The sequence below is a fragment of the Streptomyces sp. AA4 genome, from assembly GCF_000158875.1.
Lineage (GTDB): Bacteria > Actinomycetota > Actinomycetes > Mycobacteriales > Pseudonocardiaceae > Amycolatopsis.
In genome coordinates this window covers 4,164,794-4,222,464 of sequence record NZ_GG657746.1, presented here as the reverse complement: position 1 = coordinate 4,222,464, position 57,671 = coordinate 4,164,794, and the positions used below count along the sequence as shown (strand labels likewise).

The 57,671-nt window shown below is 70.6% G+C and carries 44 protein-coding genes, 5 tRNA genes and 2 pseudogenes (2 of these 51 running past the window's edge); 26 read left to right on the top strand and 25 right to left on the bottom strand.

Annotated features, from left to right (window positions below; translation table 11 throughout):
- The 4 genes and pseudogenes from SSMG_RS47020 to SSMG_RS19370 all read right to left on the bottom strand — a co-directional run.
- A protein-coding gene (locus SSMG_RS47020; RefSeq protein ID WP_234392852.1) for a KR domain-containing protein crosses the window boundary here: on the bottom strand, positions 1-1,296 show its 5' portion. 102 nt of this gene lie to the left of the window's left edge; 1,296 of the gene's 1,398 nt are visible here — the first part of the coding sequence; the start codon lies at positions 1,294-1,296; the stop codon falls past the left edge of the window.
- A 478-nt stretch (positions 1,297-1,774) separates the two neighbouring features.
- A complete protein-coding gene (locus tag SSMG_RS47015; RefSeq protein WP_234392850.1) occupies positions 1,775-1,972 on the bottom strand; it encodes a hypothetical protein in 198 nt (65 codons plus the stop codon).
- A 110-nt stretch (positions 1,973-2,082) separates the two neighbouring features.
- Positions 2,083-2,385 (bottom strand): annotated as a pseudogene (locus SSMG_RS47690) (AAA family ATPase); the annotation flags it as partial.
- Positions 2,386-2,395: 10 nt separating this feature from the next.
- Complete coding sequence (locus SSMG_RS19370) at positions 2,396-3,214, bottom strand: MBL fold metallo-hydrolase (RefSeq protein WP_009078670.1); 819 nt, start codon at positions 3,212-3,214, stop codon at positions 2,396-2,398.
- A gap of 101 nt (positions 3,215-3,315) precedes the next feature.
- Here SSMG_RS19370 and SSMG_RS19365 point away from each other — a divergent pair, with 101 nt between their 5' ends.
- Positions 3,316-3,750, top strand: a complete 435-nt coding sequence (locus SSMG_RS19365) for a MarR family winged helix-turn-helix transcriptional regulator (protein ID WP_009078669.1) — start codon at positions 3,316-3,318, stop codon at positions 3,748-3,750.
- Here the strand turns inward: SSMG_RS19365 and SSMG_RS19360 are convergent.
- Positions 3,674-4,312 carry a TetR/AcrR family transcriptional regulator gene (locus SSMG_RS19360; protein ID WP_009078666.1) on the bottom strand — a complete coding sequence of 213 codons (639 nt, stop codon included), beginning with the start codon at positions 4,310-4,312 and terminating at the stop codon, positions 3,674-3,676. The two genes, SSMG_RS19365 and SSMG_RS19360, sit on opposite strands and share 77 nt — an antisense overlap.
- Before the next feature lie 91 nt (positions 4,313-4,403).
- Between SSMG_RS19360 and SSMG_RS19355 the strand changes: the two genes are divergently transcribed.
- Entirely contained in the window at positions 4,404-5,465 is a 1,062-nt protein-coding gene (locus SSMG_RS19355) for a Gfo/Idh/MocA family protein (RefSeq protein ID WP_009078664.1), read from the top strand.
- A 139-nt stretch (positions 5,466-5,604) separates the two neighbouring features.
- Here the strand turns inward: SSMG_RS19355 and SSMG_RS19350 are convergent, their stop codons facing one another.
- Entirely contained in the window at positions 5,605-6,594 is a 990-nt protein-coding gene (locus tag SSMG_RS19350) for a malate dehydrogenase (RefSeq protein WP_009078662.1), read from the bottom strand.
- 559 nt (positions 6,595-7,153) lie between these two features.
- Between SSMG_RS19350 and SSMG_RS19345 the strand changes: the two genes are divergently transcribed.
- Positions 7,154-7,780, top strand: coding sequence for a DUF4360 domain-containing protein (locus SSMG_RS19345; RefSeq protein ID WP_286157058.1), 627 nt, complete (start codon positions 7,154-7,156; stop codon positions 7,778-7,780).
- A 36-nt stretch (positions 7,781-7,816) separates the two neighbouring features.
- Here SSMG_RS19345 and SSMG_RS19340 read toward each other — a convergent pair whose 3' ends face one another.
- Entirely contained in the window at positions 7,817-8,254 is a 438-nt protein-coding gene (locus SSMG_RS19340; protein WP_009078658.1) for a MarR family winged helix-turn-helix transcriptional regulator, read from the bottom strand.
- Between the two features lie 103 nt (positions 8,255-8,357).
- Here SSMG_RS19340 and SSMG_RS19335 point away from each other — a divergent pair, with 103 nt between their 5' ends.
- The gene (locus SSMG_RS19335; protein ID WP_050788223.1) at positions 8,358-8,744 is read left to right on the top strand and encodes a nuclear transport factor 2 family protein; all 387 of its coding nucleotides are present in this window, start codon (positions 8,358-8,360) and stop codon (positions 8,742-8,744) included.
- A 63-nt stretch (positions 8,745-8,807) separates the two neighbouring features.
- On the opposite strand, the gene SSMG_RS19330 is transcribed toward SSMG_RS19335, so the two are convergent.
- Positions 8,808-10,604 (bottom strand): hypothetical protein, encoded by a 1,797-nt coding sequence (locus SSMG_RS19330; RefSeq protein WP_037714208.1) that lies wholly within the window; start codon positions 10,602-10,604, stop codon positions 8,808-8,810.
- Between the two features lie 127 nt (positions 10,605-10,731).
- Here SSMG_RS19330 and SSMG_RS19325 point away from each other — a divergent pair, with 127 nt between their 5' ends.
- Complete coding sequence (locus SSMG_RS19325; RefSeq protein WP_009078654.1) at positions 10,732-11,679, top strand: aldo/keto reductase; 948 nt, start codon at positions 10,732-10,734, stop codon at positions 11,677-11,679.
- Between the two features lies 1 nt (position 11,680).
- Here the strand turns inward: SSMG_RS19325 and SSMG_RS19320 are convergent, their stop codons facing one another.
- The 4 genes from SSMG_RS19320 to SSMG_RS19305 form a co-directional block, all read right to left on the bottom strand.
- Positions 11,681-13,768 carry an FUSC family protein gene (locus SSMG_RS19320; protein ID WP_009078650.1) on the bottom strand — a complete coding sequence of 696 codons (2,088 nt, stop codon included), beginning with the start codon at positions 13,766-13,768 and terminating at the stop codon, positions 11,681-11,683.
- Positions 13,765-16,863 (bottom strand): GH92 family glycosyl hydrolase, encoded by a 3,099-nt coding sequence (locus SSMG_RS19315; protein WP_037714206.1) that lies wholly within the window; start codon positions 16,861-16,863, stop codon positions 13,765-13,767. Before SSMG_RS19315 ends, SSMG_RS19320 begins: the two co-directional genes overlap by 4 nt.
- Positions 16,864-16,901: 38 nt before the next feature.
- On the bottom strand, positions 16,902-17,300 hold the full coding sequence (locus tag SSMG_RS19310) for a GNAT family N-acetyltransferase (protein WP_009078646.1): 399 nt from the start codon (positions 17,298-17,300) through the stop codon (positions 16,902-16,904).
- Between the two features lie 96 nt (positions 17,301-17,396).
- Positions 17,397-21,704, bottom strand: coding sequence for a GH92 family glycosyl hydrolase (locus SSMG_RS19305; protein WP_037717520.1), 4,308 nt, complete (start codon positions 21,702-21,704; stop codon positions 17,397-17,399).
- Positions 21,705-22,196: 492 nt separating this feature from the next.
- On the opposite strand from SSMG_RS19305, the gene SSMG_RS19300 reads away from it, so the two are divergent.
- Both SSMG_RS19300 and SSMG_RS19295 read left to right on the top strand, forming a co-directional pair.
- Complete coding sequence (locus SSMG_RS19300) at positions 22,197-22,853, top strand: bifunctional 2-polyprenyl-6-hydroxyphenol methylase/3-demethylubiquinol 3-O-methyltransferase UbiG (protein WP_009078643.1); 657 nt, start codon at positions 22,197-22,199, stop codon at positions 22,851-22,853.
- Positions 22,853-23,485 carry a methyltransferase domain-containing protein gene (locus tag SSMG_RS19295; protein WP_009078641.1) on the top strand — a complete coding sequence of 211 codons (633 nt, stop codon included), beginning with the start codon at positions 22,853-22,855 and terminating at the stop codon, positions 23,483-23,485. Before SSMG_RS19300 ends, SSMG_RS19295 begins: the two co-directional genes overlap by 1 nt.
- 4 nt (positions 23,486-23,489) lie before the next feature.
- On the opposite strand, the gene SSMG_RS19290 is transcribed toward SSMG_RS19295, so the two are convergent.
- Positions 23,490-24,794 carry a M20/M25/M40 family metallo-hydrolase gene (locus tag SSMG_RS19290; RefSeq protein ID WP_009078640.1) on the bottom strand — a complete coding sequence of 435 codons (1,305 nt, stop codon included), beginning with the start codon at positions 24,792-24,794 and terminating at the stop codon, positions 23,490-23,492.
- Positions 24,787-25,614, bottom strand: a complete 828-nt coding sequence (locus SSMG_RS19285) for a M55 family metallopeptidase (protein ID WP_009078638.1) — start codon at positions 25,612-25,614, stop codon at positions 24,787-24,789. The genes SSMG_RS19290 and SSMG_RS19285 overlap by 8 nt, the downstream gene beginning before the upstream one ends.
- Positions 25,615-25,751: 137 nt before the next feature.
- On the opposite strand from SSMG_RS19285, the gene SSMG_RS19280 reads away from it, so the two are divergent.
- The 6 genes from SSMG_RS19280 (at position 25,752) to mptB (ending at position 32,933) form a co-directional block, all read left to right on the top strand.
- Positions 25,752-27,587, top strand: a complete 1,836-nt coding sequence (locus SSMG_RS19280) for an ABC transporter substrate-binding protein (protein ID WP_199785934.1) — start codon at positions 25,752-25,754, stop codon at positions 27,585-27,587.
- 103 nt (positions 27,588-27,690) lie between these two features.
- Positions 27,691-28,719: an ABC transporter permease gene (locus tag SSMG_RS19275; RefSeq protein WP_037714203.1), complete on the top strand. Its 1,029-nt coding sequence runs from the start codon at positions 27,691-27,693 to the stop codon at positions 28,717-28,719.
- Positions 28,716-29,636, top strand: coding sequence for an ABC transporter permease (locus SSMG_RS19270; protein WP_009078633.1), 921 nt, complete (start codon positions 28,716-28,718; stop codon positions 29,634-29,636). The genes SSMG_RS19275 and SSMG_RS19270 overlap by 4 nt, the downstream gene beginning before the upstream one ends.
- Positions 29,522-30,547: an ATP-binding cassette domain-containing protein gene (locus SSMG_RS47005; protein ID WP_353611763.1), complete on the top strand. Its 1,026-nt coding sequence runs from the start codon at positions 29,522-29,524 to the stop codon at positions 30,545-30,547. The genes SSMG_RS19270 and SSMG_RS47005 overlap by 115 nt, the downstream gene beginning before the upstream one ends.
- Positions 30,465-31,289 (top strand): ABC transporter ATP-binding protein, encoded by an 825-nt coding sequence (locus SSMG_RS46250; RefSeq protein ID WP_286157057.1) that lies wholly within the window; start codon positions 30,465-30,467, stop codon positions 31,287-31,289. Before SSMG_RS47005 ends, SSMG_RS46250 begins: the two co-directional genes overlap by 83 nt.
- Before the next feature lie 90 nt (positions 31,290-31,379).
- Positions 31,380-32,933, top strand: coding sequence for a polyprenol phosphomannose-dependent alpha 1,6 mannosyltransferase MptB (mptB, locus tag SSMG_RS19260; protein ID WP_009078627.1), 1,554 nt, complete (start codon positions 31,380-31,382; stop codon positions 32,931-32,933).
- 46 nt (positions 32,934-32,979) lie between these two features.
- Here mptB and SSMG_RS19255 read toward each other — a convergent pair whose 3' ends face one another.
- The 6 genes from SSMG_RS19255 to SSMG_RS19230 all read right to left on the bottom strand — a co-directional run bounded on the left by SSMG_RS19255 (position 32,980) and on the right by SSMG_RS19230 (position 38,968).
- Positions 32,980-33,789, bottom strand: a complete 810-nt coding sequence (locus tag SSMG_RS19255) for a hypothetical protein (RefSeq protein WP_037714199.1) — start codon at positions 33,787-33,789, stop codon at positions 32,980-32,982.
- A gap of 609 nt (positions 33,790-34,398) precedes the next feature.
- Positions 34,399-34,992, bottom strand: a complete 594-nt coding sequence (locus SSMG_RS19250) for a hypothetical protein (RefSeq protein ID WP_009078623.1) — start codon at positions 34,990-34,992, stop codon at positions 34,399-34,401.
- Positions 34,993-35,002: 10 nt separating this feature from the next.
- Positions 35,003-35,674: a hypothetical protein gene (locus SSMG_RS19245; RefSeq protein WP_158688051.1), complete on the bottom strand. Its 672-nt coding sequence runs from the start codon at positions 35,672-35,674 to the stop codon at positions 35,003-35,005.
- A gap of 46 nt (positions 35,675-35,720) precedes the next feature.
- Positions 35,721-36,134 (bottom strand): TIGR03668 family PPOX class F420-dependent oxidoreductase, encoded by a 414-nt coding sequence (locus SSMG_RS19240; RefSeq protein WP_009078620.1) that lies wholly within the window; start codon positions 36,132-36,134, stop codon positions 35,721-35,723.
- A gap of 6 nt (positions 36,135-36,140) precedes the next feature.
- Positions 36,141-37,040, bottom strand: a complete 900-nt coding sequence (locus SSMG_RS19235) for an LD-carboxypeptidase (protein ID WP_009078619.1) — start codon at positions 37,038-37,040, stop codon at positions 36,141-36,143.
- Positions 37,037-38,968: a prolyl oligopeptidase family serine peptidase gene (locus SSMG_RS19230; RefSeq protein WP_009078618.1), complete on the bottom strand. Its 1,932-nt coding sequence runs from the start codon at positions 38,966-38,968 to the stop codon at positions 37,037-37,039. The genes SSMG_RS19235 and SSMG_RS19230 overlap by 4 nt, the downstream gene beginning before the upstream one ends.
- 130 nt (positions 38,969-39,098) lie before the next feature.
- On the opposite strand from SSMG_RS19230, the gene SSMG_RS19225 reads away from it, so the two are divergent.
- The 3 genes from SSMG_RS19225 to SSMG_RS19215 are packed head-to-tail and all read left to right on the top strand — an operon-like array spanning position 39,099 to position 41,391.
- The gene (locus SSMG_RS19225; RefSeq protein ID WP_009078616.1) at positions 39,099-39,674 is read left to right on the top strand and encodes a DUF3090 domain-containing protein; all 576 of its coding nucleotides are present in this window, start codon (positions 39,099-39,101) and stop codon (positions 39,672-39,674) included.
- Positions 39,675-39,682: 8 nt separating this feature from the next.
- A complete protein-coding gene (locus tag SSMG_RS19220) occupies positions 39,683-40,492 on the top strand; it encodes an SCO1664 family protein (protein ID WP_009078614.1) in 810 nt (269 codons plus the stop codon).
- An 11-nt stretch (positions 40,493-40,503) separates the two neighbouring features.
- The gene (locus SSMG_RS19215) at positions 40,504-41,391 is read left to right on the top strand and encodes a phosphotransferase (protein ID WP_037717515.1); all 888 of its coding nucleotides are present in this window, start codon (positions 40,504-40,506) and stop codon (positions 41,389-41,391) included.
- 31 nt (positions 41,392-41,422) lie between these two features.
- Here the strand turns inward: SSMG_RS19215 and SSMG_RS19210 are convergent, their stop codons facing one another.
- Entirely contained in the window at positions 41,423-42,415 is a 993-nt protein-coding gene (locus tag SSMG_RS19210; RefSeq protein ID WP_009078611.1) for an aldo/keto reductase, read from the bottom strand.
- A gap of 162 nt (positions 42,416-42,577) precedes the next feature.
- On the opposite strand from SSMG_RS19210, the gene SSMG_RS19205 reads away from it, so the two are divergent.
- From SSMG_RS19205 to SSMG_RS19195, 3 genes and pseudogenes are all read left to right on the top strand, one after another.
- Positions 42,578-43,384 (top strand): DUF3097 domain-containing protein, encoded by an 807-nt coding sequence (locus SSMG_RS19205; RefSeq protein WP_009078609.1) that lies wholly within the window; start codon positions 42,578-42,580, stop codon positions 43,382-43,384.
- 92 nt (positions 43,385-43,476) lie between these two features.
- Entirely contained in the window at positions 43,477-43,911 is a 435-nt protein-coding gene (locus tag SSMG_RS19200) for an NfeD family protein (RefSeq protein ID WP_009078607.1), read from the top strand.
- A 44-nt stretch (positions 43,912-43,955) separates the two neighbouring features.
- Positions 43,956-44,885 (top strand): annotated as a pseudogene (locus SSMG_RS19195) (SPFH domain-containing protein); the annotation flags it as partial.
- A gap of 550 nt (positions 44,886-45,435) precedes the next feature.
- Here SSMG_RS19195 and SSMG_RS19190 read toward each other — a convergent pair.
- Positions 45,436-46,779: an MFS transporter gene (locus tag SSMG_RS19190; protein WP_009078604.1), complete on the bottom strand. Its 1,344-nt coding sequence runs from the start codon at positions 46,777-46,779 to the stop codon at positions 45,436-45,438.
- A gap of 166 nt (positions 46,780-46,945) precedes the next feature.
- On the opposite strand from SSMG_RS19190, the gene SSMG_RS19185 reads away from it, so the two are divergent.
- A complete protein-coding gene (locus SSMG_RS19185) occupies positions 46,946-47,515 on the top strand; it encodes a TetR/AcrR family transcriptional regulator (RefSeq protein WP_009078603.1) in 570 nt (189 codons plus the stop codon).
- A gap of 88 nt (positions 47,516-47,603) precedes the next feature.
- A complete protein-coding gene (locus SSMG_RS19180; RefSeq protein WP_009078602.1) occupies positions 47,604-48,383 on the top strand; it encodes an SGNH/GDSL hydrolase family protein in 780 nt (259 codons plus the stop codon).
- Positions 48,384-48,388: 5 nt separating this feature from the next.
- Here SSMG_RS19180 and SSMG_RS19175 read toward each other — a convergent pair whose 3' ends face one another.
- Positions 48,389-48,916: a CGNR zinc finger domain-containing protein gene (locus SSMG_RS19175; protein ID WP_009078601.1), complete on the bottom strand. Its 528-nt coding sequence runs from the start codon at positions 48,914-48,916 to the stop codon at positions 48,389-48,391.
- A gap of 502 nt (positions 48,917-49,418) precedes the next feature.
- On the opposite strand from SSMG_RS19175, the gene SSMG_RS45450 reads away from it, so the two are divergent.
- The 5 genes from SSMG_RS45450 (at position 49,419) to SSMG_RS19150 (ending at position 50,041) form a co-directional block, all read left to right on the top strand.
- Positions 49,419-49,503, top strand: a tRNA-Tyr gene (locus tag SSMG_RS45450).
- Between the two features lie 26 nt (positions 49,504-49,529).
- Positions 49,530-49,602: transfer RNA gene (locus tag SSMG_RS19165), tRNA-Gly, on the top strand.
- 27 nt (positions 49,603-49,629) lie between these two features.
- Positions 49,630-49,703 (top strand) — tRNA-Arg (locus SSMG_RS19160).
- A 180-nt stretch (positions 49,704-49,883) separates the two neighbouring features.
- Positions 49,884-49,958 (top strand) — tRNA-Gln (locus SSMG_RS19155).
- A gap of 9 nt (positions 49,959-49,967) precedes the next feature.
- Positions 49,968-50,041 (top strand) — tRNA-Lys (locus tag SSMG_RS19150).
- A 963-nt stretch (positions 50,042-51,004) separates the two neighbouring features.
- On the opposite strand, the gene SSMG_RS42495 is transcribed toward SSMG_RS19150, so the two are convergent.
- On the bottom strand, positions 51,005-54,562 hold the full coding sequence (locus SSMG_RS42495) for a type I polyketide synthase (protein ID WP_009078599.1): 3,558 nt from the start codon (positions 54,560-54,562) through the stop codon (positions 51,005-51,007).
- On the bottom strand, positions 54,549-57,671 hold the final stretch of the coding sequence (locus tag SSMG_RS44830) for a type I polyketide synthase (protein ID WP_009078597.1). 9,822 nt of this gene lie beyond the right edge of the window; only the last 3,123 of its 12,945 coding nucleotides appear in the window; the start codon falls outside the window, past its right edge — the gene reads right to left on this strand; the stop codon is at positions 54,549-54,551. Before SSMG_RS44830 ends, SSMG_RS42495 begins: the two co-directional genes overlap by 14 nt.

Sequence of the window (57,671 nt, the reverse complement as noted above, 5' to 3'; positions counted from 1 at the left end):
GTCGCTGCCGAGGGCGGCGTCGAAGACGGCGGGATCCCATCGGCCCCAAGCGATCGACACCGCGGGCAGCCCGTTGGCGCGGCGGTGGGTGGCGAGGGCGTCGAGGAAGCGGTTGGCCGCAGCGTAGTTCGCTTCGGCCTCGCCGAAGGTTCCGGCGAGGGACGAGAAAAGCACGAACGCGGACAACGGCAGGTGTTCGGTCGCTTGGTGGAGGACCCAGGCGGAGCCGGCCTTCGCGCGCAGGACCGGGTCGAGGGTCTGGGTCGCGGCGAAGGGGTCGTGGAAGACCGCGGCGCAGTGGATGACTGCGGTGAGCGGCGGGGTGCAGGAGGCGAGGAGGCTTTCGACCTGATCCGGGTCGGCGACGTCGATGGCGGCGATGCGGACGTCCGCGTCGAGATCGGTCGGGAGGCGTTCGGCGGCGGGTCCGCTGCGGCTCGCCAGCACAAGGTGCCGGACGCCGTGCTCGGCGACGAGATGTTCGGCCAGCAGGGTGCCGATCCGGCCGGTGCCGCCGGTGACCAGGACGGTGCCGGACGGATCGATCGGCCGGGCGGGGGAGGAGGCGGCGGGCGCGACCCGGAAGCCGTGCGGGACGCCGTCGCGGATGGCGAGCTGGGGTTCGGTGCTGCCGCCGGCCAGGTGGAGGATTTCGGCGGCGGGGGTGGGCCGGTCGACGTCGACCGCGGTGATCTTGGCGGCCGAAGCGGTGAGCTGGCCCCAGACCGCGGCGCTCGCGGGATCGGGATCGGGCCCGGTGGCGTTGGTGGTGACGACGATGAGCCCGTCTTCGCGGTGCTGCAGGGCGCGCCGGGTGTGGGCGGTGAGGGAGTGGAGGTCCGGGCTGGCGGGGATTTCGAGGATTTCCGCGTCGCCGGAACGCGCCGCGACAGGAACCCACCGAGGGCGGTAGAGCAGGGATTCGGCGGGCAGGGCGACCCGCTGGGCGCCGCTGCCGGCGAAGACCTCGTTCCAGGCGACGGGCACCCCCGCGGTGTGCAGCCGGGCGAGTTCGGCGAGAAGGTCTTGGACGGAGGGCGGGGTGAGGTCCAGGACGAGGCTGGTGTCGTCCCGGGGCCGTCTGGTGCCGCGGGCGACGGCTTCCGGGCGGAGGCCCCACGATTCGAGCAGGCAGCACAGGGCGGCTTGGAAAGCGAAAAGCCAGTCCTCGTAGTCGCCCAGCATCGCGTCGAAGGCGTCGGCGAAAAGCGGAAACCGTTGCGAGAACGCAGTTTCTCGACCGGGACAGAGTTTGCTGCCGCGGGAGACGAAGGTCAGCCGGGGACGATCCGGCACGGGGTCGCCGGGGGTTTCGCCGCTCGCGACCGCTTCGAGGGCGCTCCGGTCGCCGGCCGGGACTACAACGCGGAGCGCCAACGGGGGGGCGGGTCGCGAGGGAGTAGGCGAGGTCGAGGTCGGACGCCGGGCTGTCGAGGAGGCCCGCGGCGAGGGCGCGCAGGGCGACGCTGTCGCGCGCGCTGAGCAGCCAGGGCGGAGTGGGGAAGTCCGGGAGGGCAGCGGGTTCTGGCATGGGAGTCTCTTCCGGAAGGACCTGCGCGGGTCGAGGAAGGCCGTCGACAGGCGGGAATGCGCGGTCAGACCGGGAAAGCGCGTCGATGGCTGTCGAAGGCCGGTGAGAATCAGGATTGCGCCGGAATCAGCCGGGGAAACCGCGGTTTCCGCATCGGCGGCAGGCGCGGGGGAGCCGGGTCCGGTCAGCGGCGGCCGGACCGCGTCGGCTCTGTGTCCTGGCATTCCTCGACATATACCGCGCTCAGGCCGGGCCGGGCGGCAGGTTTCCCGTTTGGTCCCCGTTCCGTGCACGCGGTGCCTTCGCCGCTGCTCGGCGGGCAACGATTTCCGCGACCTTCGCGCACGTTTCGTCCGGGTCGAGGAGTTCGGTGTCCAGCACTGTGCACTGTGGACGGAGCGGGAGGTACTCCGCGACGTGGTCGTGGATCCGGTCGAGCACGACCGGTCCGCCCAGTTCGGCCATCGCGTCGGCCGCGGGGTGGTCGCGGGGTGGCCGCCGCGCGCGGTGAACCGGGCCTTCGCCTGCGGACGGGACGCGACGAGCATGATCTCGACGTACTCGCCGCCTGCCGCGCGGGCCGCTTCCTCGAACCGTTCGGCCTGCCCGACTTTGGCCACCAGCTGCGGCATGACGACGTCGCATCCGGCCCGCAGATGGGTTTCCGCCATGGCGAGCGCGAGCCGGCGCGCGGCGGGCAGCGTGTCCCAGAACGCGGTCCGCCAGCCGCCGATCATCGTGATCACCTGGTCGGCGTCGAGATCGAGCACTCCGGGGTGAAGATCGGCGTAGCGCCGCGCGACGGTGGACTTCCCGATGCCGGACGGGCCGTTGAGATGGATCAGTCGGGCCATCCACCCGACTTTAGCGCTCCAGCGGTTGCCAGCGGCCGTCGCGGACGCGCCCGAAGACGACGTCGGCGAAGTGGTTCCCGAAGCCGATCGTGCCTGGCTCGGCGAGTTCGGCGACGAGCTTCCGGCGGTGGCTGGCGGCCTCGGCCGGATCGTGGTCGTACCCGCACGACCAGTCCGGGTTTTCGATCTGGATCGGCGAATGGGCGGCGTCGCCGAACGCGATCAGCCGGTGCTCGCCGGCGGTGATGACGTACTCGGCGTGCCCGGGCGTGTGCCCGGCGGCGAAGCGCACGTGGACGCCGGGAAACACTTCCTGCCCGTCCTCGACCGTGCGGACCCGCGGCGCCATCGCGTCGATCTCGCTGGACGCCTCGCGCTGCGCCCATTCCCGCTCTGCGACCAGGTATTCGGTCTGCGCGAATGCTGGCTCCACCGCCCAGCCGAAGTGGTCGGAGTGCAAATGCGTGAGCGCTACCGCCTCGAGGTCTTCCGGTCGGCGTCCGAGCGCGGCCAGGTTGTCGAGCAGCGCGCCGCCGTACAGCACGCCGTTCGGCGCGCCCGGTTCGGCGGGCACCGACTGCGGCCCGAACCCGGCGTCGATCAGCAGCGCCCGGCCGTCGCGTTCCACCAGGAGCCCGCCGATGCTCGCGACGAGATAGCCGTCGGCGTCCAGGTACTCCGGATGCGCGGCCCAGGTTCCGGCGGTGCTGCCGGGCAGCCACCAGCGCGGATTCCCTTGCACCGCGCCGTCCGGCACGAAGGACACCTTCGTCTCGCCCAAGTGGATGGTCTGGCGCCGCGCGGGCTTGCGCAGCCGGTCGTCGAGCATGGTACGGGTCCCTTCCCTCGGTCTTCCCCGACCATAAGTATCAAGCTAGAAACATTCAAGCTTTAAATATTGAGGCTTGATGGAGTTGCTAGGATGGCGTCATGACGGAATCTCGGGCGGTCGCCGAACGGGAGCTGTGCGGTCTGGTGAACGGGCTGGCGCAGCAGATCGCCGACCACGTCCGCGAGCGCGCGGTGACGCTGGGGCTGACCGCCGCGCAGGCGACGGCGCTGCGAGAGCTGACCGGGCCGATGACCATGCGCGAGCTGGCCGAGCGGATGAGCTGCGAGCCGTCGAACGCCACGTTCGTCGTCGACAAGCTGGAAAAGCAGGGCCTGCTCGAACGCCGGGCGCATCCGACCGACCGGCGCGCGCGGCATCTCGTGCTGACCGCCGAGGGCACGGCGCTGCGCCGGCGGCTGCTCGACCTGCTGACCCGGGATTCGCCGCTGGCCGGGCTCAGCCCGCAGGAGCAGCGGGTGCTGCAGGGGCTTCTGGAGCAAGCGCTCGTGCCGGGCGCAGGCCGTCGAGGATGATCCAGAGATTCCGCCGCCACTGGTCGTCGCTCGGCACGAGGCCGATCGTGTGGTCCGGCGGGATCGCGGTGGCGAGCGCGAACGGGACGTCCCGCCAGTCGACGTCGGCGCGGAGCGTCCCGGCCTTTTGCGCGCGCTCGACCAGCTGACGCATCGCCCGCTGCAGCCGGGTGATCCGGGGCTCCAGGTCAAGCCGTTCGCCGCGGCCGGACAGGGCGTCGTGGAGCCCGCAGCTGGACGCGCGCAGCTGGACGTAGGTCTCAGCGAACTCGGCGAATCCCCGCCACGGGTCGGGGGAGTCGAGCGCGAGTGCGGCGCGGTCGGTCATCTCGTCGATGGTGTCGGCGAGGATCGCGGCGAGGAGAGCGTCCAGGGACGGCACTCGCCGGTACAGCGTGCCGAGGCCGACGCCCGCGCGCTGGGCGAGGTCGCGAGTCGTGAGCGCGAGTCCGAGTTCGTCGAGCGCTTCGCGGGCCGCCGCGACCAGCCGCTCGACGTTGCGCTGCGCGTCGGCTCGCGGGCGGCCTTCGGCGAGCAGTGCGGTGACGGCGGACTCCGGCATTCCCGCAGTCTAAACCAAGCGGGTCAGCTTGTTCCGCTTCTGGTAGCTTGGTGGAACCGGAACATCGTGACCCGCTTAGTGGAGGTGGGGCTTGACCAAGCCGATCGGCGTCGGGATCCTCGGCGCGAACCCGGACCGGGGCTGGGCCGCGCGGGCGCACATTCCGGCGATAGCCGCGTCGCCCGACTTCTCGCTCGCTGCTGTCGCGACCACACGTACCAGCAGCGCGGAAGAGGCGCGAGCCCGTTTCGGGGCCCGGCATGCTTTTACCGACGCTCGCAGTCTCGCCGAGCATCCTGACGTCGACCTGGTTGTCGTCACGGTGAAGGTGCCCGCGCACGTCGAACTGGTGACGGCTGCGCTGGAAGCGGGCAAGCACGTCTACTGCGAGTGGCCCTTGGCGACGACCGCGGAGGAAGCCGCCGCGCTGGCTGCGGCGGGGGAGCGGGCCGGAGTGCGCACGGCGGTCGGTCTGCAGGCGCGGTTCTCGCCAGCTGTCCGCCAGGCCCGCGCGATGCTCTCCGACATCGGCACCGTGCAGTCGGCGACCGTCTACAGCTCGCGCGGCAAGGGAAACATGCGCGACGTCCCCGGTTGGACGGCCTATACCTACGACCGGCGTGCCGGGGCCGGACTGGTCGAAGTCCTCGGCGGGCACGCGCTCGATCTGGTGCAGTACCTGCTCGGGCCGATCCGGGAACTGACCGCCCGGACGGCGATCCGGAACGGCTCGCATCGCGTCGCCGAGACGGGGGAGCGGATCGACGTGACGGCGCCGGACCACTTCCTCGCGCACGCCGAACTCGACAGCGGGGCCGTGGTGTCGGTCCATCTGCACGACGGAGAAGCGGCATTGCCTCGGACGCGCATCGAAATCGCGGGCACCGAGGGGAATCTCGCGCTGACTTCCGCGCCGGAGACCGATCCGTGGGCCGCACAGCTCCAGATCGGCCCGCTGGATCTCCGCTTGGCGCGTCCCGGCAGTCCGGAATGGACGGTGGTCCCGGTGGACGATACCGGCAAGCTGCCCGTCCAGGCCGCGAACGTCGGCCGGGTCTACGACCGGCTGGCCGCGGACCTCCGCGACGGAACCCGGACAGTGCCCGGCTTCGAGGCCGCCCGCCGACTGCACGAACTGCTTTCGACTGTATAACGACCTATACGGCGGGCGATATGAGAAACGGCTGCACCGTAAGACCGCACGCGCCACGTACAGGACACAAAACCAGCTAAAGACGCCAAACGCACGATGGCCGCCCCGAAACCGGGGCGGCCATCGCGGAAAACGAACCTCAGATCAGGCCCAGCTTGCGGACCGCGTCGCGCTCCTCGGCCAGTTCCGCCACGGAGGCGTCGATGCGCGGGCGGGAGAACTCGTCGATCTCCAGGCCCTGCACGATCTCGTACTTGCCGTTCTTCGCGGTGACCGGGAAGGAGGAGATGAGGCCCTCCGGGACGCCGTAGGAGCCGTCGGAGACGACGCCGGCCGAGGTCCAGTCGCCCTCGGGGGTGCCGTTGACCCAGGTGTAGACGTGGTCGATCGCGGCCGACGCGGCCGACGCGGCCGAGGAGAGGCCGCGGGCCTCGATGATCGCGGCGCCGCGCTTGGCGACGGTCGGGATGAAGGTGTCGGCGAGCCACGCCTCGTCGTTGATGGTCTCGGCGACGCTCTTGCCGTTGACCTCGGCGTGCTGCACCGACGGGTACTGCGTGGCCGAGTGGTTGCCCCAGATCGCGACCTTCTTCAGGTCGGTCACGGCGACGCCGAGCTTCTTGGCCAGCTGCGCCAGCGCACGGTTGTGGTCGAGGCGGGTCATCGCGGTGAAGCGCTCGGCGGGCACGTCGGGGGCGTGCTGCTGGGCGATCAGGGCGTTGGTGTTGGCCGGGTTGCCGACCACCAGGACCTTGATGTCGTCGGCCGCGCCGGCGTTGATCGCCTCGCCCTGGGGCTTGAAGATGCCGCCGTTGGCCTCGAGCAGGTCGCCGCGCTCCATGCCCTTGCTGCGCGGGCGGGCACCGACCAGGAGGCCGATGTTCGCGCCGGAGAAGGCCTGCTTCGGGTCGTCGAAGATGTCGATGCCGGCCAGCAGCGGGAACGCGCCGTCGTCCAGCTCCATCGCGGTGCCCTCAGCCGCCTTGACCGCCTGGGGGATCTCCAGGAGCCGCAGCTTCACCGGGGTGTCGGCGCCGAGCAGCTGACCGGACGCGATGCGGAACAGCAGCGCGTAGCCGATCTGGCCGGCCGCACCGGTGACGGTGACGTTGACAGGGGCTTGGGTCATTGCGCTTCTCCAGCTTGAGACGACTTTGGCTAGTACCGAGGATGCTAGCCCTACCGGCGGGCGCCGTCCGGGTGCGTCCAGTCACGGTAGCCAGGATCACGTTCGCCGGGTCCGCCTTAAGTAGTGAGGCGAAGGGCGTAACTCCAGATCACGATCGAGTCGCGGGCCCGCGCGCGTGCGGTGGGCACGGAACCGCCGGGCTTCGGGACGGACGGCGCGGGCGAGCCGGACGGGCGAATCGCGCCGGAAAGCGCGGGGCGGCGGGTAGGCGAATGCGCCGCGCGAACTGTCCTGATTGCCCCGGTTTGGCGGGCCGTTTCCGCCGGATTGACCGGACCACTGCGGGCAGGTGGTTCCGCGTCGTTTATTTTGCACCATTTTTGTTGATTCGTCAATTGTCCATAATAGCTTTTGTCAACGCTTCGTCAATCTGTTGCTGTGCGCAGCTAAGCACGGGCGTTGCTCCATTCAGTGGGACTCGGAGAGTAGTTCGAGCGCTACCCTGTCGAAACCCCCCCGCCCACTCGGAAGTAATGGGAAGGAACCCATGCTTACCACGATGGCCGCTGCCGTGCTGGCCCTTTCTTCGACGATTACCCCGCATTCTTGGCCGCAGAATCCCCCGCCGGACAAAATCATCATCGACGTGGCGACGGTGAACGGGACCGGCTGCCCGCCGGACACGGCCGCCGTTTCGGTTTCCGCGGACAACACCGCGTTCACCGTGACCTACAGCCAATACACCGCGCAGGTCGGCGTCGGCGCGCAGCCGACGGACTTCCGGAAGAACTGCCAGATCGGCCTGCGCGTGCACGTGCCGCAGGGGTTCACGTACGGGATCGCCTCGGCGGACTACCGCGGCTTCGGGCACCTGGAAAAGGGCGCGTACGGCGTGGAGCGCGCGAACTACTATTTCCAGGGGAACTCTCCGACCGCGTTCGTGACGCATCGGCTCGACGGTTTCTACGACAATGACTGGCAGTTCTCGGATTCGACGGACGTCGACGCGATTATCTACGAGCCGTGCGGCCAGGAGCGGAACCTGAACATCAACACGGAATTGCGGACGTATGCCGGGAGTTCGGATCCGGCGAAGACGACGAGCTTCCTGACGATGGACTCCACGGACGGCAGCGTCCAGACGGTTTACCACTTCGCCTGGAAGACCTGCCCGGACGTCCGGTAACCGCGAACTCGGACCCGTGAGCGCTTCCTCGGGCGCTCACGGGTCCGTCCGCGTCACGTTTTCCGCGAGCCGGGTGAGCAATGCGGCCAGGGTCGCGATCTCGTCGTCGGTGAATCCGCGGCGCATCCGTTTGTCGTGCGCGATCGCCGCGTCGGCGAGACGGTGGAAGGTGCGCTCGCCGTGGTCGGTCAGCTCGACCTGGTGCACGCGCCGGTTTTCCGGGTCGCGGGTGCGGGTGAGCAGGCCGGCGGTTTCCATGCCGTTGAGGTGGTGGGTGAGCGTCGCGCCCTGGATGCCGACGGCGTCGGCGAGTTCGCGCTGGCTCGCGTGCTGCCGGGTTTTGAGCGCGATGAGGATCTGCCAGACCGGTTGCGATCCGCCGACCTCGGCCAGCGCGCGGTCGAACGCCTGGCCCGCGGTCTTGGCGGTGCGGGCGAGGAGGACGCCGAGCGGCGGGGTGGCGGGTCGGGGCACGGGGAGGACGGTACCGCAGGATGCTCGAAAGCTAACCGTTTGACGACGAACGATTAGATCTCTAACGTTTATGGTGTCTCATCGAACGGCGCTGGAGGGAATCATGGACGTTGCGGAGATCTCCGAACTCGGCAAACGCTGGGCCGCGGCGGAGGTCGCGGGCGATACCGGCACGCTCGGCGGCCTGGTCGCCGACGGGTTCCGGCTCGTCGGGCCGCTCGGCTTCGTGCTCGACCGGGAGCAGTGGCTGGGCCGCTATGAGTCCGGCGCGCTGGCGACGCAGCGGCTCGACTGGCGCGACGTCGAGGTGCGCGTCCACGGCGACACGGCGATCGCGATCGGCGTGCAGGACCAGGAAGCGACCCATCAGGGCAACCGCGTCGACGGCACGTTCCGGGCGACGCACGTGCTCGTCCGCGGCGAGGACGGTTGGCGGATCGCCGGGATGCACCTCAGTCCGATGGGGGCCCCGCCTGCTTTCGCGCGCTGATCCGGCGGGTCGCGGCGCGGGAGGAACCGGTGCGCGCGAAGACTGGTGGGCCGGTGGTGCGGTTCAGGGTTTGTGCCACAGGTGGACGGTGGTGTCCGCCGTCGAACCGGACGTGGTGGCGACGGTTTTCCCGTCCGGGCTGACGGAGAGCGCGGCGATTCCGGGCAGGCCCGCGCCCTCCTGTTTCCCGTCGAGACGGAGGACGACGAGGGTGCCCGCCGAGAGCGCGAGCAGGTGCTGATCGTCCAGACCGGGCAGGACGAAGGTCAACCAGACCGTCCCGTTGCCCTGGTCGATCTGCGTGGGGGCCAGCGTGAAGCCCGGCCGGAGTTCCTTGTGCGCGGCGGTGTCCCACTGGTGCACTTTCGCCGGTTCGCGGGCGTCCCCGCTGGTGGTGATCAGTGTCCGGCCGTCCGGTCGGAAGGCGAAGCAGCAGAGCCGGTCGTTCTCGGCCATGGTGATCGGATCGCCCTCCGCTTTGAGCGAAGCCGTGTCCCACAGGCTGACCTGGCCGCGGTGGTCGAAGTGGCCGTCCCACTGGTACACGGCGAGCGTGCGTCCGTCGGGGCTGAACCCGTGTTGGCGGAAGGTGCTCGACGTGGCGATGCTGCCGACACGGGTGTGGTCGGCGACCCGCCACAGCTCGATCCGCTGCGGGGAGGCCATCGGCACCGCGACGAGGCTGCCGTCGGGGCTGAGCGACGGCCAGCTTCCGTTGACGTCGACGCCTTCGAGCACCAGCGGCGCGCCGGTTTCCTTGCCGGTCCGCGCCTCCCAGGTTTGGACGGTGAGCTGCGTGCTTTTCATCCGTGCGGCGACGAAGGAGACCCCGTCGAGACTGAACGCCCGCTCGGCCGGGACAGCGTCGGGGAAGGGGCCGAGGCGACGGCCGACCGGCTTGCGCGTGTCGACGTCCAGGATCTCCATGCTGAAGTCGGCGTTCACCGTGGCGAGCAGTCGTCCGTCGTGGTTGAACTGGATGACCTGCGGATGTCCGCGGGCGACGAGGAAGCCGGATTCGACGAGCGGCGGCTGCGGTGCGGGCGGGAGCGCGTCGGGTGCGGGCGGGCCCGGCCAGGCGATCCAGGCGGCGAGTCCGAGGATCGCCAGGGCGAGTGCGCCGATCAGCATCCGCCGCCGTGAGAGCGGGCGCGGCGGGGTCTCTGGTGTGTCGGCGATCTGGTAGATCACCGGGTCGGTCTTGTCCGGTATCGGCTGGCCGTCGAGGAATTCGGCGAGTTGGGCCGTGCGTTCGGCGATGAGCTGCTCGACGGCGGGCGGCCACGGAGCCGTGTCCGAGCCGAGTGCTTCGAGCAGTTGGGCGGCGGTGGGCCGGTCGGCCGGGTTTTCCGCGAGGCACGGGCGGAGCGGCTCGGGAAGCGGGGTGTCCGCGGCGAGAAGGGCACCGAGGGCGAGCAAGTCGTCGGCCGGGTCGGTGCCGGTCGCGCGGGGGACGAGCCGTGCCCCGGTGCTGGTGAGCCGGACGTGGGAGCGGTCGAGGTTTCCGTGGGCCAGTCCGGCGCTGTGGAGCTGAGTCAGGTCGGCCGCTATCCCGGCGGCCAGCCGGAGCACCACCGGTTCGGGCAGCGGCGCGGGCACGGCCCGCAGAGCGGGTCCGGGATGGAATTCCGAAGCGCGCCAGGGCATGGAGGCGTCCGGGTCGGCTTCGAACACCGCGCTCAAGGCGGCCGTTTCGGCGCGGAACCCGGTGTCCTCGCCGGTGAGCGGGAGCGTGAGCGCGACCAGCCGGTCGTCCGGTCCGCCGCCGAGCAGGACCCGGGTCGTGTCGTCCCGCGCGAGTTCCGCGAGCACGCGGTACTGCCCGAGCCAGAGCGGGTCGTCGACCGCGGGTCTTCGCATCAGCTGCCTCCCCAGTAGCTGTCCGAGAAGAAGGATCTTGCCAGGTTTGCGGCCGGGGAAGGTACGAGCGGGCAGAATCCGTTGTCGCCGCAGGCAGTACCGGGCCGGGGAGTGCTTGAATGCGATCATGGTCGCACTTCGCACTCTTGGCTCTTCCGATCTCGCCGTCTCCCCGCTGTGCCTCGGCGGGAACGTGTTCGGCTGGACCGCCGACGAAGCGGCTTCGTTCGCGGTGCTGGACGCCTATGCCGAGGCGGGCGGCAACTTCCTCGACACGTCCGATTCGTACATGTATCACTTCCCGGGCAACGAAGCCGGGCAGTCCGAGCGGATCCTCGGCAAGTGGCTCGCCGCGCGCGGGAACCGGGACGACGTGGTCGTGGCGACGAAGGTCGGCGACCACCCGCAGTTCAAGGGGCTGGCGCCGGCGAACATCAAGGCCGCGGCCGAGGAATCGCTGCGGCGGCTGGGGATCGAGCGGATCGATCTGTACTACACGCATTTCGACGACGAATCCGTGCCGGTCGGGGACATCGTCGCGGCGCTGGACGAGCTGGTGAGGGAGGGCAAGGTCCGCGCGATCGGGACGTCGAACATCAGCCCGGAGCGGCTGGCCGCGTCGCTGGAGTTCTCCGACCGCGAGGGGCTGGCGAAGTACGTCACGCTGCAGCCGAAGTACAACCTCGTCGCGCGGGAGTACGAGAGCGAGCGGCGGCGGATCGTGGAGCGGCACGGGCTGGCCTGCGTGCCGTATTTCGGTCTCGCGTCGGGGTTCCTGACCGGCAAGTACCGGCCCGGCCAGCAGGTGGACAGCATCCGCGATCTGCCCGGGCTCGCCGGGGGATACGCGGACACCGAGCACGGCGTCAAGGTGCTCGCGGCGCTGGAGGAGGTCGCGAAGGCGCGCGGCGCGGAGATGGCGACGGTCGCGTTGGCGTGGCTCGCGCAGCAGCCGACGGTGGCCGCACCGATCGCGTCCGCGCGCACGGTCGAGCAGGTTCCCGCGCTGGTCGCGATGCACGACGTGGAGCTGAGCGACGCCGAGCTGCGGATCCTCGACGCCGCCTCCACCTAAATCAGCTGTGCCGCGGCGGGTCCTGCGCCCCGACGCCCAGCACGCGGCCCAGCGCGATCAGCCCCTCGTCGAGGTGGCTCAGGCTGGACAGCACCGCGCGGGTCTCGGCCTCGTCGACCCGGTCGGCGACCGGGGTGCCGTCGTCGCGGACGAGTTTGCGCGTGCGCGTGCTGCCCGGGTTGCTGACCGACTCGTGCACGAGGTCGACGTTCGCGATGATCCGGCCGGCGAACTGGTCCAGGCGCTCCGAGACCGGGCCGGCGAGCTGGCCGGGCTGCGCGCGGGCGGCCACGTGCCGGGCGCGGAAGGCGATGCCCTCCAGCGTGGTCAGGACGTGCCAGCCGTAGTCGCGGCGGGCGCTGCGCAGGTTGATCGGGTGGGTGAGCGGTTCGATGGTGAGCCGCACCTGCTCGACCGCGCGGTCGAGGTCGCGGGACATCTCGATGATGTTCACGTTCTCGCGGCCGGACAGCAGCGTCGCGGCCGACTCGATGAACTCGTGCAGTTCGTCGAGCGCGACCGCGATGTCGTCGAGCATCACCGCGCGCGTGCGGACCGGCAGCACGACCACGGCGGCGAGCAGCCCGCACGCCGCGCCGACCGCGGTTTCGGCGACCCGGATCCACAGCACCTCGATGCTGAAGGTGCCGAGCAGGCTGTAGAGCAATCCCAGCATGCTCGTCACGAAGAACGCCATCAGGAACTGCGAGACCCGCGCGGTGTAGACCATGCCGAACACGCAGACCAGCAGCAACGCGAGGATCGCCGGGGTGTTGCCGCTGACCAGCAGCGCCAGCGCGACGCCGCCGACGATGCCCAGCAGCGTCCCGCCGGTGCGGCGCATCCCTTTCACGAACCGCGCGCCCGCGCTGGACGTGCCGATGAACACGACGAACACCGTCAGCACCGCCCAGTACCAGCGCTGCGGCGAGATCAGCTGCCCGGCCAGCACGGCGAGCCCGCCGCCGAGCACGGCCTGGATCGCGCCGCGGGTCTGATTGTCGTAGGCGAACGCCTTGGTCGGCTCGTCTTCCTCGTCCTCTTCGGCCGGGAAGTCCGCTCCTGCCTGGCGGCTCGCGATCCGCTGCGCCCGGTCGTCCGCGACGGCCAGTTCGGCGATCGCGCGGCGGACGCCGTCGCCGGGGTGCGCGCGCTCGTCGATCCGGCTGCCTTCCACGAGCATCCGGCTGTACTCGCCGGTCTCGCTGATCAGCGGCAGGTCGCGCGGGTCGCGTTCCATCAGCGACCGGAACCGGGCGAGCCGGGCCACCAGATCGTCGGCGACGCCCTCGGGCAGCGGCTGCGAGCACGTCCGCCGCACGGTGATCACCAGCCACTGCACGGCCAGTTCGACCTCGATCACCCGGCGGCGCAGCTGGTCCGCGCGCCGGTCGTCGACCACGTCGGGCGCGTGGTCCTCGATCAGGAGGACCACCTCGTGCAGCCGCTCCACCGACGTGCGGATCTGCCGGTTGCTGCGGTCCGAACCGCCGGACGAGATGTACGCCTCGGTCGCCCGCACCGCCGCGCCGAGCCGGGCGCGGAACGCCTGCCGGTAGCGGATCAGTTCGCTTTCGGCGTTGCGGCGCAAGAGAAGGAACCGCACGACCGCGTTCGCGGCGACGCCGACCGTCAGCGCGATCAGCAGGTGCGGCACCTGCGCGAGGTGCGCCTGCAGGAACATCGGGAAGAAGAACAGGAAGAACGCCATCGACCCGAGCGCGGTGCCGCGCGCGCCGAACCGCTGCACGTACACCGCGACGAAGATCAGCAGCACGAACACGATGCTGTCGAGGGGCGCGTAGGCGGAACCGAAACAGGCCGCGGTGATGGACGCGGCCCCCACCAGCAATGCGAGCAGAAGCGTGACGGCCTGGCCGCCGCTGGTGGCGTCGTTGACGGTGAACGCGCTCATCATCGCCGCGATGGCCGCGACGAGCGTGGTGGTGAGCGGGAAATGCAGCGGCTGCAGCGCGAGGACCGCGAGCACGATGCCGAGGACCGCCGACGCGGCCAGCCGCAGCCGGACGAGACCGGGGTCGGCTGCCGCCAGCCGGTCGAGGAAGGCGTTGCGTACGTCGGTGATCATCGGGCCAGCAGCTCCCACTGGGCGAGGGCGACGCGCCGCCGGGTCGAGGCGCGGACCCGCAGCCGGTAGTGCCGGCACGCGGCGGGATCGGCGAGCACGAACGGCCGGGTCTGGCGCCGCCAGCGGAACAGCTCGCCGGAGCGTTCGTCCAGGGTCCGCCACTGCTGGCCGTCGTCGGAGCCTTCGAGCACCCAGTCCCGCGGGTCGCCCGCGCTGCTGCCGGAGGTGAGCGTGTAGAGGACGACCTCGCGCGGCTCGCCTTCGGCAGTGAAGGCGATGGTCGGCCTCGGCGTGCGGAATACCGCCTGGGTGCGGCTCGTGTTGTCCGACAGGGCGCGGTGCGTGGTCCCGGGGAGATCGCGCAGCGGCGCGGGGGCGACCGGGGTGACCGGTTCGCTGCCCCAGCCGCCGGGCTCGGCGCGGACGTCGAACTCCAGCACCGCGCCGCGGGCGAGGACCGCGTGCGCGAGGGTGGCCGAAGGGTGCGGTTCGCCGTCGACCGTCAGGCCGTGCACGTACGGCGTGTCGGCCTCGCTGTCGGCGGTCGCGGCGCGGGGTGCTCGGATCACCAGGTCCTTTCCGTTCTCGAGGTGCACGGTGGCGGAGCGGAACAGCGGCGCGCACACCGCGTACCGCGGGCTGCCGACGGCCAGCGGGTAGAGGCCGAGGGCGGTGAAGACATACCAGGCCGACATTTCCCCGTTGTCCTCGTCCCCGGGATAGCCCTGGCCGAGTTCGCTCCCGAGGTACAGCCGGCGCAGCACCTCGCGGACGGTCCGCTGGAGTTTCGCCTGCGCCCCGGCGAAGGCGTAGCCGAACGGGATGTGGTGCGAGGGCTGGTTGGAATGCCCGTACTGGCCCATCCGGACGTCGCGGGCCTCGGTCATCTCGTGGATCCGGCCGCCCTGGCCGGTCTCCGGGGTGCGGAAGAACTCGTCGAGTTTCGCTTCGAGACCCGCCGGGCCGCCGTGGAGGGCGGCGAGACCGGGACCGTCGTGCGGCACGGAGAACGCGGTGTTCCAGGCGTTGGTCTCGACGTAGTCCGGGCCCCATGCGGTCGGATCGAATCCGGCGGCGGGATGCCGCCAGCCGCCGTCGAGGGTGCGGCCCTGGAAGAAGCCGATCCGGGCGTCGAAGTGGTTGGCGTAGTGCTGGGCGCGCTGGCGGAAGTAGACGGCGTTGTCGGCGAACCGGCGGGCCCGCGCGCCGCTGCTTTCCCGGGCGAGCGCGTCGGACAGGTTGGCGAGGCCGAAGTCGTTGAGACAGCCTTCGAGCGCCCAGGACAGGCCGCCGCGCGTCGAGGTCGGCGTGTAGCCGAGGAACACGGAGCGGTCGAGGCCCTTGCGGCCCACGCCCTTGCGCGGCGGGGCGACGGTGGCGTTCTTGAGCGCGGCGTCGTAGGCGGCCTCGACGTCGAAGTTCGTGACGCCCTTCAGGTACGCGTCGGCGAAGGCGACGTCGGAGCTGGTGCCGGTCATCAGGTCGGCGTAGCCGGGGGAGGACCAGCGGGCGATCCAGCCGCCTTCGCGGTACTGCTGCACGAAACCGTCGATCATCCGGCCGCACTGGCGCGGCGCGAGCAGCGCGTACGCGGGCCAGGCGGTGCGGTAGGTGTCCCAGAAGCCGTTGTTGACGTACAACTCGCCGTCCACGACCTTCGCGCCGGTGCGCCGCCGCGTGCTCGGCCGGTAACTCCGCACGACCGGGCTCGCGTGCCGGATGCCTCGCGGCGTGTTCTCGTGCGCGACGTTCGGATACAGGAACAAGCGATAGAGGCACGAGTAGAAGGTGGTCAGCTCGTCCTCGGACGCGCCTTCCAGTTCGACCCGGCCGAGCACCTCCTGCCAGCGTTCCCGCGCCTGGCCTCGCACCCGGTCGAACATCGTGCCCGCCGGGATTTCCAGCGCCAGGTTGCGTTTCGCCTGCGCGAGGCTGATCAGCGACGTCGCGATCCGCAGCGTGACCTCGGGGACGGAGAACTCCAGGCTCCCGGTCACCGTCCGCCAGAACGGCCGCCGGATCCGCCCGCCGCCGGACGGCCGCTGGTCCGCTTCGGCGTAGACGAACATCCGCCGCGCGCCGGTCGACAGCCCGCTCCGCACCCGCGTGTGCCCGGTGACGATCCCGCGCGCGGCGTCGATCCGGAGACCGCCGCGGTTGCGGGCGTTGTCGAACAGCACCCAGCCCCGGCCGTCCGGGAAGCCGAAGCGGAACATCGCCGCGTGCTCGGACGGCGCGACGTCGGCGGTGATTCCGCCGCGGAACCGGACGCCGTAGTGGTGCGGCCGGTCGGTCTCGTCGGCGTGGCTGAACGCCAGCGACCGCCGTCCGCGGTCCGGCTCGACCGGGCCGGCGCCGGGCATCAGGTGGAAGGTGTGCCGGTCGCCCATCCACGGGCTCGGCTGGTGGCTGAGCCCGAACGCCTGCAACCGCGGCTCGTTCCGCGCGTCGTTGTGCCGGTGGTAGGAGTAGAACCAGTTCAGCGCCCGCGCGTCGGTGACCGGGGTCCAGAAATTGAAGCCGTGCGGGACCGCGGTGGCGGGGAAGGTGTTGCCGCGCGAGAATTCGCCGCTGGAATGCGTGCCGCGCGTCGTGCGGACCCAGTCGACCGGGTGCTTGCGCTCCGTCGGACGCTCGGCGATCCGGACGTCGTCCAGCCAGCCCGTCCCGTCGCCGTCGAAGGCGGTCGTCAGCAGGATCCGCCGCACCCGCCGTCCGGCGAACGCGCCCAGCGGCCGCCGCACGAGGTTCCACTGGTCGACGTAGAGGTTCTTCGGCTCGGGCGCGAACCCGGCGCGGCTGCCGTCGTCGAACTCGACGTCGAGCGCGACGTGCGTGCTGCGGTAGGTCGGCACCGGACCGTCGGACGCCGGGAAGACCACATACGACAGTGCACTGTGGCCGGTGACCGGAATGTCCACCTCGAACAGCACGGCCGTCGGCCCGGCCTGGTAGCGCAACGCTTTCGCGCCGGTGAACCCGACGCCCGTCTTCGCCGTCGGAGACCGGCGCGGCCCGCTGTCCACCCGGAGCCCGGAAGCGACCGGCTGCGGATCGCCCGCTTCGAACGAGGAGAAGAACGCAGCCGTGGTCACGGCCCCACGGTAATCGCTCCCGCGCCGGCCGTGCCGGATCAGCTCACGGTGAGCCGGATCAACCCCGCGTCAGTGGAGGTGAACCCGCACGAGTCGAAGTAGAACGGGCGCAGATGCGGTTCGAAGTCCACGTGCAGCCACTCGCAGCCCGCGTCCCGGGCGGCGTCCCGCGCGCGCCGGACCAGTTCGCTGCCGATGCCGCGGTGCTGCCAGTCCGCGTGCACCTTCGGGTCGAGCAGGAACGCGTGGTCCGCGCCGTCCCACGCCAGGTTCGCGAACCCGACCAGCACGTCGCCTTCGTGCGCGCTGACCCAGCCGAGACTGTGCCGTTTCGCCCGGTCCCACCAGCCGGGTTCCGCGTTACCGCCGTGCGCTTCGGTGAGCGCGACGAGCTGCGCGTCGGTGAGGTCGGCGCGCCAGGAGTAGTTGATCTTCATCACCCGACGCTCTCACGCCCCGCGACCGCGAGCCACCCAATAACGCAGCGAAGGCCGCCCCGAGGACTCCCCGGGGCGGCCTTCGTCAACGATCGATCAGAGCGTCGCGCACTGTCCCGCGGACGGGCCGCGGACCGTGTTGGCGAGGTCGTGATCAGTCGGGGCGGGGGAGTTGCCCGTGCAGGCCAGCGGCCCGCCCACCGTGCTACTCGTGATCAGCGGTCCCTGGTTGCCGTTCAGGTTGACCGGGCCGGAGATGTCGGTCAGCTCGATCGACACCGGGCCGGTGCTGCCGGTGATCGACACCGGACCGGACACCTTCGTCCGGTTCAGCACCACCTGCGCCGCCCCGTCCGCCGCTACCGGACCGGTGATCTGCCCGCCGCGCACGATCAGCGAAGCGCCGCGCGCCACGTTCACCGGACCCGATACCGTCGCGCCGTTCAGGCACACCACGCCGCTCGACACGGTCAGCGGACCGTTCTGCACGCCGGTCAGCGTCTTCGTGCACGACGCGTCCGGACGGCCCAGCAGTTCGAACTCCGCCAGCGTCGCCGGACCGCCGGTGGTCGCGGTGATCTCGAGCCGGTAGTAGGCGTAATGCGCCGGGTTCTTCACCGCGAACGCTCGGGTCTGCTGCCGCCACGGGAACGACTGGTCGGTCTGCTGGTCGGCGACCGCCCAGTTCTTCCCGTCGTACGAGCCCTTCAGCGTCCAGCTCTTCGCATCGCCCGCACCGGTGCCGGAGGTGAACGTGTAGTGCGTGACCGCCTCGTCCGTCGACTTCAGCTGGTACTGCACCGCCCCGGTCACCTTCGCCTGCGTGCGCGAGGTGTTGTCCAGCAACGCCGACGCGTCCGAACCGTCCGAAGTGGACAGCGTGCCCAGCCCCGGCCCGGTCTCGTCGTGCAGCGGCGTCGGCACCGCGTCGCCGGTGGTGATCGACTTCGGCGCGTCGTTCGGGCCGGTGCCCCACGCCGACGGGTTCGGGCCCATGTCGAAGTCGAGCGTGGCGCCGTGGGCGAGCACGTCGTGCGGCAGCGACGTCGACGTCCAGTTCTTCCCGTTGACCTTCAGGCCCTGCACGTAGACGTTCTTCGCCGAGTTCTTCGGCGCGTTGATCACCAGGTCCCCGCCGGGCAGGTGCACGGTCGCCTTGGTGAACAGCGGCGATCCGATCGCATAGTTCGGGCTGCCCATCTGCAGCGGGTAGAAGCCCAGCGAGCTGAACACGTACCACGCGGACATCTCGCCGTTGTCCTCGTCGCCCGGATAGCCCTGGCCCAACTCGCTGCCGGTGTACAGCCGCGACACCGCTTCGCGCACCTTCGCCTGCGTCTTCGCCGGCTGGCCCGCGTAGTCGTACATGTAGAGGATGTGGTGCGAAGGCTGGTTGGAGTGGCCGTACTGGCCCATCCGCACGTCCCGCGCCTCCCGCATCTCGTGGATCGTGCCGCCGTAGCTGCCCGGGAAGTTCGCGGTCTCCTGGTCGGCGAAGAACGCGTCGAGCTTGGCGCCCAGCTTCTCCTTGCCGCCGTAGAGATTCGCCAGCCCGTGCCCGTCCTGCGGCACGGTGAAGGCCATGTTCCAGCCGTCGGTCTCGGTGTAGTCCCCGCCCCACTGGCGCGGGTCGTAGTCGGCCTTGGCCTTCGTGAACTTCCCGCTCGCGTCCTTGCCCTGGAAGAACCCGGTGCTCGGGTCGAACAGGTTCACGTACTGCTGCGCCCGGCTGGTGAAGTACTGGTAGTTCTCCAGGTACTCCGCCTTGCGCGGATCGTCCGCCTTGGCCTGGTCGTACATCTTCTTCGACAAGTTCGCGATGCCGAAGTCGTTGACGTAGCCCTCGATCGCCCACGAGAAGCCCTCGCCGGTCGAATTCGGCGTGTAGCCGAGGAAGATCGACTGGTCCAGACCCTTGCGGCCGACCGCCGAGTTCGGCGGCGTCACCGTCGCGTTCTTCAGCGCCGCGTCGTAGGCCGACTTGACGTCGAAGTTCGTCACGCCCTTCTGGTAGGCGTCGGCGAACGCGACGTCCGAGCTCGTGCCGGTCATCAGGTCCGCGTAACCGGGGGAGGACCAGCGCGCGATCCAGCCGCCGTCGCGGTACTGCTGCACGAACCCGTCCACCATCTTGCCCGCCATGTCCGGCGTGAGCAGCGAGTAAGCCGGCCAGGTGGTCCGGTAGGTGTCCCAGAAGCCGTTGTTGACATACGTCTGCCCGTCAACGACCTTCGACCCGGTCTGCGTCGCGGTGTCGGCGCCGGTCTTCGGCGACACCGGGCTCGCGTACTGGTACTTCGGCGCTTCCTTCGTGCCGACGTTCTCGAAACCTTCGTTCGGGTACAGGAACAACCGGTACAGGTTGGAGTACAGCGTCTCCAGCTGGTCCTTCGACGCGCCCTGCACCTCGATCACGCCGAGCTGCTTGTCCCAGGCCTGCTGCGCCGCGTCCCGCATCTGGTCGAACCCGGCGTTCGGGGCGATCTCCTGCTCCAGGTTCTTCTTCGCCTGGTCCACGCTGATCAGCGACGTCGCGATCCGCATCGTCACTGTCTTGTCCGCGCCCGCGGCGAACCGGAGGTAGCCGGTCACGTTGTCCCGGTTCTGCCCGGTCAGCTTCCCGCCGGTCGTGACGGGCTTGTCGAACGTCGCGTAGACGAACATCCGCCCGGCGCCCGCGGACAGGCCGCTCTTGGCGTCGGAGTACCCGCTGAGCGTGCCGTTCGCCGGGTCGAGCGTGAGCCCGCCGGAGTTGTTGACGTTGTCGAAGATCAGGCTGGAGTCAGTGCCCGGGAAGGAGAACCGCATCATCGCCGCGTGGTCGGCCGGCGCGATCTCGGTCTTGATCCCGTTCTGGAACGTGACGCCGTAGTAATGCGCCCGCGCCACCTCGTTGTCGTGCGTGAACGGCAGCGCCCGCTTGTCGCGGTTCGCGTCCGGCACCCCGCTCGCGGCCGACGGCATCACCTGGAAGCTCTGCCGGTCGCCCATCCACGGGCTCGGCTCGTGGCTCACGCTGAACGCCTGCAACTGCGGGAGATTGTCCGCGTTGTTCTGCGAGTGGTAGTTGTACAGCCAGCTCGCCGAACCCGCGTCGGTCACCGGAGTCCAGAAGTTGAAGCCGTGCGGCACCGCGGTCGCCGGGAAGTTGTTGCCCCGGGAGAACGTGCCGTTCGCCATCGTGCCGCGCGTGGTGAGCACGTTGTCGCTGGGCCGCGCGCTGGCCGGCGGCGTCGGCGTCGCGGAGATCTTCAGATCGTCCAGCCAGCCCGCGAACTGCGCCGGGCCGTTCGGGTTGTCGTAGCCGATCGCGATCCGGTCGATCGTCTTGCCCGCCGCGACCCGCCCGATCGCCGAACGCACCAGGTTCCACTGGTTCGCGTACAGGACCTTGCTCGCGCCCTGGCCCTCCGGCGTCAGCGGGAACCCGTACTGGTCGGTCGCGCCGAGATCGCGCAGATGCGTGCCGTCGGTGAAGTCCAGGTCGACCGCGACGTTCGTGCTCGGGTACTTCAGGTCGCCCTCGACGAACTGCGGCTGCACCTTGTACGACAGCTCGGTTGTCGCGGTCACCGGCAGGTCGACGTCGTAGACCTTGTTGTAGGAGTAGCCGTGCCCGGCCTTGGTATGGCTGCCCGAGTACCGGAACGCCTTCTTGCCGGTGAACCCGACCCGGTTCTTGCTGGTGTAGCCCGACGTCGGCCCGGAATCGACCACGCTGCGCATGTTCGGCAGCGGCGGCGGGGCCGGATCGTCGTTGGCCAGCAGCAGCTCGGACATCTGCATGATGCTGTCGCCGTTGTTGCGCGTGACATTCAGCCGGTAGTAGGTGTACGCGGCGCTCGGCGCGGCCAGCTTGTAGTCGTTCTGCTGGAACCGGTTGGCGAACGACTGCCCGGTCTGCTTGTCCAGATCCGTCCACTGCTGCGCGTCGTTCGAGCCCTGCAGCGTCCAGTCCCGCGGGTCGCGGCCGGGGAAGTCGTTGGCCGAGCTGATCGCGTAATGCGTGATCGACGTCGGCGCGGAAAGGGTGAACGTCACCGACGCGGTCGGGTCCCACGACAGCCACTTCGTGCCGGTGCTGCCGTCGACCAGGTTCGCGGCGACCTCGCCGCCGCCGGTGTTCTCGCTGGTCGCGCTGATGTCGGTGACCTTGCCCCGGATGTCGCCGGGAATCGCGGTGCCGTTGGCGCCGTCGACGCCCGAAGCCCGCGGCTTCCCGGCGGCATCGGTGTCGACAGCGTCCTGGATCGGTTGCGGATCGTTCGGCTCGAACGAAGAAACGAAGTCCGGCGGGGCGGCCTCGCCCGGCGCGGCACCGGCCGCGGCGGGCAGGACGACCAGGCCCGCCGCCGCCACCGCCGCGGCGAGCACGGCGTGCAACGGTCTGGCGCTTCGGGGCATCATTGCTCCCAGTTCGTCAGGGGATCGGGGGCCCGGGACAACGGACGTCCCGGGGCCCCGGAAGCTCAACGCGCGGGTGACATCGATGTCAAGACCGCCCCGGAATCCTGACCGGAAACGGACAACCCCCGGCCGTCCCGCTACGGCAACCGGGTGGCCGCACCCGCCCACCGCCCTCCGCGGCGCGCTGTGCGCGGCGGCCCTCGCCATGGCGAGCAGAGCACCGACGGCTTAACCGGGCCACTTAGCTTCGCACTCGGCCCGGCCCAGCCCGGCGCAGCCGAGGCGAGAACCTTGCGTGTGCCGAGAAACCCCAATGTGGCATTGGGTGCGTCAGATGCACCCAATGCCACATTGGTTGCGGTGAGCGCACCCAATGCCACATTGGGGCGCTTCGGGCAGGACGGAGGGCGCGCGGCGCGGAGCCGGAAACGTCCGGGTTCGGCCGGTCGAGCGCACCGGCGCACCGGCCCGGCGGGTATAACGGAGTCCATGCCAGACGACGCCATCGATCCCGACGAGGACGCCCGCCGCCGGGCCGGACTCGCCCTCGCCAACGGCGACCCCACCGGGTGGTTCGAGCCCCTCTACGCCGCGGCGGAAGCGGGCGAGGCCGTCCTGCCGTGGTACCGCGGCGAGCCCTCGCCGGAACTCGCCGCCTGGATCGACGGACGGCCCGGCGACGGGCGCCGCGCGCTGGTCGTCGGCTGCGGCATGGCCGACGACGCCGAACTCCTCGCCGCCGCCGGGTACGAGACGTCCGCCTTCGACGTGTCGCCCAGCGCGATCAAAGCCGTGCTCAACCGCTTCCCGGACACCGTCGTCTCCTACCGCACCGCGGACCTGCTCACCCCGCCCGCAGAGTTCCACTACGCCTTCGACCTGGTCGTGGAGATCATGACCGTCCAGTCGATGCCCAAAGACGTCCACGACCCGGCCATCGCGTCGGTCTCCGGATTCGTCGCCCCGGGCGGAACGCTCGTCGTCGGCGCGGTCGCCGAGGAAAGCATCGACCTCGACACCTGGTCCGGACCGCCGTGGCCGCTCAGCAAAGCCGAGGTCGAATCCTTCGCCCGCGACGGCGTCACCCTCACCTCGCTGGAACGAGTCCGCGACGACAGCCGCTGGTGGGCGGAGTTCACCCGCTGATGCCCGAGGACCGTCTCGCGACGAGCCACGAACGCGCAGCCGGGCGTCCGTGGGACGAGTCCTATCAGGACGGTCCGGCCCCGTGGGACCTCGGCCGCCCGCAACCGGCGATCGTCGAACTCGCCGCCGAGGGCGCGTTCCGCGGGACGGTCCTCGACGCCGGATGCGGCACCGGCGAGAACGCGCTGCACCTCGCCGCGTCCGGACTGTCCATTGTGGGCATCGACGTCGCGGAAACCGCCGTGGCGCAAGCACAAGAGAAAGCCCGCCGACGAGGGATAGCGGCCGAGTTCGCGGTCGGAGACGCGTTCCGTCTGTCCACTTTGGACCGAACCTTCGACACGGTCCTCGACTGCGGGCTCTTCCACACCTTCGACGCCCAGGAACGCCAGGCCTACGTCGCCAGTCTCGCGTCCGTCACCGAACCGGGCGCGAGACTGCATGTCCTGTGCTTCCGCGAAACCGACGGGGACGCCGGACCGCATCCGGTCGCGCGCACCGAGCTCGAAGCCCCGTTCCGGCGCGAAACCGGCTGGCAGCTGGAAACCGTGCGAGACAGCCGGATCGTCGCCAGGTTCGCCCCGGACGGGCTCCCCGCCTGGCTGGCGACGATCCGGCGCGTCCGCGCCTGACCGCTCAGCAGGACTCGAGGAACCGCGTCAGCACCCGCGTCCCGAACCGCAGCCCCTCCACCGGCACCCGTTCGTCCACGCCGTGCGCCATCGCCCGGTACGGGAAGCCTTCCGGCAGCGCCAGGGGAGCGAAGCCGTAGCACGCCATCCCCAGCTGGCTGAACGCCTTCGCGTCCGTCCCGCCGCCCATGCAGTACGGCACCACGACCGCTTCCGGGTCCTCCGCCCGCAGCGCGCCGGCCATCGCGTCGAACCACGGCGAATCGACCGGAGCCTGCACCGGCGGCTGATGCGCCACGAACTCCCGCGTGACTCCCTCGCCCAGCAGCGAATCCAGCACCGCGAACAGCTCGTCCTCGGTCCCCGGCAGCACCCGCACGTCGACCTGCGCGGTGGCCGTCGACGGGATCACGTTCACCTTGTACCCGGCGTCGAGCATCGTCGGCGTGGTGCTGTTGCGCACCGTCGGCACCACCAGCGACCCGGCCGCGCCCAGCCGCGCCACGGTTTCGTCGACCGCGTCGCCCGACGAGAGGTCCACGGGCACCCCGAGCGCCGCGCCGGTCCGTTCCAGGAACGCGCGCACGGTCGGCGTCAGCTGCACCGGCCAGCGGTGATCCGCGATCCGCTGCAACGCCCCGACCAGCCGCACGACCGCGTTCTCCGCGTTCGGCCGCGACCCGTGCCCGGCCCGCCCGGTCGCGGTGAGCCGCAGGTGCGCGGTGCCGCGCTCGGCCGTGGCCACCGGATACAGCCGCGTTTTCCGGCCGTCCGCGGCGGGCACGTGATAGCTGTACCCGCCGGATTCGCTGATTGCCGCCGCGCAGCCCTCGAACAGGTCCGCGTGCTCCTTGACCAGCCAGTGCGCGCCGTAGTCGCCGCGGTCCTCCTCGTCGGCGACGAATGCCAGCACGAGATCCCGCCGCGGCTGAAGCCCGGAGGCGACGGCGGCCAGCACCATCGCACAGAAATCCTTCATGTCGACCGCGCCGCGGCCCCACAGGAACCCGTCGCGCACCTCGCCGGAAAACGGCGGTACAGACCAATCGGCGGCGCGGGCGGGCACCACGTCGAGATGCCCCTGCACGAGCAGCGCGGGCAGCGCCGGATCGGCGCCCGGGATCCGCGCGACGACGTTCGACCGCTGGAGCTCGGGCTCCAGGATCCGCGAAGGAACCCCGTGCCGGTCAAGGAATTCGGCGACGTACTCGGCGGCGAGCCGTTCGCCCGCCGCCTCCCCGCCGCCGTAGTTGGTGGTGTCGAACCGGATCAGGTCCGCGCACAGCGAAACAACGTCGATCTCAGCCATAAATGCCCTGCACCGCCCCTGCCGCGATGGCCGTGACCACCTTGAACGCTTTCATCGCTTCGGTCATGCTCGGCGCCTCGAACGCGACGCGGCGCGTCCCGGTCTGCTCCACGGTCGGGATGACCGCCGTCGCCTGCGCCAGATGGCTCGCGTCGAACTCGACCTCGATCCGGTGCCGCCCCGGAGTCCGCTCGGTCCGCCCGGCGCGGCCCATCGCCTCGCGCGCGCCGGTTTCCAGCAGCTGCGCGGTGCGCGCGGGCGGAAGGCAGATCGCCGCGTACCGGCTCACGCATTCCTTGACCTGCACCAGTTCCGCGTCCGGCGCGTAGTCGCGCGCGTCCTCGCAGGTCTGGTCGTCGCCGCTGACCAGCAGCACCGGCACGCCGTACTCGCCGGCCATCGCCGCGTTCAGCCTGCCCTCGCTCGCCGGCACGTCGTCCAGCCACACGCCGGTGATCTGGTTTTCCAGGTACGTGTGCGACAGGACACCGTCGAACCCGGCCCCGGCGTGGTAGCCGAGGAACACCACACCGTCCACACCGGAATCGATGCCCTGCATCATCGACAGCGGCTTGTGCCGCCCGGTCAGCATCCGCGCGCGTTCGTCGAGGTCTTCCAGCAGCAGGTTGCGCTGCGACGAGTGCGCCTCGTTGACGAGCACGTCGGTCGCGCCCGCCGCGTACAGGCCGGCCAGGACCGCGTTGACGTCGCCGGTGAACATGCCCCGGAACCGCTGCCACTGCGGGCTCCCGGGCACGACGTCGTCGGTCCAGGTGACCCCCGTGGCGCCTTCCATGTCGGCCGAGATCAGGATCCGCATGCCCGGCACTCTAGTGATCGCCGCCGCGACCATAACGATCGGACACGCACCGGCGCCGTCACATATTGCGCGCTTCCCGCGGTATGTGGTTACTTTTCGTCTCTGGGGTCGGGGATTGACGATGGGGTGGTTCTCAAGTGCGAAATAAGCACAAGCGGCACGGGTTGCGCCGCGTTTTCGGTGTCGTGACGGCAGGAACGCTGGCGATTCTGCCGCTGCCGGCCGCGCCGACGGCACAGGCGGTACAGCAGCAGGGGCAGCCGAAGGTGCTGCGGGTCGCGCTGACCACTGGTATCGACCACTTGAACCCGTTCACCGCCGGGCTCGCCGCGTCGACCCAGGTGGGCCGGTTCATCTACGAGTTCCTGACGATCCCGTCGGAGGACAAGGCCGAGGCCGCGCCGGCGCTCGCCGAATCGTGGACGACGTCGCCGGACAAGCTGACCTGGACGTTCAAGATCCGCCAGGGCGCGAAGTGGTCCGACGGGCAGCCGGTCACCGCGAAGGACGCCGCGTTCACCTTCAACCGGATGCTCACCGACTCCACCGCGCGCACCGCGAACGGCAACTACGTCGCGAGCTTCGAATCGGTGGCCGCGCCGGACGACGCCACGCTGGTGATCAAGACGAAGACCGTGCAGTCGTCGATGACCCTGCTCGACGTCCCGATCGTGCCCGAACACGTGTGGTCTCAGATCAAGGACCTCAGCGACCCGAAGACCGACACCGTCCCGGTCGTCGGCGTCGACGACGGGCCGTACCAGATCACCGAGTACAAGCAGAACGAGTACGTCAAGTTCAAGGCCAACAAGAACTACTGGCGCGGCGCGCCCAAGGTCGACGAACTGCAGCTGCTGGTGTTCAAGGACGTCGAAGCCGCGGTGAACGCCCTCAAGCAGGGCGAGGTCGACGTGATCAACCGGCTCACCCCGACCCAGTACGACGCGCTCAAGGGCCAGCCGAACATCGAGCTGAACAAGGCTCCCGGCCGCCGCTACAACGCGCTCAACCTCAACTTCGGCGTCGAGAACTCCGAGAACAAGCCGATCGGCAACGGCAACCCGGTGCTCAAGGACATCCGGGTGCGCCAGGCGATCGCGCAGTCGGTCGACATCAAGACCATCGTGGACAAGGTCGCCGGCGGCTACGCCCAGCCCGGCGGCGGCGTGATCCCGCCGATCTACTCGGCCTACCACTGGGATCCGGCTCCGGGGGAGGCGCGCAAGTTCGACCTCGCCGCCGCCAACGCCGCGCTCGACGCGGCCGGCTACCCGAAGGGCCAGGACGGCGTCCGCACCGCGCCCGGCGGCGCGCGTCTCGAACTGCGCCTCACCGGGCACGCGAACCGCGCACAGGACCAGCGCCTCGCGCAGTACCTCACCGGCTGGCTGCACGATATCGGCATCTCGGTGAAACAGGAACTCGTCTCCGACGACGAGCTGAACGACCGCACCAACGCGGGCAACTACGACCTCGCGATTTCCGGCTACGCCAACAACCCGGACCCGGACTACTCGCTGGCCCTGCACACCTGCGCCGCGCGGCCGAACGCCGAGGGCAAGGGCGGCACGACCGACACGTTCTTCTGCGACCCGCAGTACGACGCGCTCTACGCCAAGCAGCTCGCCGAAACCGACCCGGCCGTCCGCGCCGGCTACGTCAAGCAGGCCCAGGCGCGGCTGTACTCCCAGGCCGTAAACGTCGTCTACGACTACGACAACGTGCTCGAGGCCTACCGCTCCGACAAGTTCTCCTCGTTCGGCAAGCAGCCGCAGCCCGAGGGTTCGATCCTCGAGCAGACCGCCTACTGGGGCGTGTACGGCGCGGTCCCGGCCGACGCCTCGGCGGCTTCTTCGGACAGCGGCTCCGGTTCGACCGTGTGGATCGTCGTCGGCGCGGTGGTGCTCGTCGTGCTCGTGGGCGGCGGCGTCGCGCTGTCCCGCCGCGGCAAGTCCGCCGACGACCGGGAGTGAGCCTCATGCTGTGCCAGTCGCCCGCTCCCGCGCGCGAGCCCGGTCTCTGCCCTGGCGACCGCTTGCCCGACCGCCGGACCGTCCAGCGAAGGGGGAACCGCGGGTGAGCCAAGCCCTCGCGCCCGACCAGGCCTCGGTGCTCGCCGACCCCGACGAGCACCGAGGCGGGACCGGGACCCTCCGGTTCGTCCTCACGAAGATCGCCGAGGCGGCCGCCAGCGTGTTCCTGGTGATCGTCCTCGGGTTCTTCCTCTTCCGGCTGCTGCCGGGCGACCCGGTCGCGTTCATGGCCCGCGAACGCCCCACCGACCCCGGCCAGATCGCCGAGCTGCGCGAAAAACTCGGCATCGACAAGCCGATCCTCACGCAGTTCGGGCACTACTTCGCCGGCCTTTTCCAAGGCGACTTCGGCGAGTCCTACATCGAACGCCGCCCGGTGCTGGACATGATCGGCGAACGGCTGTGGCCGACCGTGCTGCTCGTCGGCAGCGCGACGATCCTGGCCGTCGCGCTCGGGCTGTGGCTCGGCGTCCGCGCGGCGTGGAAGCGCGACAGCTTCTTCGACCGCGCGCAGACCGGCATCGCGCTGACCCTCTGGGCGGTCCCGCAGTTCTGGCTCGGCCTGCTGCTGCTCGTCGCGGCCAACGGCCTGTTCCCGAGCCGGGGCATGCACTCGCCCGACGCCGGTCCCGGGTTCTTCGCCCAGAGCCTCGACGTGCTGCACCACCTGTTCCTGCCGTGCCTGACGCTGCTCGCGGTGTTCTACGCGCAGTACATGCTGGTGATGCGCTCGTCGCTGCTCGGCGAAATGAACGCCGACTACCTCACCACCGCCCGCGCGAAAGGCCTGCGCGACGACCTCGTCCGGCGCCGGCACGCGGTCCCGAACGCGCTGCTGCCCACCGTGACGCTGATCTTCATGCAGTTCGGCATGGTGGTCGCCGGCGCCGTCACCGTCGAAGCGGTGTTCAGCTGGCCCGGGCTCGGCCAGCTCACCTACGACGCGCTGCACGGCCCGGATCTGCCGGTGCTGCAAGGGGTTTTCATCGTCCTCGCCAGCGCTGTCGTCCTGATGAACCTGTTCGCGGAGCTGCTCTACCGCGTGCTCGACCCGAGGGTGCGTACCGCATGACCGCCGCCACCGGAACCCCGGCCGAAAGCGCCCGCGCGATCGCGTGGCGCCGCCGCCGCGCCGGAATCGCCCGCACCTGGCACGAGTTCGCGACGCAGAAAGCCGCGCTCGCCGGGCTGGTCCTGCTCGCGCTCACCGTGCTGCTCGCCCTCCTGCTGCCGGTAATCAGCGACCCGAGCGGCCTCGACGTCACCCGCGTCACCGGCAAACCGCTCAGCCCGCCGGACGGCCAGTTCTGGCTCGGCACCGACATCGACGGCCGCTCGGTGCTGCTGATGACGTTGTGGGGCACCAGGATCTCCCTGCTCGTCGGGTTCTGCGCCACCGTGCTCAGCGTGTTCATCGGCACCCTGATCGGCATCGCCGCCGCGCACTTCGGCGGCTGGGTGTCGGCGATCCTGTTGCGGTTCACCGACTTCTTCCTCGTGCTGCCGTCGCTGGTGCTCGCGATCGCGTTGTCGGCCGTGCTGCCGCGCGGGATCTGGACCATCGTGCTCGCCATCGGCGTCACCGCCTGGCCGAGCACCGCCCGGCTGGTCCGCGCCCAGACCCTCACCATCGAAAGCCGCCCCTACATCGAACGCGCCCGCGCGCTCGGCGGCGGCCACCTGCACGTGATCGCGAAACACGTGCTGCCCGGCGTCGCCCCGCTCGTGCTCGCCAACACCACGCTCGTGGTCGGCAACGCGGTCATCGCCGACGCCACCCTGTCGTTCCTCGGCGTCGGCGACCCCACCGCGATCTCCTGGGGCGCGATGCTCGAAACCGCCCTCAACAACGGCGCGGTCACCCGCGGCGCCTGGTGGAACCTGCTCCCGCCGGGCCTCGCGATCGTGGCCGTCGTCCTGATGTTCACCCTCGTCGGCCGCGGCCTCGAAACCGTGCTGAACCCGCGGCTCAAAGGACGGCACTCGTGACCGCGCTGCTCGAACTGAAAAACCTCGGCGTCACCTACCGCACCGGCGGCGGCGACGTCCCCGCGGTCCGCGGCGTCGACCTGCGCCTCGACGCGGGCGGCACGCTCGGCGTCGCGGGGGAGTCCGGCTCCGGCAAGTCCACCGTCGCGATGAGCGTGCTCCGGCTCCTGCCTCGCAGCGCGAAGATCACCGGCGAGGTCCTGCTCGACGGCGAGGACGTCAACGCCATGCGCTGGGGACGGCTGCGCGCGGTCCGCTGGGCCGAGGCGTCGGTCGTGTTCCAGGGCGCGATGCACGCGCTCAACCCGGTCCGCCGCGTCGGCGAGCAGATCGCCGAACCCATCCGGCTGCACGCGCCCGAGGGCGCCGCCCGGTCCGAAGCGCAGGTGCAGGCGCGGGTGACCGAACTGCTCGAACAGGTCGACCTGCCCCGCTCGCGGGCGAGCGCGTACCCGCACGAACTGTCCGGCGGCCAGAAACAGCGCGTGATGATCGCGATGGGCCCTGGGCGTGCGAACCCGCCGGCTGGTCATCGCCGACGAACCCACCACCGCACTCGACGTCATCGTGCAGGCCCAGGTGCTGTCCGTGCTGTCGAAACTCGTCGCCGAACGCGGCATCGGGCTGGTCATGATCAGCCACGACCTGTCCGTGCTCGCCGCCACCTGCGAACGCATCGCGGTGATGTACGACGGCGAACTCGTCGAGGAACGGCCCAGCGCCGAGCTGATGTCCTCGCCGCGGCACGAACACAGCAAAGCGCTCGCCGCCGCGTTCCCGACGGTCGGCGACCCGGTCTCGCGCTACGCCCCGGCCACCGCGACGCCGCTGCCGCCGGAACCGGAGGAACGCGCCGGCGCGGACGGTGCGCCGCTGCTCGCCGCCGAGGACCTGCACGTCACGTTCCGTGACCGCAAGGGCAAGCGGATCCACGCCGTCAACGGGGTGGACCTCGAGGTCCGCCGGGACGAGATCGTCGCGCTGGTCGGCCAGTCCGGCTCGGGCAAGACCACCCTCGCCCGCACGCTGCTCGGCCTGCAGAAACCCGACTCCGGCACGGTCCGCTACGCGGGCAAACCGGTGCCCTCGGGCGGGGCCGGGCTGCGCGCGTACCGGCGGGAAGTCCAGCTCGTGCTCCAGGACCCGACGAGCGCGCTCAACCCGGCCCACAGCGTGTACGAGGCGGTCGCCGAAGGGCCCCGCATCCACGGCCTGCCGAACGAACGCGACATCGTGCTCGACGCGCTCGAATCCGCCGAACTGCGCCCGCCGGAGAAATACCTCGACCGGCTCCCGCACGAACTGTCCGGCGGCCAGCGCCAGCGCGTCGTCATCGCCGGAGCGCTCGCGCTCGAACCGTCGCTGCTGCTCGCCGACGAACCGGTGGCCTCGCTGGACGCGTCGGTGCGCGGCGAAATCCTCGCGCTGCTGCTCCGGCTGCGCCGCCGGCTCGGCCTCTCCGCGCTCGTCATCACCCACGACCTGGGCCTGGCCTGGAACATCGCCGACCGGGTCGCGGTGATGTACCGCGGCGAGCTCGTCGAAACCGGTACCGTCGAACAAGTCCTGCTCGACCCGCACCACGAGTACACGAAGTCGCTGCTCGCGGCGCTCCCCGGGGGCACCGCGCAGCGGACCGCGGCCGACCGCTGACCGCGGCCCGTTCCGGGCGCGCGCCGAACCGGGCGCGCCCGGAGCCCGTGCGGGGCCAGCCGACTGCACCCGGTAATCTTCTGGATCGAAATGGCCACTACTATCGACGACGCGCAGCCGAACGCCGGCGCCCTCGGCCGGCAGTTCCTGACGCCCGCGCGCTTCCCGTACCGGACCATCGCCATGGGCACGGTCGGCAGCGCCCTCCTCATGCTCGCCGCGCTCGGCGCCGGCGGCATCCTCATCCGCGACCCCGTCCTCGGCCACGGCCCGTTGTCCTGGGTCCGCTACGGCCACGGCCGCGCCCTCGCCAACGCCCTGCTCTACACCGGCTTCGGCCTGGTCGTGTGGGCGTGGGTCCGGCTCGGCCGCTACGCGCTCGCCGGACGCATCGGCAGCAAGCCGATCCTCATCGCCGCGCTGTGCTGGATGGCCCCGCTGCTCGTGTCGCCGCCGCTGTTCACCCGCGACGTCTTCTCCTACCTCGGCCAGGGCGCGCAGCTGCTCTACGGGCTCGACCCGTACGCCAACGGCCCCGCAGAACTGCCCGTGCTGCCGAACGTCGTGCAGAACGTGCACCCGCTGTGGCAGACCACGCCCGCCCCGTACGGGCCGCTGTTCCTGCTGATCTCCAAGGGCATCGTCGCGATCACCCAGGACCACATGATCGCCGGCGTCATCCTCACCCGGCTCGTCCTCCTCGTCGGCCTCGGCATGACCCTGTGGGCGCTGCCCCGCCTGGTCAAGCACCTCGGCGGGAAGCTCCCGGTCGCGCTGTGGGTCGCGGTCGCCAGCCCGATGATGGTCATCCACCTCTTCGGCGGCCCGCACAACGACCTGATGATGCTCGGCTTCCTCACCATCGGCATGCTCGCCGCGCTCGAGCGCAAGCACGTCGTCGCGGTCGTGCTCGTCACCGTCGGCATGCTGATCAAGCCGACCGCCGCCGTCGCGCTGCCGTTCATGGTCTGGATGTGGGCCGCCGACATGGCCGGCCCGTCGAAGACGAAGAACTTCTTCAAGGCCGGAGCCGCCGCGGTCGGGCTGTTCCTGCCGGTGTTCGTCGTCGGCACCTGGGTCTCGCTCGGCTCGCTCAACCTCGGCTGGTGGTCCGGCCTCAAGGCCCCGCAGCTCATCACCAACTGGCTGAACTTCCCCAGCGGCATCGGCGAGGCCGTCTACAACCTCGTCCACCTCATCGCCAACGTCCAGCCCTCGCCGTTCGTCACCGTCGCCCGCGCCATCGCGATGGTCGGCCTCGTCGTGTTCGGCATCCGCCAGTGGTGGCTCGCCCGCGGCGGCGGCAAGGAAGCCGTCTACCGGGCCGCGATCACGCTGCTGGCCGTCGCGATCCTCATGCCGCCGACCCTGCCGTGGTACCTCACCTGGGGCTTCGTGCTGATCTCCGCGTTCCCGTGGGAACGGCGGAACCTGTCGGCGATCGTCGCGATCTCGGTGTTCGTGACGCTCGTGTACTACCCGACGGGGGAGCAGGCGCTCTACGACTGGTGGTTCATCGCGATCGTCGTCGTGGTCAGCCTCTACTCGGCCGCGTCCCTGCTGCGCCCCGACCCGCTCGGCCTCGTCGCCGCGTGGCGGAAGAAGCCGAAGGACGAGGAATTCCTCCCCGCCAAATCCTCCTGAGCGCTCCGGAGGCGGTGGTCCCGCGCCGGGACCACCGCTTTTCGGCTTACGCGCGGGCCGCGCGGTAGTTCCGGAACAGCAGGTACGTGTCGAGAATGTCCGCCGGGTCGCTCTCCACCGACCGGTAGATGCCCCACTTCGGCTGCACGTAGTCGCCCTGATCCGGCAGCTTCACCCCGGTCTCGCGCCCCTGCGCGGCGATCGGCGCCCCCGGGCCCGCGCCGTTGCGGATCACGCACGCCGCCGCGCCCGCGTCACCCGGAGTGAGCGTCCACTCGACCGTGATCCACTTGTCCCGCAACGGAGCCAGCTTCGCCGCCGCGATCGACGGCGACCCCGGATTCGCGTACGCGCGAGCGGAAATCATCTCGACCCCGCCGTCGCGGACCAGGTCCAGCGTCACCCACGGACCGTCGTTCGTCGCCGGGGTCTTGGTCTGGAAGATGTGCGTGAACCGGCTCGTCCCGTGCAGGCTCGCCGGGACGAACATCTCGTACGACAGCGACCACGTCTCGCCGTCGTGCATCTTCAGCACGGAACCGTTCTGCACCATGCCCTTCGTCTCGGTCCGCTGCCGATCCCCGCCGCCGGTGGTGTCGCGGTCGTCGCGCCAGATGTTGAACCGGTAGTGATTTCCCTCCACCACCACGTACTTCCGGCCCGGATGCAGCCCGCCGCGATCAGCCTCGACGCCCTCGAACGCCTTCAGCCCGTCCTTCACCGGATCGGGATGCCACAACGGACTCGCGGCATTCGCGCCGTAAGCCAGGGGACCGGTCAAGAACGGCACGGCGAGCGCCGAGCCGACGATCGTGCGCAGCGCCGTCCGGCGCGGAAAACCAGGGGATTCCGGCATCTTGCAGTGTCCTTTCCGGGCACGGAGAAGGGGCACATCGGCCGGCGGCGCAGTACATCCGATGTCTGGCGGGTCAAAGGTAAGACCCTTTCCGAACCCGGTCAAGCACGGGCCCGGACGACCGTCCTGGTGAGGTCGCTTCGACGCAGTGCAGGTAGTGCGGCACCACTTCGTCCATCGGGACCGGCCGCATCCCCGTCCACGGAATCGCCGGTCAGCGGCGGGCTGACCGCGTTGACCCGCATCCCGCGCGGCAGTTCGACCACGACCGCGGACATCGCCGCGATGCATATCCGCATCGCAGGCCGGAGTTTCGTCCGCCGGGCGCAGGACCGAACTGGTCGCCTCGGTGCCGCGAGAGGCTCCAGGCGCTCCGGCCGCCTGCCCTGACTTGGATATCCGGTGGCAGAACGCGCTTCTGCGGCGGACCGGATATTTCAGCGACCCGGCGCAGACCCGCTGAACTCACCGCTTGAGCCCTCGGTACCGATTGATCAGCGCGGTGAGGGTCGCGCGGTCCGCACCGCTGTTGAGCGCGTCGATCAAGTCGTCCGGGCACAGCTGGTAGTGCTCGCCCCACCAGCGGCGGGCGCGGTTGTCCCAGATCCGTCAGTCCCGGTCGAACGCCACGACGAAGGTCGGAGCCAGCTGCCTCAGTTTCGCTTGCAGTGCCGCCGCTTCCGCGCTGGTGCTGTCGGTCCGGACCGCGAGCAGCCGGTCGCCGCGGGCGAGCACCAGGACGCAAGCGGACAACCTCGGCTCCCGGAACCGGCGGCAGAATCCGAGCTGCCGGTCGGCGAGGCCCGGGATGGAGAATCGGGTGGTCGAGGAGGCGTTCGCGCCGCAGCTCAGCGCCCCGTCGAGGACGGTGACCATCTGTTCGCCGGAATAGCCCTCGTATGCAGCCGCCAATTGCCAGACGTTCAGCTCACCGGCGGTGGCGGTGGCCTGCGTGTTGGTGCGCAGTGCGGATTCCCACGGCTGCTTGCCCTCGCACGGTGCCACGACGTGCAGCGGCGTGATCCACTTGACGGCGAAGGACGAACGAGCCTGCTTCTGCTGGACACCTGCGTCGCCCAGCGCTTTTTCGTCCGGCAGATACCGGATGAGATCGTCGCCCGAAGACGACGTCGGCGCAATCCGGCTCGCGCAGCCCGCGAGGCACAGCAGCAGCCCCGCCAGCAGCAAGATCCCCTTCCGCACGCCCGTCCCGTCAAACCTGGTCGAACGCCGCGACGAAGGCCGGAGCCAGCCGCTTCAGCTCGGCTTGGTGTTCCGCGATGTTGGCGCGCCAGCCGATCGAGGTGACTGCCAGGGCGCGGTCCCCGTGCGCGAGCACCAGCACGCACGCGGCCACCCGGACCGAGCGGAACTGGCCGCAGAACCCGAGTTGCGGGTCGGCGACGCCGGGGACCGAAAACCGCGTCTTCACGGCCAGCTGCTCGCCCTCGACCACGGCCTTCCCACAGTCGAGCGCCTTGCCGAGGCCGGATACCACCTGCTCGCCGGAGTAGCCCTGGTACTGGGCGAGCAACTGGTGGACCTGCGCCTTGTCGGTCACCGAGATCGCCTGCGCGCCGTTGTACGCGGCCGAATCCCACGGCTGGTCCGCATCGCACGCCCGCACAAGGCGCAGCGGAGTGTTGGGGCCGACTACGTACGGCAGGCGATCCTGCTGCCGCCGGGCGCCCGCCGCGGAGAGCTGCTCCTCGCTGGGCAAGTACTTGGTGAGGTCCTTGGCGACCGGAGCCGAGGAAGCCGGAGGGGAGCTGGAGGCCGGGGCCGAACTCGACGGCGGAGCAGAACTCGGAGCCGCTGCCGGAGTTTCCGCGGCGCATCCCGCGAGCAGCAGGACAAGACCGGTCACCGCAAGCGAAACACGCATGATCCTCCCCATTTCGGGAGAAAGATCGCCGGACCCCGGTCCGGCGTTACGAGCCCGTCCAGCCCCGCCAGGTCCGCACCTCGGTGACCACCACCGCGTGCTCCGGCGGCCGCTCCGCGTACTGCGGATACTTCGCTGCCAACCACTCGACATACGGAGCCCGCGAATCGTCGGAGACGACCCGCGCCACGCCGTCCGCGCGGGCCCACCACAACCGCGACCAGTCCTCGTCGTACTCGTCGACCAGGAACGACACCGCCGGGTTCTCCGCGATGTTCGCCAGCCGCCGCAGCGACGTCGTGGTCTTGGGTTTGTGATCGACCGCGAACACGACCGCGTCGTCGCGCACCGCGAACGTCACCGGCACCAGATGCGGGACCCCGCGACTGTCCACTGTGGCCAGCCGAGCCACCCGCGCCGCCGCGAAGCGTGCCCGGGTTTCCACAGTGGACAGTCGCATGAGGACTCAGTCCAGCGCGGGGGAGTCGAGGGTCAGCGTGGCCAGTTCGGTGTCGAGCGAGGCGGAGACCCCGAGCGGCAGCGTCGGCGACCCCGCCACGTGCCCGAAGCCGAACCCGCTCAGCACCGGCACCCCGAGCGGCGACAACCGTTCCGCCAGCAGCTCGCGGACCTCCGCCGGGTCGCCGCACGCGGCCCACGAACCCAGCACCACCCCGCGCGCGCCGTCGAACCAGCCGGAACGCAGCAGCTGCGTCACCATCCGGTCGATCCGGTAGGGGCTCTCGGTCACGTCCTCCAGCAGCACGATCCCGCCGCGCGCGGAGCCCTGCTCAGCCGTGCCGACCCCAGACGCGAGCAGCGACAGGTTCCCGCCCACCAGCACGCCCAGCGCACGACCGGGCACCACCACGTCCGGCTCGCGCGCCCGCAGCACCCGCGTGTGGTCCGGCTCGAACAACGTCCGCCGCAGGTGTTCCGACGCGTCCTCGTCGAACAGCACGCTCGCCGGCATCGGCGAAAGCAGCGTCGCGAGATCCAAATGCGTGTGGACGGCCCGGTGCAGCGCGGTCACGTCGCTCGACCCGGCGAGCACCTTCGGCCCGGCCGCCCGCAACGCCGCCCAGTCCACCAGATCGAGCATCCGCTGCGCCCCGTAGCCGCCGCGCGCCGCCAGGACGCACCGGACCTCCGGGTCCAGCCACGCCTCGGTGAACTCCGCCGCCCGCGCCTTGTCCGGGGCCGACAGATACGACCCGCCCGAAGCCCGCACCCCCGCGCCGATCCGCACCTTCACGCCCCACTCGCGCAGCACCGGCAACGCGGCGTCGAGCAGGTCCTGCGGCACCGGCCCGGACGGCGCGACAAGAGCGACCGTGTCCCCGGCGGAGAGTCTGGCGGGCCTCACCGGGACAGCTCCAGCCGCGGCACGTCCGGCGTCTCGAAGCCGAACACCTGGCCGTAGAAGGAAAGCTCCGCCTCCAGCGCGGCGACGATCGTCTCGGCCTTCCGGAAACCGTGCTGCTCGCCCTCGAACCGCAGGTACGCGTGCGGGATCCCGCTGCCGTCGATTTCCGAGACGAACCGGTCGGCCTGCTCCGGCGGGCAGATCTCGTCCTCCAGGCCTTGCAGGAACAGCACCGGCCCGGCCAGCGACCCCACGTGCGTCATCGGCGAGCGCTCCCGGTACCGCTCGGCCGCCTCGGGATACGGGCCGACCATGCTGACCAGGTACTGCGATTCGAAGTCGTGCGTCTCGCCGCCCTCGCCGGTCCAGCCGGCGAAGTCGAGGATCGGGAACTTCACCGTCGCCGCCGCGTAGGTGCGGGTCATGGTGATCGACGCGGCCGAGGTGAACCCGCCCGCGCTGCCGCCGCGGATGCCCAGCCGGGCCCGGTCGGCGACCCCTTCCGCCACCAGGGCTTCGGCGACCGCCGCGCAGTCGCGCACGTCCACCACGCCCCACTGCTCCCGCAGCCGCTCGCGGAACGCCCGCCCGTACCCGGTGGAACCGCCGTAGTTCACCGCGACGACGCCGATGCCGCGGCTGGTGAAGTACGCGAACTCCAGGTCGAGCGATTCGTCGCTGTGCCCGGTCGGCCCGCCGTGGACGTGCACCACGTACGGCGGCAGTTCGCCTTCCGGCGCGGCGAAGTCCGGGTTCGTCGGCGGGAACACGTACGCCGGGATCTCCGCGCCGTCCGGCCCGGTGAACACGCGCTCCTGCGGCACCGGCAGGTACTCCGCGGGCGGCAGCGAGTCCGGCTGCGGAGTCAGCGCGCGCCACTTCGCGGTGTCCGGATCCAGCACCACGACCGCGCTCTCGTGCCGGGGCCCGCCCGCGATCCCGGCGATCCCGTCGTCCGTCGCGACCAGCCCGCTCGACGACCACACGGTCAGCTCGGTGTCGACGCGCGTGACCGAACCGTCGCCCTCGTCGAGAATCGCCAGCTTGCCGGAGTCGAGGACCGCGTGCTTCCCGCCACCAAGCGGGGTGAACCAGCTCGCTCCCAGCTTCCACATCGGCCCGCCCAGCTCGCGCTGCACCGGCGCGAGATTGACCGTCGCACCGTCGAGCCCGACCCGGTGCAGGTTCCACCAGCCGTCCGGATCGGCCAGCACGAGCAGCTGATCCGCGGACTCCCACGCCACCTGGCACACCGCGACCTCCGGCCCGCCCGCGAGCACGCGCGCTTCCCCGAACGACCCGTCGGCCGCCACCGGCGCGACGAACAGCTCGGTCCCGTCCCACGGCATCGCCGGGTGGTCCCACGCGAGCCACGCGGCGTGCGCGCCGTCCGGCGACAGCTGCGGCGCGGTGAAGAACCGGTGCCCCTCGACGAGCACCCGTTCGGCGGAGCCGTCCAGCGGGATCGCGACCAGCTCGCGGGAGATGTCCGTGCGCCGCGGCCCGGTGCTGCGCTCGCGGACCGCCCACACCTCGCCCTCGCGTCCGGGCCGGAGGTCGCCGTACCGGACGCCCTGCGGCGTGGCCGGTTCCGGCGTCAACGCGGTGGCCTCGCCGTCCTTCCACGCGTACACCCGCTGATCGGCCCAATGCGTGAACACCACCACGCCGCCGACCGCGAGCCACGGCCGCCCGCCGTACTCGTGCACCCGGTTCCGGACGTTCCACGGCGCGGGCAGCACGTCCTCGACGCCGCCGCCGGGAAGCGCGCGCACGAGCGCGACGCGACCGCCTTCGGCAGGCCGCGCCTCCGCCCACCAGAGCGCGCCGTCGACCGCGGCGAGCCATTGCGCGCCGCCGCCGGCCGCCGCCGCGCCGGCCGCCGTGACAGGAGAGGTCCAGGTTCCATGAGGAGAGATGCGAGGCACGCGGAAAGCCTAACGAGGATCCGCTGCGTGTCCGGATCCGCACGCACCGCGCAGGAATCGCGCGCGAACTCCGCTGAACCCGGGGCGGCGGATGCCGATCATGCGTCCGTGGCCTAGGGTCGAAGACGCTATGTCACGCGTAATCCACGTCTTCCGCAAGCCCGACCGGTTCGTGGCCGGCACGGTCGGCGAGCCCGGCGACCGCACCTTCTACCTCCAGGCGACGGAGGACGTGCGGACGATCAGCGTCACGATCGAAAAACAGCAGGTCGTCGTCCTCGCGGAGCGGCTCGGGTCGCTCCTGGAGGAGGTCGCCAGCCGGTTCGGCGCCGACGTGCCCAGCCACGCCCCGGACGACGAGGTCGACGTGGACCCGCTCACGGTGCCCGTCGAGGAGGAGTTCCGGGTCGGCACGATGGGGCTCGGCTGGGACGCCGACTCCGGCGCGGTCGTGGTCGAACTGCTCGCGATCACCGAGGGCGAAATCGACGAGACGGTCGTGCTCGACGACACCGAGGAGGGCCCGGACGCGGTCCGCGTGTTCCTCACCCCGGTCGCCGCCCGCGCCTTCGCCGAACGCGCCGACCGCGTCGTGAACGCCGGCCGCAAGCCGTGCCCGCTGTGCGGCGAACCGCTCGACCCGGCCGGGCACATCTGCCCGCGGCAGAACGGGTACCGGCGCGACGTCGACGTGACCGAGGACTGAGGGCGGCCGTGGCGAGCACCGCGCCAGGGCCTGCTGACCCCGCCGCCCGCGATTTCGTGTCCCGCGGCCGCATCGACGTCGAGGGCAGGCTGGTCGACGCCTCCAACGTGACGCTGTTCTGCGCGATCGAACTCGACGGCGTCACCGGCCGCGTCGTGTACAAGCCGGTGTCGGGGGAGCGGCCGCTGTGGGACTTCCCGGACGGCACCCTCGCCGGCCGCGAGGTCGCCACCGCGATGATCTCCGACGCCTGCGGCCTCGGCGCGATCCCGCCGACCGTGCTGCGCGACGGCCCGTTCGGGCCCGGCATGGTCCAGCTGTGGGTCGAGACCGACGAGGAAACCGAAGTGGTCGACGTCTGCGCGCCCGACGAGGTCCCCGAGGGCTGGCGCACCGTGCTGCACGCGCACGACCGGCTCGGCGAACCGGCGGTGCTCGTCCACGCCGACCACCCGGACCTGCGCGAACTGGCGGTCCTCGACATCGTCGTCAACAACACCGACCGCAAGGGCGGGCACCTGCTCGCCGGGACCGACGGCCGCGTCTACGGCGTCGACCACGGCATCTGCCTGCACACCGACCCGAAGCTGCGCACCGTGCTGTGGGGCTGGATCGGCGAGGAACTGCCCGGGGACGCGGTCGAGAAACTGCGGAAACTCCGCGCGGACCTCGACGGCCGCCTCGGCGCGGAACTCGGCGAACACCTGACCGCGTTCGAGATCCGGGCGCTCTCGCAGCGCACCGACTATCTGCTCGCCGAGGCGGTGTTCCCCGAGCCCGGCGACGACTGGCGCGCGATCCCCTGGCCGCTGTTCTGATGGCGGCCTCGATGGAGAACACCGAGAACGCCCTGCTGGACGAGGACGCCCGCGCCCGGCTCGTCGACCGCTTCGGCCCGGCCGCACAAGCGTGGTGCGACGCGCTGCCCACCCTCGTCGACCGGCTCTGCCGCCGGTGGGGCCTCACGGTGTCCGAAGCCCGGCCCGGCAACACCGGCCGCACCCTGCTCTGCCGCGACGGCGAGGGCGTGCTGAAGGTGCTCAAACTCTGCCCGGACCGCGCGATCGCGACCGCGGAGGCGACCGCGCTGGGCTCGTGGGCCGGGCTGTCGCGGGTCGTGCAGATCCTCGACGCCGACCTCGACCACGGCGCGGTGCTGCTCGAAGGGCTCGAACCCGGCGACACGTTCACCGAACGCGGCGCGGACGTCCCGTGGGACCAGATCGGCGAACTGCTGGCCGACGTCCACGGCGTCCCGGCCGCCGGACCGTTCCCGACCCAGCTCGAACGCGTCCGGTTCATGTTCGGCCTCGCCGAGCAACGCCTCGCCGGTTCCCCGGCCGAAGCGCACCTGTCCCGGCAAGCGCTGCGCACCGGCCTCGCCCGGGCGGAGAAACTCGCCGCCAGCGGCCCGATCGCACTCGTGCACGGCGACCTGCATCCCGGCAACGTCCTGGACGCCGGACCGGAACGCGGCGCGGTCGCGATCGACCCGCGTCCGTGCGTCGGCGACCCGGCCTTCGACGCGGTGGACTGGGCGGTGCTGCCGATGGCCGACGGCGGCGCGGTCGAGGACGGCATCGCCCGACTGCCGCACCTGGACGGCGACCGGGTGCGCGCGTGGTGCGTGGCGCTCGCCCCGCTGGTCGCGATGGGCCCGCTCCGCCGCGGCGGCCCGACGCCGTTCACCGACGCGGTGCTGCGGCTGGCCAGCTGACCCGGTCCGGCACCAGGTCCGGCTGCTGGCGCTAACCCCGGGCGACCTCGGCGGTGTGCGCGGGGAGGTAGCGCTCGCCCGTCACCTGGTCGCTCAGCGGGTCCAGCACGGCCAGCGCCTCGGCGTCCAAGACGAGGTCCAGCGCGGCCGCGTTCTGCTCCAGCCGGACCGGGCTGCGGGTGCCCGGAATGGCCGCCACCGCCACCCCGAGCCGTTCGGCCTGCGCGTACACCCACGCCAGCGCCACCTGCGCCGGAGTGGCGCCCAGCCGGTCGGCCACCTCGCGCACGGTCCGCGCGATCTTCTCGTTGGCCTCGCCCGCCTCCCCGGCGAACCGGGGATTGGTGCGCCGGAAGTCCTTCTCGCCCAGCGCGGAGCGGTCCAGCGCGCCGGTCAGGAACCCCCGCCCCAGCGGCGAGTACGGCACCAGCCCGACGCCCAGTTCGGCCATCACCGGGACGACCGCCTCGACGTCGCGGGTCCACAGCGAGTACTCGCTCTGCACCGCGGCGATCGGGTGCACCGCGTGCGCCCGGCGCAGCAGCTCGCCGTCGACCTCGGACAGGCCCAGATGACGGACCTTGCCCGCCTCGACCAGCTCGGCCATCGCCCCGACGGTCTCCTCGATCTCCACGTCCTGGGGCGGGCGGTGGGCGTAGTACAGGTCGATCACGTCGACGCCCAGCCGCAGCAGCGAGGCGTCGCAGGAGCGCAGCACGTAGTCGCGGGCACCGCGGATGCGGCGCGCCCGGTCGCCGGCGCTGCGGTCGATGCCGAACTTCGTCGCCACCTGCACCTGCTCCCGGCGGCCGTGGACGGCCCGGCCGACCAGCACCTCATTGTGCCCGGCACCGTAGGCGTCGGCGGTGTCCAGGAACGTGACGCCCAGCTCCAGTGCCCGGTCGACGGTGGCCAGGCCGCCGTCCCAATCGGCGGCGCCGTAGCTCTCGCTCATCCCCATGCACCCCAGGCCCATCGCGCTGACGTGGAAACCGGACGAGCCGAGCGTGGTTCGGGTGCTCATGTGCGGATGCTCCTCCTGCCCGGCGGGCCGGGCGGCGCCTCGACGGTTGACGAACCCCGCCGACGCTAGGAGCTGGAGCGCGCACCAGGTCAAGCCGGAGGACCGGTTCCTTCCGGCGTGGCGGCGGGACGCGCCCTCGCCGCGCCGATAACGTGCCCGACCGTGCGCTATCACGACGTGCTGTCCGGCCCCCGCAAGCGGAAGGTGCCGGAGGTCCCGGCCGAACCAGGGCTCGTGGTCGAAGACCCGGCCAGCGGCTACTGCGGCGCGGTGGTGAAGATCGAGTACGGCAACGTCGTCCTCGAGGACGCCAAGGGCCGCCACCGGGTCTTCCCGCTCGCGCCCGCCGCCTTCCTGCTCGAAGGCAAACCGGTCACGCTCGTGCCGGTCAAGAAAGCCGCCGCGCCCGCGCGACAGGTGTCGGCGTCCGGCTCGGTCCGCGTGCAGGGACTGCAGGCCCGGGTCGCGCGCGACTCCCGGATCTGGGTCGAGGGCAAGCACGACGCCGAACTCGTCGAACGCGTCTGGGGACACGACCTGCGCGTCGAGGGCGTCGTCGTGGAACCGCTCGACGGCGTCGACGTCCTGGCCGAGCGGATCGCCGAGTTCGGCACCGGACCCGGCCGCCGCCTCGGCGTCCTCGTCGACCACCTCGTCGCGGGCAGCAAGGAATCCCGGCTGGTCGGGCAGATCCGCGACGAGCAGGTGCTGGTCACCGGCCATCCGTACATCGACGTCTGGCAGGCGGTGAAACCCGCGTCGGTCGGCATCCGCGCCTGGCCGGAGATCCCGCGCGGCGTCGAATGGAAGACCGGCGTCTGCGACGCGCTCGGCTGGGGCGAGCCGTACGAGGGGTGGCAGCGCGTGCTCGCCGGGGTGCGCAGCTTCCGCGATCTCGAAACGCCGCTGATCGGCGCGGTCGAACGGCTCATCGACTTCGTGACCGAACCTGACGGCAACGCTCCGTAGTGTCCGGTTCGCCGGAAAAATCCAAGGTCACGCGTCGGTCACGTCGGGTAGCTTGCCCGGTGCGAAACGACGCGATCTGAGAGCATGAGGGCATGGCAGCGGCTCTGATCTGGCTGATCATCGGCATCGTCCTGATGATCGCGGAGGTGATCTCCGGGGACTTCGTGCTGATCATGCTCGGCATCGGCGCGCTGCTCGGAGCCGGCACGGAAGCGCTGACCGGCAACATCTTCATCGACGTCGCGGTGTTCGCGGTCAGCTCGGTCGGGCTGCTCGCGCTCGCGCGCCCGGCGCTCAAACGCCGCTTCCTGGCCGGATCGGGCATCCCCACCGGCATCGACGCGCTGGTCGGAGCCCGGGCCGTCGTGGTGTCCACTGTGGACTACGATGCCGGCCAGGTGAAGATCGGCGGCGAGGTGTGGTCGGCGCGCGCCGTGCACGAGTCCCAGCCGCCGATCGCGCCGGGCACCAGCGTCACGGTCGTCGAGATCTCCGGCGCCACGGCCGTGGTGGACATCGTCTCGTGAAGCGCCGTCCGGGAAAAAACGGTACTAGGTAAGGGGAGACGCTCTTGTCGACAATAGCGATCGTCGTGGTCGCACTGCTGGCTCTGTTCGTCATCATCACGGTGGTCAAGGCGATCATGGTGGTGCCACAGGCCCAGTCGGCGGTGATCGAGCGGCTCGGCCGGTTCCGCACGGTCGCCTCGCCCGGCCTGACCTTCCTCGTCCCGTTCCTGGACAAGGTGCGCGCGCGGATCGACCTGCGCGAGCAGGTCGTCTCGTTCCCGCCGCAGCCGGTGATCACCGAGGACAACCTGACGGTGAACATCGACACCGTCGTGTACTTCCAGGTCACCGACTCGCGCGCGGCGGTCTACGAGATCTCGAACTACATCATCGGCGTCGAGCAGCTCACCACCACCACGCTCCGCAACGTGGTCGGCGGCATGAGCCTGGAAGAGACGCTGACCTCCCGCGATTCGATCAACACCCAGCTGCGCGGCGTCCTCGACGAGGCCACCGGCCGCTGGGGCATCCGCGTCGCCCGCGTGGAGCTGAAAGCGATCGAGCCGCCCGCCTCCATCCAGGACTCGATGGAGAAGCAGATGCGCGCCGACCGGGAGAAGCGCGCGATGATCCTCACCGCCGAGGGCCAGCGGGAATCGTCGATCAAGACGGCCGAAGGCCAGAAGCAGAGCCAGATCCTCGCCGCGGAAGGCCAGAAGCAGGCCGCGATCCTCGCCGCGGAAGCGGAACGGCAGTCGCGGATCCTGCGCGCCCAGGGTGAACGGGCCGCCCGCTACCTGCAAGCGCAGGGCCAGGCGAAGGCGATCGAGAAGGTGTTCGCCGCGATCAAGGCGGGCCGCCCGACGCCGGAGGTCCTCGCTTACCAGTACCTGCAGACCCTGCCGCAGATGGCGCAGGGCGACGCGAACAAGGTCTGGATGATCCCGAGCGACTACGGCAAGGCCCTCGAAGGCTTCGCCCGCGCGCTGGGCGCCCCCGGCGACGACGGCGTGTTCCGCTACGAGCCGCCGCAGGACGACACCCCGGCCAAGCCGGACCTCGACGACGACGAGGTCGCCGGATGGTTCGACACGAGCAGCGACCCGAAGGTCGCCGAAGCGGTCGCGGCCGCGGAAGCCGTGGCACGCAAGGAGGTCGACGGGCCGCTCGGCGCGTCGACGGAGCATCCGCGGCGCGCCATCGGGGGCGCCTCGCCGGTCAAGGCCGAGCGGCCCGCGCCGGTCGAGGAAGAAGAACCGCCCGCGCCGCCGGAGCGGCCGCAGCCCAGCACGCCGCCGCCTGCCCAGCAGCAGTCGTTGCCGCAGCCGCAGCAGCCTCCCGCCGGACCGCCGCCGCAGGGCGGTCCGTACCAGGGCCCGCCGCCGCAGCAGTTCGGCGGACCGCAGGGACCGGGCAACGGGCCGTTCCCGCAGCAGGGCCCGTTCGGCGGACCGCAGGGCGGACCGCCGCCGCAGCGCTGATTGAGCCGTTCAAAGGGGCTGCCACTCCGGTTTTCCGGGTGGCAGCCCCTTTTTCCTGCGGTCAGCGGGCGTAGACGCCGACGTCGTCGATGTCGGCCTTCGAACGATCGGGCAGTGCGAGCACGCACGCCACGGTCACCACGACCGAAGCGACGATGTAGATCGAGATCGAATACGGCGTGCCCGTGGTGTGCAGCAACCAGGTCGCCAGCAGGGGAGCAGGACCGCCCGCGAACACCGACGCCAGCTGATATCCCAGCCCCGCGCCGCCGTAGCGCAGATGCGTCGGGAAGCTCTCGCCGATCAGCGCCGCCTGCGGGCCGTACTGCATCGAGTGCGCGACCATCGAGACGATGATCGCCAGGAAGATCATCGCGTGGCCGCTGTGGGTCAGCACGGTGAAGTACGGGAACGCGAGCACCCCGGTCAGCACCGCGCCGGTCAGATAGACCTGTTTGCGGCCGATCCGGTCGGAGAACTGGGAAAACAGCGGAATCAGCAGCAATTCCGCGGCCGCGCCGACGAGAACCGCGTTGAGCACGAACGTCTTGCTGAATTCCGGCCGCTGCACGACATAGACGAGGACGTAGCTGGTGAACAAATAGAACGGCATCTGCTCGCTGAACCGCAGTCCGGCCGACAGCAGGATTTCCCGCCAGTGGTGCCGGACCACGTCCTTCACCGGGGCTTTCGACGTGCGCTTGGCGGCGACCGCGGCGGCGAACATCGGGGTTTCCATGATGCGCAGCCGGATGACCAGGCCGATCGCCACCAGCACCAGGCTCAGCAGGAACGGGATTCGCCAGCCCCACGAGGAAAACGCGTCCGGGGACAGGGTCGCCGACAGCAGCGTCATGCCGCCGGTGCCCAGCACGAGCCCGACCGGAACGCCGACCTGCGCGAAACTCGCCAGCAGGCCGCGCCGCCGCTGATCGCCCCATTCCATGGCCAGCAGCACCGATCCGCTCCACTCGCCGCCGATCGCGATGCCCTGCACCAACCGCAGCAGGACAAGGATCAGCGGGGCGGCGACGCCGATGGTCGCCGCGCCGGGAAGCACACCGACGATCGCCGAGGACAGGCCCATCAGCAGGAGCGTCACGATGAGCGTCGCCTTGCGGCCGAGCCGGTCGCCCCAATGGCCGAAGATCGCCGCACCGATCGGGCGGGCCGCGAAACCGACCGCATAGGTGGCGAACGACTGCATGACCCCGGCGTAGGACGACGACGCGGGGAAGAACAGATGGGGAAAGACCAGCGCCGCGGCGGTGTTGTAGAGGAAGAAGTCGTACCACTCGATGGTGGTTCCGATCGACCCGGCCAGGGCCGCCCGGCGTACCTGCACCCGGCGGTCGCCGGTCGAAGCTTGGACTGACTGGGTGACTTCGTTGTCGCCTAGAGTCATGGTCGTGCACCTCTCGTGACGGTCGTCACACTACAGTGTGAACGACCGGCAGAGGTTTGACGATTCCGGACGCCTGCTCCGGACGGGTTGTTTCCGACCTTCCGGCACGCCGTCCGGACCAGGATCGGGCGCCGCGCGGCCAGGACGCGCGACTACCATCACAGCCGTGACGGAGGACAAACCGCTCCGCGCCGACGCGCGGCGAAACCGCGCGAAGGTGCTCGAAGCCGCCGAGACAGTCTTCGCGGCCAAGGGCACCGCCGCGCCGACCGAGGAGGTCGCGCGCGAGGCCGGGGTCGGCATCGGCACGGTGTTCCGGCACTTCCCCACGAAAGAAGCGCTGCTGGAGGCCGTGCTCTACGCGCGGCTGCACCGGTTCGTCGACGAGGCGGACGCGGTCGTCGCGCAGAACGCCGAGGACGCCGGGGCCGCCTTCTTCACCTTCCTCACCAGCTGGATCGAGATGTCCAGCGCCAAAAACGCCTACTTCGAAGCGCTCACCTCGGCCGGCGTGTGCGTGCCCAGCACGGGTTCGGTGATCGGGGAGCGGCTGCGCGAATCCCTCGGCGTGCTGCTGCGCCGCGCCCAGGACAGCGGCGCGGTGCGGCGCGACGTCACCACCACCGAGCTGATCCCGGTGATCATCGGCACCGCGAAGGCGGCCGAGCACGTCGGGTCCGATCGCGAACTGCGCGACCGCACGATCGCGATCCTGTTCGACGGCCTCCGCCCCTGAGCCAGCGGGTTTCTGCCCGCGATCCGTTCCGCGCTGTCCTCGGCGGGCGCCGTGCCCAGGGCGGGGGAGCCGGGCCTAAACTGAGGCAATGACCAACCGCTTAGTCTGTATTGGCGATTCGTTCACCGAAGGCGTCGGGGACGACGATCCGTCCGCGCGCAACGGGGTGCGCGGGTGGGCCGACCGGGTGGCCGAGGTGCTGGCCGCCGGGGAGCCGGGGTTCCGTTACGCCAACCTGGCGGTGCGCGGGAAGCTCCTGCCGCAGGTGCTGAACGAGCAGGTCGAACCGGCGCTGGCGATGAAGCCGGACCTCGTCACGGTCTACGCGGGCGGCAACGACCTGATGCGGCCGCGGGTCGACATCGACAGCCTCGCCGACTCGTACGAGCGCGCCGTCGCCCGGTTCCGCGCGGCCGGGGCGCAGGTGCTGCTGTTCACCGGCGTCGACGGCGTGGAAGACGCGCTGTTCCGGCAGATCCGCGGCCGGGTCGCGATCTACAACGAGCACGTGCGCGGCATCGCGGCGCGGCACGAGACGCTGCTGGTGGACATGTGGTCGATGCGCCAGCTGCGCGACCGTCGCATGTGGTCCGCAGACCGTCTGCACCTGAATGCTGCTGGGCACACGGAAATCGCCATCGCCGTCCTCGACGCGCTGGGCGTGCAGCACAGTCTCGCGCACGTCGCGCTGGGACCGCGGCCGCGCCTGTCCGCGCGGGAACAGCGCGCGGCGAACCTCCGCTGGGGCCGGGAGCACGCGCTGCCGTGGATCGGCCGACGCCTGCGCGGCGAATCCTCCGGCGACACGATCGCCGCGAAATACCCGGAACTGCAGTCGTTCGGCGCGCCCGCCCAAGCGCTCGACTGACGGGCCTAGCCCGCGACCTGCCGCGCGCGATGGTCGGCGACGTTGACCCGCGTGCCGCAGCGAGTGGAACAGAACCGCCGCCGACCGTTGCGCGACGTATCCACGAACGCGAAGCCGCACCCCTCGCGCGCACAGACGCCGAGACGGTGCGGCTCCTCGCACACCAGATGCGCGAGCCCGCCCGCGGTGTAGGCGTAGAACCGCTCGACCACGCCCGCGCCCTCGCTCGAGTAGTGCAGATGCGGCGCTTTCCCGTCGTGGCTGGCGATGTTCGGCCGGCACGCGGCGACAGCGAGCAGTTCGTTGAGGAGATCGATCCGCTCGGCCGTCGTCTCCGCGACGAACACCTCGTGCAGCCGCCGCCCCCACGCGAGAATCTGTCCTGCCTCGTCCGCGGTGAGGCGCGGCAGCACCATCTCCCGCGCCTGCCCCGCGGCCCGCACCTCGGCGGCCGTGACGTCGTCGCGCTGGGAAAGGGTCGCCAGGTCGGCGGCTACTTGCGCGCCCGCGCCACCGTAAGGGTTGAAGTGCACTCGCCCATTACAGCACGTTCCGTCCTCCGCGGAAACCCCGCCCGGAAACAATCGTCCGGAAAATAAGATTGACGCATCGATTCGGCGTAGGTGAAGATGAATCCACTACAGCGGACGAAGGAGCGGTCATGACGAACATGCGGATGCGGGAGATGCGAGGCCGCTATCCGGCCGCACTCCGCGCTGTCCAGTGTTCCCCGCTCCACCAGCGCCAAACCGGCCGAAAAGGCGGTATCCGCTCCCTGACCTGACGCAGCGTCGCTCGCGTACCGGGAGCCGCCCTCGTCGGGAAACCGATCCGGGCGGCTTCCCTTGTCAGTGCCCACCTCAATTCTCTCCGCCGCGTTTCTATTTTCGCGACGGCATTTCCCCGCTGCCTATTTTCGACAGTTCTTTGACAGCTACACAACGGAGCAAGACATTTCCGAGACTCGTCCCCGTCGCCTCACCCGCGGCCAGGACGAGCGCCGGGTCCGGCGGTCGAGCACGGCCGGACCCGCACGGTGAGGACGGGGCAGCGGCAGCCCCACCCGGCGGTAACCCGGGCGCCCGAACGGGCATTGAGGGTTCGACTCCCTCCTTCACCACTGCGCCCGCACCCAGGGCGCGCCTTGCGGTCGTGGTGAACTCGGCGGACACGTCGGTCTTCCAAACCGAAGAAGAGGGTTCGATGCCCTCCGGCCGCTCGCGGTCCGGCCCCGTGCCGGACGCATGCCCTTGTAGCTCAGCGGGAAAGAGCGCCGCACTACGAATGCGGAGGCCCCAGGTTCGAGTCCTGGCAGGGGTACCGGACCCGGCGCCGAGGGGGCGCCGGGCCTTCGGATGCGAGGGGCACCGGCGACCCCGCCTGGTTCGGGACCAGGAGACACCGCGTTCGACCCGCGGGCATCCGACTCTGCCCGGTTTGGGGCAGCACCGCGGATTGTGGATCCGCTGGCCCAGGTCCGCCCCCTGGACCGGGAGCCGATGCCCGTTCGTCCAACTGGCAGGACGCCGCGCTCTGGACGCGGAAACCGAGGTTCGAACCCTCGACGGGCAGCCAAACCACCACGGGCCGTTAGCTCAACCGCGCAGAGCAGCCGGCTTTTACCCGGCGGGTTCAGGGTTCGACTCCCCGACGGCCCACTTTCGGACCCCAGGTCATCGGCGTCGGTGGCCTGGGGTTTTGTGCTGTTAGGGCCAAGCGTTGCCCGGTGGTCGACCGTCCATTGTGGTCTCCTGCGAGCCCGAGAGCGCGGGATAGGTGCAATGCGCCCCGCCGGGAGATCGCCGACGCGAGTTTCCGGGCGGCGTCGGCGGCGACTTCCTGGGCGACGTTCGTGCAGAGGTCCATGATGGCCTGGCTCCATGGCGGAGCCCGTGGAGAGCGGTCGGGGGCAGCCCGCTGCCTGGACCAGCTCGGTGAACTCGTTCGAGACGTCGCTCGGCGCTGTCTCGCTGGCCGGGTGCCTCGGCTCGATACCGCTTTCCGGGCTGTCTGGCGAGGTCGGCCGATGGTCGGTGAGGTCAACGGTGACCGCGGCTCAGGGCGGTGCCGCGACGGTGAGCATTGTTTCCAGGGAGGTCGATGTGGTTGTTGCGGAGCATTTCGCGCCGGTGACGTTGTGGGCTGCGGTCTGGCGGATTCGAGTGCACGGCGCCCTGCTGGGGCTGGAACTCTGCTCGCGGCTTCGCGGCGTGCCCGCGGGTGTCTCCGTCGGAGCTGATCGCGGCGAGTCGCTGGAGGCGGTGACCGTCGAGAACGCCGGTTCCGTTCTTGCGCTGGGCGGACCGGATCTCGGTGCGGTACGGCGTGATGCCGAAGCCTGGCGGGACTTTCCTGGTCGATGGGCTGATGAGCTGAAGGACGGAGCCGATGCGTGCCTGGAGTATGTCAGCGTATGTGGCGTGCGAAGGCGGGTGTACGAGGAGGAGGCGTTTGCCTCGATGCGGCACTCGCCGGATCCGATGCGGACCATGGGCGATCTCGTCCGGTCAGGCCCCGGGTCGAGCCGGGAACAGCTCGTTCCGTTGGTGAGGAGTGCGGCCGGGTCGCTCGTTTCTCCTTTCCGCGCGGGTGCGCGGCGAGTCGCGCGGACGAGTCCGCTGTCAGGCGTACCGGTGAAGCCATTCGGCGATGTGGGCGGCCGTTCGTGCCGCGTGGCGGGTCATCATCGTGAAGTGGGTGCCGGGCGTGAAGACGGTTTTGTCGGCGTGGGGCCAGGCGCCATGGAAGCCCGCGCTGTCCGAGGTGGCGCCTTCGGTGGCGCGGATCAGCATGGTCGGTGTCGATATCGGCCGGGGCTCCCACTGGCTGAAGAGATGCCAGTACCAGCCCATCGCGGTGAGCGGTGCGTTGTCGCGAGCGAAGAACCGGCCCCAGTCGTTGAGCATCATCGTGAGCACGCCGTCGAGGTCTTCCCTGGTGGTGCTGTGGCGGTACGCGGTGTCGCCCATGATCAGGGCCGAGGCCGGGGTGCCGCGCTCTTCGAGCAGTTCCGCGACCCGGTATCCGATCAGTCCTCCCGACGAATGGCCCATGAGGGTGAACGGTTTGCCCTCGGCGTTCCGCAGCACCGCTTCGGCCTGGGCTTCGGCGAGCGTCGTGAAGTCCTCGGGGATCGGTTCGCCCTCGGCGAAGCCCGGGTACGGCAGGACCGTCATGCTGGTCGAGTGGCCCAGAACGCGAGCCAGCGGCGTGTATTCGAAGTCGCCGACCGTCGGGGTGATCGTTTTCAAGCAGATCAGGTGAGGGGCGTCGGGGATCCGGGACAGTTTCAGCGGAGGCCGGGTGCGTGATCGCGCCGGGTCGTCGAATCGCGGCCGCAGTCTGGCCGCGACCCCGAGAAGGTCGAAGACGTCTGCGCCCTGCCCGGTGTCCGAGCCGCTGCGCATCAGGCTGTCCAGGCTCGTGCCGGCTTCGGCGAGCGGCTCGGACCAGCCGAGGGAGTCGTCGGACAGCCGGTCCGCCAGTTCGGCTGGGGTGTTCTCCATGGAGAACACCCCAGCACGCACGGGACGTTTCAGCACGCTGGTCAGCCCGGAGAGGAGGTTTTCCGCGAGCAGCGAGTCGAAGCCGAGTTCCCGGAAGGTGTGGTCGGCGGGAATGCGAGCGGGCCGGTTTTCCCCTTCCCCGGCCATTACCGAAGCCACCAACCCGAGGACAATCGACACGATGTCGCCTGACTCGCCGCTCCCGTCGAGGTCCCCGGAAGTCGCTTTCGAGCGATCGAGCGCCCGGTGCGCGGTGCCCGCGGGCTCGGCCGCACGGAAAGCCGATTCGTCGTCCGGCCAGTATCGGGTTCGCTGGAAAGGATAGAGCGGGAGTGCCGTCCGGCGGCCGGCTGGCACTGTTTCTTTCCAGTCGATCCGGACGCCGCGCGCATGCAGCCGTTCGAGTTCTCGGTAAACGTGCGCCGCGTCGCGGACTCCGGCGCAGTCGAGCGTGACGAACGCTCCATTCCCGGTTCCGTCCGGAATTCCCTGGGACGGCACGGGGGAAGTCGACCGCGCCGCGTGGTGCAGCAATGCCGACGCGTCGGTGATGCGATCGCCGATCGAGTAATCGGCCGCGGCGTGGACCGGGGTCGCGGAGGCGTTCCAACGGATTGGCGGGACTTCCGCCGGCTGCTGGGGTGTTCGCGTGCTGAGGGCGAGAATCAACCGGACCGAGTCGGGCAGGTTTACCGAACCCGCGACATGGGCCGCGGCGATGGCGCCAAGTCCGTCGCCGATCGTCGCGGCAAGCTGGATCCCGAACTCCTGCCACACTGCTGCCGCGGCGATCATGAAAGTGAATCCCCATGGTCCCGCCACCGCGGGATCGCCGAAATCCGGAGCCGGTGCCCGGCCGGCGCAGGCGTCGGCCAGCGACCAGGTCAGAAAAGGGGAAAAGGCCTCGGCACAGGCGTCGACCGCGGCCCGGAAGCCGCGCAGCCGCTGGAGGTCTGTCCCGGCGCGGGACGGCGAGACGGCATGCGGGAAAACGAAAGCCGTGCGGGGCGAGCGTTCGGCGCGAGCGAAGCCAGTGCCGCCGCTGGCGATCCGGTCGAGTCCGGCGGTCAGTTCCGCGGCCGTTTCCGCGACAACGGCCGCTCGGCAGGGGAGCGCGGTACGGGTGTGCGCAAGGGAGTGGGCCACGTCGTCGAGGGCGGGCTCCGGCTCTCCGCGTACCTGCTCGGCCAGCTGCGCGGCGGCCGCGGACAGCGCGGCGCCCGTATGGGCCGACAGCAGGTAGGCCCGCGGCCGGGGCACGGTGCAGCTGCCCGGCGACGGAGGCTCCGGCGCCTCGGGCGCCGCTTCGAGGATCAGGTGGGCGTTGGTGCCGCTGATGCCGAACGAGGACACCGCGGCCCGGCGCGGGCGCTCCGGCAGCGCGGGCCAGGGCGTCGGTCGGGTCGCCAGGCGGATGTTGCCGGAGCCCCAGTCCACCAGAGGGGTAGGCGCGTCGATGTGCAGGGACTCGGGCAGTGTGCCGTGCCGCATGGCCAGCACCATTTTCAGGACGCTGGCGGCACCGGCCGCCGCTTGGGTGTGACCGAGGTTGGACTTCGCCGATCCCAGCCACAACGGTTCGCCCTGGCGTTGACCGTAGACGGCCAGCAACGCCTGGGCTTCGATCGGATCGCCCAGCTTGGTGCCGGTGCCGTGGGCATCGACCGCGTCGATGTCGCCTGCCGTCAGGCCAGCGGTCTCCAGGGCTTTGGCGATCACGTGCCGCTGGGCGGACGCGCTCGGGGCGCTCAATCCGTTGCTTCTGCCGTCGGAGTTGGTGAACGACGACCGGATGACTGCCCACACCGGGTGGTGGTGCCGCTGCGCGTCGGACAATCGCTCCAGCATCAGCAGGACGACGCCCTCGCCGATTCCCATCCCGTCCGCCGTCGCGGCGAACGCCTTGCACCGGCCGTCAGCCGCCAGGGCGCGCAGCTGGCTGAAGGCCGTGAGTGCCATGGGCGTGCACAGGACGGTCGCGCCGCCCGCCAAAGCGAGGTCGCATTCCGCGTGTCTGAGCGAGCGCGCGGCGTGATGCAGTGCGACCAGCGAAGAGGAACAGGCGGTGTCGATGGTCAAAGCCGGACCGGTCCAGCCCAGCGTGTAGGCGATGCGCCCGGACAGCACGCTGGTGATCGTGCCGGTCAGCGCGTGGCCCCGCGCCGCGGTGTTGCCGAGCAGGAGGGGCAGGTAGTCCTGGTTCGACACGCCAACGAAGGTGCCGACCGGAGTGTCTTTCAGGTCGTTCGCGTCCAGGCCGGCGTGTTCCACGGTGTGCCAAGCGGTCTCGAGAGCGATGCGTTGCTGGGGGTCCATCGCTGCCGCCTCGCGTGGAGTGATGGCGAACGGCTCGGGATCGAACAGCGTGGCGTCGCGGAGGAATCCGCCCTGGCGAGCGGTGCACGTCCCAGGATGGTCCGGGTCCGGATGATAGAGCTGGCCGGCCTTCCAGCCGCGGTCGTCGGGGAACTCGGAGATCGCGTCCCCGCCCTCGGCCAGCAGCCGCCAGAACGCTTCCGGACGGTCGATGCCGCCGGGCAGCCGGCATCCCATGCCGATCACCGCGACAGGTTCGCGCTCGCGCTGTTCCATTTCCCGCAACCGGTGCTTTGAACGACGCAGCTCGACCGCGGTGCGCGCGAGGTAGTCGCGGAGTTCCTCAGCGCTGGCCATCGTCGCCTCCCAGTTCGATGTCGAGGATCGCGAACAGTTCTTCGTCGGAGTCCGCCGCTTCGATGTCGCCGTCGGCGTCGGCGTCGACGGTTTCCCGCCGCCCGGGGACGGGTTCAGCAGGGTGCCGGGCGGCGTCTGAGCCGTCCGGCCGGAGCCGCTCGGCGAGGTAACGTGCGACGGATTCGGGTGTGGGGCAGTCGAAAACCAGGGTCGCCGGCAGCGCGAGGCCGGTGGCGCCGCTCAGGCTGTTGCCCAGTTCGACCGCGGCCAGCGAATCGAATCCGAGATTCTTGAACGGACGGTCCGGCAGCAGATCGGAAGTGCTGTTCCGGCCGAGAACGGCGGCGGTCTTGGCATACACCAGGTCCAGCAGGTCGTCCTGGCCGCTGAACGAAGCCCTCGAGACGTCCGCGTCCGAGCCGGTCGGCGAAGGCACGCGGGCACGGAGCAGGTCTCGCAGCAGGGGATGCGGCGCGGGTCGCCGTGCGGCTCTGGCCAGGTCCAGGTTCATGGGAAGCGGATGCGGTTCGCCGAGCCCCAGAGCCTGGTCGAAAAGCCGGAGCGCGGTGGCGTCGGAGAGCGTTCCGATCCCCAGGCCCGCCAGCCGGTCCAGGTCCCGGCCGTCCAGGTTCCTGGTCATTCCGGTGCGGTGCTCCCACAATCCCCACCCCAGAGAGACAGCGGGCAGCCCGCGCGCGCGACGTCGCCTGACCAGTCCGTCCAGCGCGGCGTTCGCCGCCGCGTAGCCGGCTTGTCCAGCGGTGCCCAGGGTGCCTGCCGCGCTGGAGTAGACGATGAAAGCGGCGAGATCGTGTCCCTCGGTCAGCGAGTCCAAGTGCAGGGCGCCGTCGATTTTCGCGGACAGCACCCGGTCGACCGCGGCGGCATCGAGGTCGGAGACCACGCCGTCTTCGAGCACGCCGGCGGCGTGGACGACGGCGGTGAGAGGGCGTGCGGCCGGGATGCTGTCGACGAGCCCGGCGAGGGCGGCTCGGTCGCTCGCGTCGCACCGTTCGACCCGGACCTCGGCTCCGTGCCGAGTCAACTCGCTGACGAGTTCGCCGATGCCCTCGGCGTCCGGTCCGGTGCGGCTCGCCAGAACGAGGTCGCTCACTCCGTGGCCGGCGACCAGATGGCGAGCCAGGGTTCGCCCGAGCGCGCCGGTTCCTCCGGTGATCAGCACGGTCCCGGGCTTGGCGAACTTCCGCGGGATCGTCAGGACGTTCTTGCCGATCCCGGAGCCGTCGCGCAGGTGCCGGAACGCACGCGCGGCGTCGGCGATGTCCCAGACTCGCAGGGGCGGCGGAGTCAGCGCGCCGCGCCGGAACAGGTCGGTGACTGTGCGGAGGATTTCCCCGCGCCGCTCGACAGGGACCTCGTTCAGGTCGAAATGCCGGTAGCTGACGCCAGGGTGTGTTTTCGACACTGTTTTCGGGTCCCGCAGATCAGTCTTTCCCAGCTCGATGAACCGTCCGCCGTTCTTCAGCAGTCCGAGCGAGGATTCGACAGCGGCGCCCGCCAAGCTGTTCACCACGATGTCGAACCGGGCGCCGGCCGGGCCGTCCGAGAACTTTCCGGCGAATTCGAGAGTGCGCGACGAGGCCAAATGATCGTCCGCGAATCCCCGGGCTCGAAGGTGGTCCCATTTCGCCGGATTGGCAGTCCCGTACACCTCAGCGCCGGCCAGCGTCGCCAGTTGTGCCGCCGCGCTGCCGACGCCGCCGGCAGCGGCGTGCACCAGTATCCGATCGCCCGCGGCTATTCCGCCGAGATCGTGCAACGCGTAATACGCCGTGGCGAAAACCGCGGGAATCGCGGCGGCTTCGGCGAAGCCGAGACCAGGGGGGATCTCCGTCAGCAGCCGACGATCGGTTGTCACTACCGGCGCGAACGCGTCCGCGGCCAAGCCCGTCACGCGGTCGCCCGGGTGCAGGTCGGCAACCTGCTCGCCGACTTCGAGAACTATTCCACTGCATTCCGCGCCTATTCCGCTGCCGTCGCGCACGACCCCGAGGGCGGTGACCACGTCGTGGAAGTTGAGCCCGGCGGCGCGTACGCCTACCCGGACTTCGCCGGGGCCGAGCCGGCGCGTCGAGTCGGCGGATTCGAAGACCAGCTCGTCCACGGTCGTGCCCCGTGCGGTCAATTTCCACGTCGTATCGCCGGGCGGCGCGGTGCTGGCGGGGGAGACGGCGGCAAGCCCCGGCACCAGGACGTCGGATCCTCGTTCGGCCAGCTGGGGTTCCGCGGAACGGCACCACCGCGCGACGAGCCCGACGTCGAGAAGGTCGCGCGCCGGGTCGAGGTCGATGGCCACGATCCGGCCAGGATGCTCGGTTTGCGCGCTGCGCAGCAAGCCCCACACGCCGGAACCTCCGACGTCCGTCACCTCTTCTCCCGCGACGGAGACCGCGCCGCGGGTGAGCACGGCCAACGTGGTGTCCGACAACGCACCGGTGCCGAGCACCAGCTGGATCAGTGCCAGCGTGTGCTGGACGACTTCGTGAACGGCAGCCGGGTCAGCGCCGGTTTCCGGGATCCAGCTCAGGGTGTGCACGGGTGCGAGGATCAGGCCGGGAGCAGGAGCGCCCTGCTCGACAGCGGTACGGAGGGCTCGCGGATTCGGGTACTCGACCACGGGAAGGGCGGCCGGGACAGGGCGGACGCGGTCCGCCGCGGACGTCAGCACCGCGATCCGCGGGGACGTCGGCGCTGGGCCGGGCGGCACGGCGGCAGGATGCCAGCGCAGCGCGTAGAGGGCACCGCCGGCCTGGGCTCCCGCCGCCGCCGGGGGCCGCAGACGCAGAGATTCGATCACCGCGACGACCTCCTCGCTGTCGCCGAAGAGGACCACGCGGACTTCCTCGGGCGCGATCGCGGTCAATCTCGCCCGGACTCGCGCTGCCTTGGCGACGAAGATCCGCACGCCGGAGTAGACGAACGGCAGCGAGGCCTGCCCGGCTCCGAGCAGCGAGGAGCCTTGCAGGGCACCGTCCAGCAACGCGGGATGCAGCAGGAACGATTCCGCGTCCCCGCTCTCTCCGGCGTTCAGCGCCACCTCGGCGAAAACTTCGCCAGTGCCGTGCCTCATCCTCCGCACGACCCGAAA

Coding starts and splice junctions, on each gene's coding strand:
- SSMG_RS19285 (WP_009078638.1), bottom strand. CDS start 25,614: ATGCGGATCCTGATCTCGGCCGACATGGAAGGCGCCACGGGGGTCACC.
- SSMG_RS19350 (WP_009078662.1), bottom strand. CDS start 6,594: ATGACCCAAGCCCCTGTCAACGTCACCGTCACCGGTGCGGCCGGCCAG.
- SSMG_RS19295 (WP_009078641.1), top strand. CDS start 22,853: ATGCCCGAGGACCGTCTCGCGACGAGCCACGAACGCGCAGCCGGGCGT.
- mptB (WP_009078627.1), top strand. CDS start 31,380: ATGGCCACTACTATCGACGACGCGCAGCCGAACGCCGGCGCCCTCGGC.
- SSMG_RS19370 (WP_009078670.1), bottom strand. CDS start 3,214: ATGCTCGACGACCGGCTGCGCAAGCCCGCGCGGCGCCAGACCATCCAC.
- SSMG_RS19210 (WP_009078611.1), bottom strand. CDS start 42,415: ATGAGCACCCGAACCACGCTCGGCTCGTCCGGTTTCCACGTCAGCGCG.
- SSMG_RS19360 (WP_009078666.1), bottom strand. CDS start 4,312: ATGCCGGAGTCCGCCGTCACCGCACTGCTCGCCGAAGGCCGCCCGCGA.
- SSMG_RS19200 (WP_009078607.1), top strand. CDS start 43,477: ATGGCAGCGGCTCTGATCTGGCTGATCATCGGCATCGTCCTGATGATC.
- SSMG_RS19255 (WP_037714199.1), bottom strand. CDS start 33,789: ATGCCGGAATCCCCTGGTTTTCCGCGCCGGACGGCGCTGCGCACGATC.
- SSMG_RS19335 (WP_050788223.1), top strand. CDS start 8,358: ATGGACGTTGCGGAGATCTCCGAACTCGGCAAACGCTGGGCCGCGGCG.
- SSMG_RS19300 (WP_009078643.1), top strand. CDS start 22,197: ATGCCAGACGACGCCATCGATCCCGACGAGGACGCCCGCCGCCGGGCC.
- SSMG_RS42495 (WP_009078599.1), bottom strand. CDS start 54,562: ATGGCCAGCGCTGAGGAACTCCGCGACTACCTCGCGCGCACCGCGGTC.
- SSMG_RS19240 (WP_009078620.1), bottom strand. CDS start 36,134: ATGCGACTGTCCACTGTGGAAACCCGGGCACGCTTCGCGGCGGCGCGG.
- SSMG_RS19325 (WP_009078654.1), top strand. CDS start 10,732: ATGGTCGCACTTCGCACTCTTGGCTCTTCCGATCTCGCCGTCTCCCCG.
- SSMG_RS19330 (WP_037714208.1), bottom strand. CDS start 10,604: ATGCGAAGACCCGCGGTCGACGACCCGCTCTGGCTCGGGCAGTACCGC.
- SSMG_RS19345 (WP_286157058.1), top strand. CDS start 7,154: ATGGCCGCTGCCGTGCTGGCCCTTTCTTCGACGATTACCCCGCATTCT.
- SSMG_RS19320 (WP_009078650.1), bottom strand. CDS start 13,768: ATGATCACCGACGTACGCAACGCCTTCCTCGACCGGCTGGCGGCAGCC.
- SSMG_RS19225 (WP_009078616.1), top strand. CDS start 39,099: ATGTCACGCGTAATCCACGTCTTCCGCAAGCCCGACCGGTTCGTGGCC.
- SSMG_RS19190 (WP_009078604.1), bottom strand. CDS start 46,779: ATGACTCTAGGCGACAACGAAGTCACCCAGTCAGTCCAAGCTTCGACC.
- SSMG_RS19180 (WP_009078602.1), top strand. CDS start 47,604: ATGACCAACCGCTTAGTCTGTATTGGCGATTCGTTCACCGAAGGCGTC.
- SSMG_RS19310 (WP_009078646.1), bottom strand. CDS start 17,300: ATGAAGATCAACTACTCCTGGCGCGCCGACCTCACCGACGCGCAGCTC.
- SSMG_RS19365 (WP_009078669.1), top strand. CDS start 3,316: ATGACGGAATCTCGGGCGGTCGCCGAACGGGAGCTGTGCGGTCTGGTG.
- SSMG_RS19215 (WP_037717515.1), top strand. CDS start 40,504: ATGGAGAACACCGAGAACGCCCTGCTGGACGAGGACGCCCGCGCCCGG.
- SSMG_RS19290 (WP_009078640.1), bottom strand. CDS start 24,794: ATGGCTGAGATCGACGTTGTTTCGCTGTGCGCGGACCTGATCCGGTTC.
- SSMG_RS19270 (WP_009078633.1), top strand. CDS start 28,716: ATGACCGCCGCCACCGGAACCCCGGCCGAAAGCGCCCGCGCGATCGCG.
- SSMG_RS19305 (WP_037717520.1), bottom strand. CDS start 21,704: ATGCCCCGAAGCGCCAGACCGTTGCACGCCGTGCTCGCCGCGGCGGTG.
- SSMG_RS19245 (WP_158688051.1), bottom strand. CDS start 35,674: ATGCGTGTTTCGCTTGCGGTGACCGGTCTTGTCCTGCTGCTCGCGGGA.